Origin of the sequence: Pandoraea faecigallinarum (assembly GCF_001029105.3) — a bacterium.
GTDB classification, from domain to species: Bacteria; Pseudomonadota; Gammaproteobacteria; order Burkholderiales; family Burkholderiaceae; genus Pandoraea; species Pandoraea faecigallinarum.
On record NZ_CP011807.3, the window covers coordinates 5066261 to 5122569 of the forward strand.

Annotated in this window: 59 protein-coding genes (2 of these 59 running past the window's edge); 34 read left to right on the forward strand and 25 right to left on the reverse strand. The window is 65.0% G+C overall.

The window, feature by feature from the left end; translation table 11 throughout:
• The 4 genes from AB870_RS22270 to AB870_RS22285 all read left to right on the forward strand — a co-directional run.
• Positions 1-860, forward strand: the 3' portion of a protein-coding gene (locus AB870_RS22270; protein WP_053059488.1) for an autotransporter domain-containing protein. It extends 2731 nt beyond the left edge of the window; only the last 860 of its 3591 coding nucleotides appear in the window; its start codon lies off the left edge, out of view; the stop codon is at positions 858-860.
• A 294-nt stretch (positions 861-1154) separates the two neighbouring features.
• Positions 1155-2243 carry a helix-turn-helix transcriptional regulator gene (locus AB870_RS22275; protein WP_047906323.1) on the forward strand — a complete coding sequence of 363 codons (1089 nt, stop codon included), beginning with the start codon at positions 1155-1157 and terminating at the stop codon, positions 2241-2243.
• 99 nt (positions 2244-2342) lie between these two features.
• On the forward strand, positions 2343-3101 hold the full coding sequence (locus AB870_RS22280) for a hypothetical protein (protein ID WP_064674890.1): 759 nt from the start codon (positions 2343-2345) through the stop codon (positions 3099-3101).
• Positions 3098-4009, forward strand: coding sequence for a hypothetical protein (locus AB870_RS22285; RefSeq protein WP_047906325.1), 912 nt, complete (start codon positions 3098-3100; stop codon positions 4007-4009). Before AB870_RS22280 ends, AB870_RS22285 begins: the two co-directional genes overlap by 4 nt.
• A gap of 22 nt (positions 4010-4031) precedes the next feature.
• Here AB870_RS22285 and AB870_RS22290 read toward each other — a convergent pair whose 3' ends face one another.
• Both AB870_RS22290 and AB870_RS22295 read right to left on the reverse strand, forming a co-directional pair.
• Positions 4032-4565, reverse strand: coding sequence for a hypothetical protein (locus AB870_RS22290; protein WP_047906326.1), 534 nt, complete (start codon positions 4563-4565; stop codon positions 4032-4034).
• On the reverse strand, positions 4565-5281 hold the full coding sequence (locus AB870_RS22295; RefSeq protein ID WP_053059489.1) for a flagellar basal body L-ring protein FlgH: 717 nt from the start codon (positions 5279-5281) through the stop codon (positions 4565-4567). Before AB870_RS22295 ends, AB870_RS22290 begins: the two co-directional genes overlap by 1 nt.
• 306 nt (positions 5282-5587) lie before the next feature.
• Between AB870_RS22295 and AB870_RS22300 the strand changes: the two genes are divergently transcribed.
• From AB870_RS22300 to AB870_RS26520, 3 genes are all read left to right on the forward strand, one after another.
• Positions 5588-6691 (forward strand): ATP-binding protein, encoded by a 1104-nt coding sequence (locus AB870_RS22300; protein ID WP_053059490.1) that lies wholly within the window; start codon positions 5588-5590, stop codon positions 6689-6691.
• 104 nt (positions 6692-6795) lie between these two features.
• Positions 6796-7587 carry a response regulator gene (locus AB870_RS22305; protein ID WP_047906327.1) on the forward strand — a complete coding sequence of 264 codons (792 nt, stop codon included), beginning with the start codon at positions 6796-6798 and terminating at the stop codon, positions 7585-7587.
• A gap of 41 nt (positions 7588-7628) precedes the next feature.
• Entirely contained in the window at positions 7629-8129 is a 501-nt protein-coding gene (locus AB870_RS26520; protein ID WP_157112404.1) for a hypothetical protein, read from the forward strand.
• A gap of 46 nt (positions 8130-8175) precedes the next feature.
• Here AB870_RS26520 and AB870_RS26525 read toward each other — a convergent pair whose 3' ends face one another.
• The gene (locus AB870_RS26525) at positions 8176-8511 is read right to left on the reverse strand and encodes a hypothetical protein (RefSeq protein WP_157112405.1); all 336 of its coding nucleotides are present in this window, start codon (positions 8509-8511) and stop codon (positions 8176-8178) included.
• On the opposite strand from AB870_RS26525, the gene AB870_RS22315 reads away from it, so the two are divergent.
• Positions 8506-9108, forward strand: coding sequence for a BPSL1445 family SYLF domain-containing lipoprotein (locus tag AB870_RS22315; RefSeq protein ID WP_047908568.1), 603 nt, complete (start codon positions 8506-8508; stop codon positions 9106-9108). The two genes, AB870_RS26525 and AB870_RS22315, sit on opposite strands and share 6 nt — an antisense overlap.
• 98 nt (positions 9109-9206) lie before the next feature.
• Here AB870_RS22315 and AB870_RS22320 read toward each other — a convergent pair whose 3' ends face one another.
• The 3 genes from AB870_RS22320 to AB870_RS22330 all read right to left on the reverse strand — a co-directional run bounded on the left by AB870_RS22320 (position 9207) and on the right by AB870_RS22330 (position 12174).
• Positions 9207-10085 carry an ABC transporter permease gene (locus tag AB870_RS22320; protein ID WP_174554731.1) on the reverse strand — a complete coding sequence of 293 codons (879 nt, stop codon included), beginning with the start codon at positions 10083-10085 and terminating at the stop codon, positions 9207-9209.
• 20 nt (positions 10086-10105) lie between these two features.
• Positions 10106-10939, reverse strand: a complete 834-nt coding sequence (locus AB870_RS22325) for an ABC transporter ATP-binding protein (RefSeq protein WP_047906329.1) — start codon at positions 10937-10939, stop codon at positions 10106-10108.
• A gap of 194 nt (positions 10940-11133) precedes the next feature.
• Positions 11134-12174: an ABC transporter substrate-binding protein gene (locus AB870_RS22330; RefSeq protein WP_418303976.1), complete on the reverse strand. Its 1041-nt coding sequence runs from the start codon at positions 12172-12174 to the stop codon at positions 11134-11136.
• A gap of 268 nt (positions 12175-12442) precedes the next feature.
• Here AB870_RS22330 and AB870_RS22335 point away from each other — a divergent pair, with 268 nt between their 5' ends.
• The 10 genes from AB870_RS22335 to AB870_RS22380 all read left to right on the forward strand — a co-directional run bounded on the left by AB870_RS22335 (position 12443) and on the right by AB870_RS22380 (position 23216).
• Positions 12443-13114, forward strand: a complete 672-nt coding sequence (locus tag AB870_RS22335) for a response regulator (RefSeq protein ID WP_047906330.1) — start codon at positions 12443-12445, stop codon at positions 13112-13114.
• On the forward strand, positions 13107-14501 hold the full coding sequence (locus tag AB870_RS22340; RefSeq protein ID WP_047906331.1) for a sensor histidine kinase: 1395 nt from the start codon (positions 13107-13109) through the stop codon (positions 14499-14501). The genes AB870_RS22335 and AB870_RS22340 overlap by 8 nt, the downstream gene beginning before the upstream one ends.
• A 416-nt stretch (positions 14502-14917) precedes the next feature.
• On the forward strand, positions 14918-15781 hold the full coding sequence (locus AB870_RS22345) for a sensor histidine kinase (RefSeq protein WP_167362723.1): 864 nt from the start codon (positions 14918-14920) through the stop codon (positions 15779-15781).
• Positions 15778-16437 (forward strand): response regulator, encoded by a 660-nt coding sequence (locus AB870_RS22350; protein WP_010807699.1) that lies wholly within the window; start codon positions 15778-15780, stop codon positions 16435-16437. Before AB870_RS22345 ends, AB870_RS22350 begins: the two co-directional genes overlap by 4 nt.
• A gap of 542 nt (positions 16438-16979) precedes the next feature.
• A complete protein-coding gene (locus AB870_RS22355) occupies positions 16980-18401 on the forward strand; it encodes a flagellin N-terminal helical domain-containing protein (RefSeq protein ID WP_047906332.1) in 1422 nt (473 codons plus the stop codon).
• Between the two features lie 157 nt (positions 18402-18558).
• Complete coding sequence (gene fliD / locus AB870_RS22360) at positions 18559-20607, forward strand: flagellar filament capping protein FliD (RefSeq protein ID WP_047906333.1); 2049 nt, start codon at positions 18559-18561, stop codon at positions 20605-20607.
• Between the two features lie 15 nt (positions 20608-20622).
• Positions 20623-21057 (forward strand): flagellar export chaperone FliS, encoded by a 435-nt coding sequence (fliS, locus tag AB870_RS22365; protein WP_047906334.1) that lies wholly within the window; start codon positions 20623-20625, stop codon positions 21055-21057.
• Positions 21050-21388: a flagellar protein FliT gene (locus AB870_RS22370; RefSeq protein ID WP_047906335.1), complete on the forward strand. Its 339-nt coding sequence runs from the start codon at positions 21050-21052 to the stop codon at positions 21386-21388. The genes fliS and AB870_RS22370 overlap by 8 nt, the downstream gene beginning before the upstream one ends.
• A gap of 41 nt (positions 21389-21429) precedes the next feature.
• Positions 21430-22836 (forward strand): flagellar hook-length control protein FliK, encoded by a 1407-nt coding sequence (gene fliK / locus AB870_RS22375; RefSeq protein ID WP_047906336.1) that lies wholly within the window; start codon positions 21430-21432, stop codon positions 22834-22836.
• Positions 22833-23216, forward strand: coding sequence for an EscU/YscU/HrcU family type III secretion system export apparatus switch protein (locus AB870_RS22380; protein WP_084664009.1), 384 nt, complete (start codon positions 22833-22835; stop codon positions 23214-23216). Before fliK ends, AB870_RS22380 begins: the two co-directional genes overlap by 4 nt.
• A gap of 121 nt (positions 23217-23337) precedes the next feature.
• Here the strand turns inward: AB870_RS22380 and fliE are convergent, their stop codons facing one another.
• Positions 23338-23673, reverse strand: a complete 336-nt coding sequence (gene fliE, locus AB870_RS22385) for a flagellar hook-basal body complex protein FliE (RefSeq protein WP_047906337.1) — start codon at positions 23671-23673, stop codon at positions 23338-23340.
• Between the two features lie 351 nt (positions 23674-24024).
• On the opposite strand from fliE, the gene fliF reads away from it, so the two are divergent.
• From fliF to fliR, 13 genes are all read left to right on the forward strand, one after another.
• Positions 24025-25722, forward strand: a complete 1698-nt coding sequence (fliF, locus tag AB870_RS22390) for a flagellar basal-body MS-ring/collar protein FliF (RefSeq protein ID WP_047908573.1) — start codon at positions 24025-24027, stop codon at positions 25720-25722.
• On the forward strand, positions 25709-26707 hold the full coding sequence (gene fliG / locus AB870_RS22395) for a flagellar motor switch protein FliG (RefSeq protein WP_047908574.1): 999 nt from the start codon (positions 25709-25711) through the stop codon (positions 26705-26707). The genes fliF and fliG overlap by 14 nt, the downstream gene beginning before the upstream one ends.
• A 19-nt stretch (positions 26708-26726) precedes the next feature.
• The gene (gene fliH, locus AB870_RS22400; RefSeq protein WP_047906338.1) at positions 26727-27386 is read left to right on the forward strand and encodes a flagellar assembly protein FliH; all 660 of its coding nucleotides are present in this window, start codon (positions 26727-26729) and stop codon (positions 27384-27386) included.
• A 356-nt stretch (positions 27387-27742) separates the two neighbouring features.
• Complete coding sequence (gene fliI, locus AB870_RS22405; protein ID WP_269466248.1) at positions 27743-29119, forward strand: flagellar protein export ATPase FliI; 1377 nt, start codon at positions 27743-27745, stop codon at positions 29117-29119.
• A gap of 12 nt (positions 29120-29131) precedes the next feature.
• Positions 29132-29584 (forward strand): flagellar export protein FliJ, encoded by a 453-nt coding sequence (fliJ, locus tag AB870_RS22410; RefSeq protein ID WP_047906339.1) that lies wholly within the window; start codon positions 29132-29134, stop codon positions 29582-29584.
• Between the two features lie 19 nt (positions 29585-29603).
• Positions 29604-31064 (forward strand): flagellar hook-length control protein FliK, encoded by a 1461-nt coding sequence (locus tag AB870_RS22415; protein WP_053059494.1) that lies wholly within the window; start codon positions 29604-29606, stop codon positions 31062-31064.
• Between the two features lie 156 nt (positions 31065-31220).
• Entirely contained in the window at positions 31221-31703 is a 483-nt protein-coding gene (fliL, locus tag AB870_RS22420; protein WP_047906340.1) for a flagellar basal body-associated protein FliL, read from the forward strand.
• A gap of 7 nt (positions 31704-31710) precedes the next feature.
• On the forward strand, positions 31711-32709 hold the full coding sequence (gene fliM, locus AB870_RS22425) for a flagellar motor switch protein FliM (protein WP_047906341.1): 999 nt from the start codon (positions 31711-31713) through the stop codon (positions 32707-32709).
• Entirely contained in the window at positions 32709-33170 is a 462-nt protein-coding gene (fliN, locus tag AB870_RS22430) for a flagellar motor switch protein FliN (RefSeq protein ID WP_047906342.1), read from the forward strand. Before fliM ends, fliN begins: the two co-directional genes overlap by 1 nt.
• Positions 33167-33664 (forward strand): flagellar biosynthetic protein FliO, encoded by a 498-nt coding sequence (fliO, locus tag AB870_RS22435; RefSeq protein WP_047906343.1) that lies wholly within the window; start codon positions 33167-33169, stop codon positions 33662-33664. The genes fliN and fliO overlap by 4 nt, the downstream gene beginning before the upstream one ends.
• Positions 33665-33744: 80 nt before the next feature.
• Entirely contained in the window at positions 33745-34485 is a 741-nt protein-coding gene (gene fliP, locus AB870_RS22440; RefSeq protein ID WP_047906344.1) for a flagellar type III secretion system pore protein FliP, read from the forward strand.
• A gap of 16 nt (positions 34486-34501) precedes the next feature.
• Positions 34502-34771: a flagellar biosynthesis protein FliQ gene (gene fliQ, locus AB870_RS22445; protein ID WP_047906345.1), complete on the forward strand. Its 270-nt coding sequence runs from the start codon at positions 34502-34504 to the stop codon at positions 34769-34771.
• A gap of 41 nt (positions 34772-34812) precedes the next feature.
• Positions 34813-35604 (forward strand): flagellar biosynthetic protein FliR, encoded by a 792-nt coding sequence (gene fliR, locus AB870_RS22450; RefSeq protein WP_047906346.1) that lies wholly within the window; start codon positions 34813-34815, stop codon positions 35602-35604.
• A 135-nt stretch (positions 35605-35739) separates the two neighbouring features.
• Here fliR and flgL read toward each other — a convergent pair whose 3' ends face one another.
• From flgL to flgB, 11 genes are all read right to left on the reverse strand, one after another.
• Positions 35740-36975, reverse strand: coding sequence for a flagellar hook-associated protein FlgL (gene flgL / locus AB870_RS22455; protein WP_047906347.1), 1236 nt, complete (start codon positions 36973-36975; stop codon positions 35740-35742).
• Between the two features lie 18 nt (positions 36976-36993).
• Complete coding sequence (gene flgK, locus AB870_RS22460) at positions 36994-38982, reverse strand: flagellar hook-associated protein FlgK (protein ID WP_047906348.1); 1989 nt, start codon at positions 38980-38982, stop codon at positions 36994-36996.
• Positions 38983-39144: 162 nt separating this feature from the next.
• Positions 39145-40032: a flagellar assembly peptidoglycan hydrolase FlgJ gene (gene flgJ, locus AB870_RS22465; protein WP_047906349.1), complete on the reverse strand. Its 888-nt coding sequence runs from the start codon at positions 40030-40032 to the stop codon at positions 39145-39147.
• A gap of 1 nt (position 40033) precedes the next feature.
• Positions 40034-41233 (reverse strand): flagellar basal body P-ring protein FlgI, encoded by a 1200-nt coding sequence (locus AB870_RS22470; protein ID WP_157112406.1) that lies wholly within the window; start codon positions 41231-41233, stop codon positions 40034-40036.
• Positions 41233-41946 (reverse strand): flagellar basal body L-ring protein FlgH, encoded by a 714-nt coding sequence (locus AB870_RS22475; RefSeq protein ID WP_047908578.1) that lies wholly within the window; start codon positions 41944-41946, stop codon positions 41233-41235. The genes AB870_RS22470 and AB870_RS22475 overlap by 1 nt, the downstream gene beginning before the upstream one ends.
• 55 nt (positions 41947-42001) lie before the next feature.
• Positions 42002-42784 (reverse strand): flagellar basal-body rod protein FlgG, encoded by a 783-nt coding sequence (flgG, locus tag AB870_RS22480; RefSeq protein WP_047906350.1) that lies wholly within the window; start codon positions 42782-42784, stop codon positions 42002-42004.
• A gap of 66 nt (positions 42785-42850) precedes the next feature.
• The gene (locus AB870_RS22485) at positions 42851-43594 is read right to left on the reverse strand and encodes a flagellar basal body rod protein FlgF (RefSeq protein ID WP_047906351.1); all 744 of its coding nucleotides are present in this window, start codon (positions 43592-43594) and stop codon (positions 42851-42853) included.
• Between the two features lie 53 nt (positions 43595-43647).
• The gene (gene flgE, locus AB870_RS22490; RefSeq protein WP_047906352.1) at positions 43648-44904 is read right to left on the reverse strand and encodes a flagellar hook protein FlgE; all 1257 of its coding nucleotides are present in this window, start codon (positions 44902-44904) and stop codon (positions 43648-43650) included.
• Between the two features lie 91 nt (positions 44905-44995).
• A complete protein-coding gene (gene flgD / locus AB870_RS22495; RefSeq protein ID WP_047906353.1) occupies positions 44996-45724 on the reverse strand; it encodes a flagellar hook assembly protein FlgD in 729 nt (242 codons plus the stop codon).
• 23 nt (positions 45725-45747) lie between these two features.
• Positions 45748-46152 carry a flagellar basal body rod protein FlgC gene (gene flgC / locus AB870_RS22500; protein WP_039394038.1) on the reverse strand — a complete coding sequence of 135 codons (405 nt, stop codon included), beginning with the start codon at positions 46150-46152 and terminating at the stop codon, positions 45748-45750.
• 5 nt (positions 46153-46157) lie between these two features.
• The gene (gene flgB / locus AB870_RS22505; RefSeq protein WP_047908579.1) at positions 46158-46598 is read right to left on the reverse strand and encodes a flagellar basal body rod protein FlgB; all 441 of its coding nucleotides are present in this window, start codon (positions 46596-46598) and stop codon (positions 46158-46160) included.
• 418 nt (positions 46599-47016) lie between these two features.
• Between flgB and flgA the strand changes: the two genes are divergently transcribed.
• From flgA to AB870_RS22520, 3 genes are all read left to right on the forward strand, one after another.
• Complete coding sequence (gene flgA / locus AB870_RS22510) at positions 47017-48054, forward strand: flagellar basal body P-ring formation chaperone FlgA (RefSeq protein ID WP_064674893.1); 1038 nt, start codon at positions 47017-47019, stop codon at positions 48052-48054.
• Positions 48055-48179: 125 nt separating this feature from the next.
• Entirely contained in the window at positions 48180-48536 is a 357-nt protein-coding gene (gene flgM, locus AB870_RS22515; protein ID WP_047906354.1) for a flagellar biosynthesis anti-sigma factor FlgM, read from the forward strand.
• Positions 48533-48991, forward strand: coding sequence for a flagella synthesis protein FlgN (locus AB870_RS22520; RefSeq protein ID WP_047906355.1), 459 nt, complete (start codon positions 48533-48535; stop codon positions 48989-48991). Before flgM ends, AB870_RS22520 begins: the two co-directional genes overlap by 4 nt.
• A 111-nt stretch (positions 48992-49102) precedes the next feature.
• Here the strand turns inward: AB870_RS22520 and AB870_RS22525 are convergent, their stop codons facing one another.
• The 7 genes from AB870_RS22525 to cheY form a co-directional block, all read right to left on the reverse strand.
• Positions 49103-49831, reverse strand: coding sequence for an RNA polymerase sigma factor FliA (locus AB870_RS22525; RefSeq protein ID WP_047906356.1), 729 nt, complete (start codon positions 49829-49831; stop codon positions 49103-49105).
• A 38-nt stretch (positions 49832-49869) separates the two neighbouring features.
• Positions 49870-50721 (reverse strand): MinD/ParA family ATP-binding protein, encoded by an 852-nt coding sequence (locus AB870_RS22530; RefSeq protein WP_053059496.1) that lies wholly within the window; start codon positions 50719-50721, stop codon positions 49870-49872.
• Between the two features lie 4 nt (positions 50722-50725).
• Positions 50726-51988 carry a flagellar biosynthesis protein FlhF gene (flhF, locus tag AB870_RS22535; protein ID WP_047906357.1) on the reverse strand — a complete coding sequence of 421 codons (1263 nt, stop codon included), beginning with the start codon at positions 51986-51988 and terminating at the stop codon, positions 50726-50728.
• Entirely contained in the window at positions 51985-54090 is a 2106-nt protein-coding gene (gene flhA, locus AB870_RS22540; protein ID WP_047906358.1) for a flagellar biosynthesis protein FlhA, read from the reverse strand. The genes flhF and flhA overlap by 4 nt, the downstream gene beginning before the upstream one ends.
• A 3-nt stretch (positions 54091-54093) precedes the next feature.
• Positions 54094-55245 (reverse strand): flagellar biosynthesis protein FlhB, encoded by a 1152-nt coding sequence (gene flhB / locus AB870_RS22545; protein WP_047906359.1) that lies wholly within the window; start codon positions 55243-55245, stop codon positions 54094-54096.
• A gap of 132 nt (positions 55246-55377) precedes the next feature.
• Positions 55378-55971 carry a protein phosphatase CheZ gene (gene cheZ / locus AB870_RS22550; protein ID WP_047908582.1) on the reverse strand — a complete coding sequence of 198 codons (594 nt, stop codon included), beginning with the start codon at positions 55969-55971 and terminating at the stop codon, positions 55378-55380.
• An 83-nt stretch (positions 55972-56054) separates the two neighbouring features.
• Positions 56055-56309, reverse strand: partial view of a chemotaxis response regulator CheY gene (gene cheY, locus AB870_RS22555; protein ID WP_044457477.1) — the 3' portion only. 144 nt of this gene lie beyond the right edge of the window; 255 of the gene's 399 nt are visible here — the last part of the coding sequence; its start codon lies off the right edge, out of view; its stop codon occupies positions 56055-56057.

The following is a 56309-nucleotide window of genomic DNA, read 5'->3' on the forward strand; positions in this document are numbered from 1 at the left end:
GAATTTCCTCGGGCGACACCTCGCCCTCGCCGGGCACGCCGGGTCTCTCGTCGGTCTGGGCGACGGCCACAGGTCTGCATGGTCACGTGTCGGGCTCGGGCGCGCAGCCCGGCTTCCAGGAAAACCAGTACGGCTTTCTCGCCGGCGCGGAAAAGCGCGTGGAGCGCAATACTTTCGGGCTGGCGGGCGGCTATTCCCACGCCGATCTCTCGGAAGAGAGCACCGCCAGCTCGGGCACGCGCGATACGCTGCGTCTGGCGGGTTACGCGAGTCGCGAGACGGGGCCGGTCGACGTAGCGGCCACGCTCGGCTACGGCTTGCATTTCCTGTCGCAAAAGCGTCCGTTCGCTAACGTGGGCACGGCGAAGGGCGACCATATCGGTCAGGAATTCACCGCGGCCGCGCAGGCGAGCGCACCGCTGGCGTTCGCCGGACTGGCCGTGACACCACGCGTCGGCCTGCGCTACGCCTACTTCCATGCAAACGCCTTCGACGAAAGCGGCGCCGGCGGTCAGAATCTGCGCGTGGGCGCCGACAACACCCGAAGCCTGCAACCGTTCGTCGGCGTGACGTTCGACAAGGCGTTCGGTGACAAGGATCGCCCGATGAACGTGCAGTTCCGCGTGGCGTACGCGCACGAACTGCTCGACGCCGGACGTGCCATCACGGTGGCTTCGCAGGACGGCACGCTTTTCGTCGCCGCCGGCACCGATCTGCCTCGCGGCTACCTCACGCTCGGCGCGAGCTTGAGCGTGGCGCTTACCCGCCGTCTGGACGTCTCGCTCGCTTACGACACGCTCATCAATACGACGCGCGCGTCGTCGCAGGCTGGCAGTCTGAAGGTCAATTACCGGTTCTGAGCGGGGGCAGGGGCGGCTCCCCATAATCACCGATATGGTGATGCAGCCGATGCCTATACCATTTTTCGGGATTTTCCTGGATGCGCGCCGATACGATTCGGGCTTGGTAAGATTCCCATCGACGACCTGCGCCGGTTCGCAGATCGGCCTCCGAGCCCAACCGGGCTTGCGGCGTCGGCCCGGGTGCCGCCGTCGCGAATGGTTTGCCATCGCCGGGAGTCACGGCAAGCGAACAGGTCCGCTTGTCACGCGTCCGGGCGAGTATCGATGTGAGTGCCCTTTAGAGGACCGAACGTGTCAAGCCGCCCGCTCTCCCGACACAGTCAGCGCCGCGCTCGCGATGCCGCCCTCGCCTTCGGCGCGGGCCAAGCGAACTGGGACGACGTCATTTGCGCGACGCGCGACTTCTTCGGCGCGGATGCCGCCTCTTTCGTCTCGACAGACAAGAATACCCGCACACTGCGAGCCTTCGAGCAGCGCGGCCACGACGACAAGGCCGGCCTGGAATATATCGAGCACTATCACCAGTTCGACGACTCGCGACGCCGGCATTGGGCGACGCATGCGGGATCCTGGTTCGAGTCGTCCGTCCGCGACCGCCACGAGACCCCGAACGACCGCTTGTTCTGGTGCGATTTCATGGCCCCGAATCACATCGGTCAGATTACCGGGATCATACTGGCCAACGACGACGAACTCGCCGCCCTCAGCGTCCAGCGCATCACGGCCACCACGCCGAACTTCGCCCATGCCGCAGCCATAGCCGACTTCGGCCGTCTCATGAGGAGAGCCTTCATCGCCCGGCGCGCCTGCACGCGAGAACGCATGGACGTGCTTGGACACGTGCTCGATCCGTCTCGCGAAGGTTATCTGGTCGCAGCCGACGACGCGCGCGTGGTGCTCGCCGCGCCCGGCACGGAAGCACTGCTTGGCGGCGATCGCCAACTCGTCATAGATCGCGGGCAGCTCCGGCACCGCGCTCCCGCCTGGCAGGCGCGGCTGCTGGCGAAGCTTCGCGAGACGGCCGTTACCGGGGAACCGTGCAATATGGTCCTTCCCGACGGATGGGGCCGCGCGTGGCGGCTCGCATTGCGCCGCACCGGCGCCGGACTGAGCCTGGGCCTCGGGATGAGTATTGGCGTGCGCATTGAACGCCGGGATATCTTCAATCTGCCCGACGTCGCCGCATTTGCCGAACTGTTTCGCCTCAGCGCAGCGGAGGCGCGCCTTTGCCACTATCTCGTCGCAGGTCTGACCATCGACGACTGCGCCGAAGTCGTGGGAGTCAGCGCTCACACTCTGCGCAAGCAGCTCGGCTCGGCGCTGCGCAAGACCGGCTGCACCCGTCAGGCCGAGCTGATACGCCTGCTGTCGGGCTTGTAGCCCGTCAACCCGCCGTCAATGGCAGATTCGAAGTATTGATCGCCCGTTTCTCCAAGAGAAACACTTGCTTTCGTGAACGACGAAAGAGACAGCGAGACCATGACCCCGAGATTGAGCCACCCACGCGTCGCAGCCGCGGCTGCCGTTGCCGGCATCGCCCTGTGCGCGAGCGGCGCGGCCGACGCCGACATGCGGATGTGGAAGCGCGGCGCCAGCGCCTTTAACGCCGTGATCTTCCTTCAGAACACCGGCAGCCAGGTGCAGCACTGCGACGTGTCGTGGGGCAACGCGAGCGGCGGCTTCGGTAACAGCCGGAATGTCTTCGTGAAACCCGGCGAAACCGTACAGATCGAGACTCAGGTCGTCGCCGTCAACGAACACTACCAATGCTGGCCCTACACCGATCCCTTTGCCAAGCGGCAGGACGACGAGCGACGCCGCCAGGAAATCGAAGCTCAGAGACGGCAGAAGGAGGAGGAAGCAAAGCGCCGGCAGGCTGCGATCTGGCAGAAACAACCTAACGCCAACCCTCCCGCGCAGGGCACTTCGCAGCCGGTGAACACAGTGCCGATGAGCGCTCCGCAAACGATGCCGGCACCCGGTTATGACGCCACGCCGGTCTACCCGTCGGCGCCGATCGTCACTGCGCCGACGGCGTCCGGCAACGCCTCCACGCTGGGTGCCGCCATCGCCGTGCTCGGCACGGTCGGACAAGCATTGGAATCGATGAGCCAGACTGCCGACGCCGAAGCAATGCAGCGTTCGCGCGATGCAGCGTTGAGCTCACAGATCGAGGAGCAGGCAAGACGCTCGGCCGCCGGTGCAGCACAGACCGATCCCTGGAAGGTGTCGCAATGACTCGCCGAATCACCTTGACGCACACCGTCGCGGCCAGCCTCGCGACCCTTGTGTTCGGCGGCTGCGCGTCGCCATACTCGGTCGAGCAAGATGCCGAAAAATGGGTCAAATCCGACGTCATCCCTTTGGAGAGCCAGCAGCCCGAGCGCGCCCTCTCGCTACTGCAACAGCGGTTCGACGAAACCTGCATTCCGGCGGACCGGTTGGGCAAGGGTTCGTTTTACGCCGCGCTGCGCGGAACGAGCCGCGAGCAGAACTATTCGGCCTGTAAGGTCTATAACGAGGAACTCGCCTGGCTGCTTTACAGCACCGGGCAATATCAGAAGGCCATCTCGCACCTCAATCAGGTGTGGTGGAGCCGGGAGACTGCGCGAACTTACGACGAAACCGACTGCACCAAACTTGGCGATCTCGGGGTGTTCCTCGCTCCCCGCATAACGAAGCCGTTCTCAAAAGTCTATTTCGACACACTGGACCGGGTCCGTAGCGAGAACGCCGGGAAATACCTGCACAAGGCCTACCTTTGCGAACTCAAGATGTTTACCACTCCGGAGAATGCGACCATTCGCGATGCCTTCGCCACGTCCGCGCGCAAGTACTTCGGCGAACAGGGCGAGCGCGACGTGCGCACGTACGTGGACGTGATTCACGTAAAGATGGCGTCAGCCTCTTACGATTTTGTCGTGGGCAACGGCGCTCTGGCGGCCGGCTACCGGGAAAGCGCCGGACGCTATGCCAAGGCCGCCGAACTCTATCGCAATGCGCTCGCCGCCACCCAGCGGCTAGGACTCGATCGTCCGCTGAACGGCCAACCGTCTCCATACGTCGCCCACTTGCGCACACTGATCGCCGGGGCCGACAAGATGGTCAAACTCGATGCATCGCTGGCCGTGCAATACAGCGAGTGAGTGCAAACGGCGACGCCCGGCGTCAGAACACGACAAGCCGGTCCACCAGTTTGGCCATGCGCGAGTTCGACGCCGACCACGATTCGACCGTGGAAGTCCGCCCGTCGAAATACACGGTATTGATGACCGAGCCGTTCTGGCTGAGCGTGAGGGTTGCATAGGCCAGATACTCGCTTGGCGCGCTTCCCCAAAGCGAATTGCGCCACGCCCGGCGCACGGTGTAGTTCAACACGACGCAGCCCGTCGGCGAGGTACCCGGGCTGTAGATCGTGCTCACGATGCCGTACGCGCGCAGCCGTCCCTGAATCGCGGGCAGCAAATCGGAAATGCCGTCGGCGGAGAGTTCGATGCACATGCCGCGCGAGAGCAGTTCGGGAGCCGCCGGCTCCGTGGGCGGCGCAATCGACGGCAACTGGTCCGAGAGCACCACGCCCGTCGATACCATCGAGGCGGCCACCTGCGCTGCGATCACCGGGGCCGGCGTCGCGAACAGGCAGCCGCCCAGCGTCACGCTGGCCATGGCCGCCAGCGCCAGCACCATCGCCAGGCGCGTCATCAGAAGGGCGATACTTCGAGCAGAATCGATTGCAACCAGCCGCCGTTGCTGCCGCTGGCGACCTGTCCGTCCTCCACGCGCGATACCTTGGCCTGTCCGACCTTGTTCGACGCCACCACGTTGGCCGCAGAGATGTCGAATTTGTTGACCACCCCGGTGAAGCGGAACGTCTCCATGTTGCGCCCCTGCATGACCTGTTTCTCTCCACCCACCACATAGGCGCCATTGGGCAGAACCTCCACGATCGCCACGGAAATGGTGCCGGTCAGCGCCGAACTCGACGTATTGCTGCCATTGCCCTTGAAGCTGCTGGCCTGCTGGCCGATGTTGAACCACCGCTCCAGCACCGAGTCGGCGCCGTCCGCCCTGGCGCTCTTGGCCGTGGCGCTGGCGCTGCGGGTGGTATCGCTCTGCGATTTGCTGGTGCCGGTCGAATTCTCGGCGACCGCAATCGTCAACAGGTCGCCGACCCGGTGGGCGACCGGCGTCTCGAACCAGTTCGTCGCCGTGGTCGGCTGATAGATGGAGCCCGCCGTCTGAACGTTGGCGACGCGCGGCATTGGCATCACGGCCATTGGCGTCGTCGTGACTTGCGGGCTGGCACACCCACTCAGCGCGAGAGCGCCGAGCGTGAGGTTCGCGACCATGGCCGCCCACGCGGGCAAGCGGATCAGGATGCGTGTCGCCACGCGCGCTGGCATCGACAGTTTCGACATGGTGAGGCGCCCCCGCGCCGTGCCCGGATGCCGTATCCGGATGTCTTTCGTGAGTGAGGTGAACGACGGTCCGCCGGCACGGCTACCGGCTTCGTGACGGATAGTAAGAAGAGGCCGTGCAGCCACTGCGCACAAATAGAGGAAAATTTGTGGAGGCACGCCGCACCGCGCGCCGAAGCTGAGAGAATGGCGCGCCGGGCTCGGCGGCGCTTTCGCCCGCCCGCCCGGGCCGCCCCGGTTTTTCCTGTCGCTACGGCATGCCCGGCGACCGGTTTCGCAATTCACACCGTCGGAATCGCTCAACGCATGAACTCAGGCATCACTCGCAAGCTATTCCTCGCGATCTTCGCGACGGGTCTGGTCACGATGGCGGCCACGACAGTCGTCGTGCGAGCGGCCATGGCCGGGCATGGCTGGCTTCGGGGCGACAACCTGATGTACCTGACGATCCTCGGCATAGCCCTGCTCGGCGCCATCGCACTACGCGTGGCGCAGCGCTTGCTCGTGCCCGTGACTCCACTGCTCGAAGCCACGCATCGCATGGCAATGGGCGACTACAGCGTGCGCGTTCCGACCGCTGGCGCCGACGAACTCGCGCGGCTGGCCGTCGATCTGAATCGGCTGGCCGACACGCTCGCCCAGAACGACCGGCTGCGCCGCAATCTGCTCGCCGACATCTCCCACGAATTGCGCACGCCACTCTCGATCCTGCGCGGCGAAATCGAGGCCATGGAAGACGGAGTGCGCCCGCTCACGCAAGACGCCCTCGCCTCGCTGCGCGTCGAGATTTCGCAGCTCTCGAAACTGATCGACGATCTGTACGAGTTATCGCTCTCGGACGTGGGGGCGCTGACCTACGAATTCGCGCCGCTCGACATGACCGAGCATGTTGCAACGTCGGTGGCTGCCTTCCGCGACTGGTTCGAAGCGAAGGGAATTTCCCTGAACGTGCATCTGCCCGAGGGCACGCTCATGATCGACGGCGACCTGCACCGCCTCACCCAGTTGATCGGCAATCTGTTCGAGAACTCGTTGCGCTATACCGACGGCGGGGGCGCGGTGCGCGTCTACCTGTCGGCGACCGGCGCGCAACTGCGGCTGGAGATCGAAGACTCCGCCCCCGGCGTGCCGGACGACGCGCTGCCCCGCCTGTTCGAGCGGCTCTTTCGCGTGGAAGTGTCGCGCAGCCGCCGCAGCGGCGGCGCCGGCCTGGGGCTGGCGCTGTGCAAACACATCGTCGAAGCGCACGGCGGCCAGATCGTCGCCCGGCATTCGCCGCTGGGCGGGCTGGCGCTCTCGATCACGCTGCCGCGCCGGAACGCCGCCGCCGTCGCCACGACTTCATCGGCCTGCGCACTAAGCGCGGCTTCGGCCTGTTTCGGTACCCAGGCCCTCACGACCCTGAGTTGAGCCTGCCTGCTATGCACACGCACTCCTCGCTACCTTCGCAAAGCACTTTGTCCCCGCGCACGCTCGCGCCCTCCCCCGCTGACAACGCCGCGCCATCCGGACAGATGACGCTCGCCGACAGCGCCCCGATTCTGATTGTCGAAGACGAACCGAAGCTCGCGGCGTTGCTCGCCGAATATCTGCGCGTCGCCGGCATGCCCTGCCGAATCCTCACGGACGGGCGCGACGTGCTGCCCGCCGTGCGCATGACCGAGCCGCGCCTGGTGCTGCTCGACCTGATGCTGCCCGGCATGGACGGACTCGAAGTGTGCCGCGCGGTACGCGAGATCTCCGAAGTCCCCATCGTGATGCTAACGGCGCGCGCGGCCGAGACCGACCGCCTGCTGGGCCTCGAACTGGGCGCCGACGATTACATTTGCAAACCGTTCAGCCCGCGGGAAGTCGTCGCACGCGTGAAGGCGATCCTGCGTCGCGTGCGCGGCAATGTCCCGCCGGCCGGTACCGTCACCGGTGCTGCCTGCGCGGCGCAAACGCCCGCGCTGGTGATCGACGCGGTGCGTCACCACGCCAGACTCGACGGCCATGAACTGCCGCTCACGCCGGTCGAGCTGCGTCTGCTTGCCACGCTGGCCAGCCATCCCGACAAGACGTTCCCGCGCGCGCATCTGCTCGACCGGATGTACGACGATCACCGGGTCGTCGCGGACCGCACCGTCGATAGCCACATCAAGAACCTGCGTCGCAAGCTGCAGGCGATCCGGCCCGACGAGGAAATCGTGCGCTCGATCTACGGCGTGGGTTATCGGCTGGAGTTGCGCACCGAGCGGCCGGGCGCCCTGGCGACGCGGCATGGCGTCGCGGCTATCGACAACCCGGCGGCGGCGATGCCAGAATAGGCGCACCCGCGCCACGGCGGGATTCATTGAGGAGAATGTCGATGCCACGCCGCACCGCCACGCTGTCCCCGATGTTCCTGAGTTTCCCGGCCGCCCGGCGGTCAACGCCTGACGGCGCTGCCGCAAGCGCCGCGTCCCCATTGCTTGGCAGTGCAGAGCTTGATGGCGGCCGGCCGCCGCGGCCGCCCTTTGAACGGCGATGGAAAGCCCTCGCGGCAACGGCGTTGCTCGGCGCCAGCGGCTTAGCCTTCGCACAGACGCCGGTGTGTTTCGACGGCGTGGGCCGAGCGCTGCCCCCCGAGCAATGCTCGCAGGCGGCACGCGATCAGGCCGCGACACAGTCCGCCACCGCCGCCGCTGCCGAACCGACGCGCCGGGAACACTGCCGCGCGCTTGCCGACAAGATCGCCAACACGCCCGACAAGCCGGTATACACACGCGACCAGCGTGTGGACTCGCCCGCAGGCAACCGCGTCGACATTCCTACACGCACGAACCCGCGCAAAGCGCTCAAAGAGCAATACATGCGCGAGTGTACGTAGGCGCGCGCCTACAAGTTAGCGAAAATTAACAGCAAGTTAGCAGAATTTATCGCGCGATTTTCTTGACAATACCGGCAGAGACCGCATAATCGACTTCACGCCGACGCATTGCCATCCGCGCCCGGAAGGGCACGTCATCACGAAGCGGATGGCACGCTACGTTCGCTGGCCGGTCAGCCGCATCAGCCCATCGATGACGGCCGAGCGCTTCAACAGGTTCCACCGGCGTCCGTCGGATGCCAAAACGACCGTCCTCATCATCCGCTTCATTGCCGTTGGGCTTCGCTTCGTCAGGAGCGTCGTCACCGGTCTGACGTTTTATCCACATCCACGCCGTTACGCTCTGCGCACGGCACACGCTTTCTGGAGGGAGAAAATGCAAAAACGCGAATTCCTGATGAAAACTTCCGTCGCTGTCGCCGCCGCCGCATTTGCGCTGGCCGGTTGCTCGACCACCACGCCGTCGCAGGCGGACAAGAGCGATAGTTCCGCCAGCGCCAATACCAGCAAACGCCGCGAAATCGATGCGGCCGTGAACGGCGCACTCGACAAGATGTACGCGTCCGTGAAGGGCTCGCGCGAGTTGGTGAACAAGGCACGCGGCGTGCTCGTGTTCCCGTCCGTGCTGCAAGCCGGGTTCGTCGTGGGTGGCGAATACGGCGAAGGCGCCCTGCGCGTGGGCGGCGCCACTCAAGGCTACTACAACACCGTGACGGCATCGTTCGGCTTGCAGATCGGTGCGCAGTCCAAGGCCGTGATCTTCCTGTTCATGACGCAGGACGCCCTCGACAAATTCCGGCGCACGGATGGCTGGACCGCCGGTGCCGATGCATCGGTGGCCGTGGTCAAGATCGGCGCGAACGGCGCCGTCGACCTGAACACGGCGACCTCGCCGGTGGAAGTGATCGTGATGACCAACGCCGGTCTCATGGCCAACCTGAACATCGAAGGCACGAAGGTCACGAAGCTCAAGATCTGACGACCCGACGCCGGACGACATCTCCAAAGGACGAGCGGCGCCACCCTCCGAAGGTGGCGCCGCTCCGCTTTTTGCAGCGCAAAGACGAACCGTCGCGCTTACTCGTTCGAGAACGCCGCCGGACGCCACTTCAGCAAACGCTTCTCCAGCGACGTGAGCAGCCAGTCCGCCCCGAGTGCGACGACTGCCAGCACGATCATGGCGGCGAACACGCCGCTGGCGTTGAATGCGCCCTGTGCCGTCGAGATCAGCAGCCCGATGCCCTGCTTCGAGCCGAGGAATTCGCCGACGACGGCCCCCACGAGCGCGAAACCGAAGCTCACGTGCAAGCTGGCGAGAATCCACGAAAGCGCCGACGGAATCACCACCGACATCGTCACCTGACGGCGCGACGCGCCCAGAATCTGCGCGTTCGCGATCATGTAACGGTCCGCTTCGCGCACGCCCTGGAAGGCATTGGCGAACACCACGAAGAACACCATCACCACGGCCAGCGCCACCTTCGACGCCATGCCGAGACCGAACGCGATGACGAAGATCGAGCCGAGCACCACGCGCGGAATCGAGTTGGCGATCTGGATGTAGAGACTGAAAACGTCGGAGAGCAATTTGTTGCGCCCGAGCACGATGCCGCAGATCACGCCGGCCACGCCGCCGATCAGAAAGCCCAGCACGGTTTCTTCGAGCGTGACGAGCACTTGCGTCCAGAGCGGCCCCTGCGACGTTCCTTCGACACACCAGTCGTAGATCTGCTGCACGATCAGCGTCGGCTGCGAGAAGAAGAAGGGGTCGATCCAGCCGATGCGGGCGGCCAGCTCCCAGCCGCCGAGCCCGACCACCAGAATCGCCACGCGCAGGAATACCACCAGCGCGCGACGCTGTTTGATACGGCGTTGCGCGACTGCTTCTTCGCGCGCGAGATCGGCGTCGCCGATACCCGCCGTTGCTGCCATCACGGCTTGTTCGCTCATGTTCATGACTCCTTGTTCGTCCTTGCTCACCCGATCTTCACTTCTTCACGCAAATCCGCCCAGATCTCCCGGGAGATGTCGATGAAGCGCTGTTCGTAGCGAATCTCCGACATCACGCGCGGACGCGGCAGATCGATCGTGTACGTGTTCTTCAACGTGGCCGGACGCGCCGTGAGCACGAACACCCGGTCGGCCAGCGCAATCGCCTCTTCCAGATCGTGCGTGACGAACACCACCGAGCCCGACGTCGACGACCACAGTTGCAGCAATTCGTCCTGCATCAGCGTGCGCGTTTGCATGTCGAGCGCGGAGAATGGCTCGTCCATCAGCAGAATTTCGGGGTTGTTGATGAACGTCTGCGCCAGCGCGACACGTTTGCGCATGCCTCCGGAGAGCTGGTGCGGATAGTGGCTGCCGAACTTGTCGAGTCCCACGCGGCGAATCCATTCGTCCGCCAGCGCATAGGCGGCGTCTTTCGACTGACCACGGAACAGCGGTCCGGCGGCAACGTTCTCGCGCACACTGCGCCACGGGAAGACCGCGTCGTTCTGAAACACGAAACCGATGCGCGGGTCGATGCCGTTCACCGGCTGGCCCATCACACGAACGCTGCCGGCCGTCGGACGCAGCAGGCCGGTAATCATGGACAGCGTGGTCGACTTGCCGCAGCCGGTCGGCCCGACGATGGCGACGAACTCGCCGCGTGCCACCGACATGCTGAAGTTGCGCAGCGCGACGGTGGCCTTGCCGTCGGGCGAGATGAAGCGGCACGACACATTGTCGAACTCGATGGCGGGCGTATCGCGGGACACGGCGCTCGCTGCGCGTGCCGGTGCCGTGGGGGTAGTGGTCTGGGTCATGCCCGGCTCCTGGGTGCCGTCGGAACGGTCGTTGCGGTTTCCTGGGGCCGAGCGGCCCCGCACTCCGGACTTGCGTCGGGGCGGGCGGCTCGGCAGTGCATCGGTAAATCCGGAAAGGGCGGCGCGTCGTGAGGACCGCGCGCCGGTACTACAGCGTCGATAAGTGTCGCGGGTTGTCGTGCGGCCGGTTCCGCTTACTTCGCCTGATCGACGAATTCGTTGGTGTACGTTTTCGACAGATCGATGTGCTTGCCCTTGACGTTCGGGTTGAAGGCGGCGAGCACCTTGAGCACGGTATCGGGACCGTCCTTCGGCATGCGGCCGTCCGGCGAGTACATCGGCAGCGAGTTATGCAACGCCTGCACGTACAGCGCCTTGTTGCTGCCGTAGTAATCCTTGGGCATCTTCTCGGTGATTTCGGCCGCCGAATGCGTGTTGATGTACTTGAGCGTCTTCACGAACGCGCGCGCCAGCTTGGCGGCTTCCGGCTTGTGCTTGTCGAGCCAGGCGCGTTGCACGTACAGACTCGATGCGGGGTAAGCGCCGCCGAGTGCGGCGACCGTGCCCTCCATCGTGCGCATGTCGACGAGCACCGCGGCGTCGCCCGTCTTGATCAATTGCGAGGCGGTCGGCTCCGTGGTCATGCCGGCGTCGATACGGTTCTGCTTGATGGCGGCGATGAACGTGTTGTCCGCACCGACCGGCAACACCGAGTAGTCCGACGACTTCAGGCCGTGTTTTGCCGCCAGATACTGCGTGAGAAAGTTGGTCGACGAGCCCAGACCGGTCACGCCGAGGGTCTTGCCCTTCACGTCGGCCATGCTCTTGATCGTGTTGCGGCTCTTGGCATTGACCAGTTCCACTTCGCCCGGCACCTGACCGAAAACGACGATCGACTGGACTTCCTTGCCCTTGCTCTGCAAGTCGATGGCGTGGTCGTAGAAGCCCACCACTGCCTGAACCGCACCGGCGAGCAGTTCGTTTTCGGCGTCGACACCGGCGGGCTGCGACAGCAGTTCGACGTTCAGGCCTTCTTCCTTGAAGTAGCCGAGCTGCTCGGCAAGCTTGGCCGGCAGGTAGACCATTTTCGTAATGCCGCCCACCATGATCGTGATCTTGCCGCTGTCGGCGGCGAAACCGGGGGCTGCGGTCAGCGCCAGCGACGCGCCGAGAACGGCGGCCAGCAGGGGTTTCACGAAGGCTTTCGGCGCACGCACGCCAAGGCTTGCTCGCATTGTGGTGTCTCCATCGTTTTTAGGGATAATGGCCCGAGCCACGCAGTGCGGCGCCGGCCGGCCCGGCGTGACCCTTTCGATATGTCACGCGGCCAGGGCAGCGGTCCTCCGATATATTTGCGCTGCCATGCCGGAAATTGTAGAAAGGCGAAGCTTTCATCAAGCTTTCGCGACATGCAGGTTTTCCTTCGTCGCTCATGGGTGTTTACCCGCTGTTGGCTCGCCGTCGTTCCGCGGGCACACTCGCGTCGCATTCCGCCTTCCCGCCATGAAACTGCTGCTCATCGAAGACAACGAGACTCTCGCCCACTGGCTCGCCCGCATGCTGCGCGACGACAACTTCACCGTCGACTCCGCGCGCGACGGCGACGCCGCCGACCGTCTGCTGCAAACGGAAACGTACGACGTGGTGCTGCTCGATCTCATGCTGCCCAAGCTCGGCGGCAAGCACGTGCTGCGACGGCTGCGCGAGCGGCGCAACAATGTGCCCGTCATCATTTTGACGGCCAGCGGTTCGGTCGACGAGAAGGTCGATTGCCTGGGGGCCGGGGCCGACGACTACCTCGTGAAGCCTTTCGAAGTGCGCGAACTGATCGCGCGCGTAAAGGCGCTCGCGCGTCGCCACGCCCCGGAGCAAAGCGCCGATCTTGTGTGCGCCGACCTGAGCTATCACGCCGGCACGCGCCAGTTCACGATTCGGGGCGTGCCGCTCGCGCTGCCTTCGCGCGAGCACGCCGTGCTGGAAATTCTCATTCGCAAGCAGGGCAGGACCGTTGCCAAGAGCGCGCTGGTCGACGGCGTGTTCGGCCTCAACGACGAACCCAGTGCCGACGCCATCGAGATCTACATTCACCGGCTTCGCAAGAAGCTCGAAACCAGCCGGGCCGCCATCATGACGCTGCGCGGGCTGGGTTATCTGCTGCGCGAGAAAGATGCTTAGTCTGCGCGTGCGGCTGCTGATGTGGCTGATGCTGCCGCTTTCGCTGTACATCGGCGCGAGCGGCTGGCTGGCATATCGCAGCGCATACGATACCGCCGAACTCGTTCAGGACCGAGCGCTGCTCACGTCCGCCCAGGTCATCGCCGGCGAACTGACCTGGGTGGACGGCACGCTGCGCGCGAGTGTGCCGCCCTCGGCACTGGAACTGTTCGCGTCGCCGGCACGTGACCGGGTGTTCTATCAGGTCATCACCGAAGACGGCCGGCTGCTGGCCGGGCCGCCCAACTTTCCGCATCCCCCCCTGTTTCCTCAGACGGTGCCCACTTATTCGAACGTCACAGTGGACGGCGAGCCGCTGCGCGCCATCAGCTTCGTGCGTACGATGTACGACTCCGGACAGCCGCATCGCGTGGCGGTCGTGGTGGCCGAGACGATGCACGCGCGCGACGACATGCTGGCGCAGTTGTGGGAGCCGTCCTTGCACCGGCAGATCGCCATGGCCGCCTTGGCGGCGGTGCTGGTGCTTATCGGGCTGACGGTCGAGTTGCATCCGCTCATCCGGCTCAAGGACGAAGTCGCCGGGCGCGCACCGCAGGAGCTTGTGCCCATTCGCGCGGGTCAGTTGCAAACGGAGTTGCGGCCCATCGTCGACGCCATCAACCTGTGTATCCAGCGGCTCTCGGCACAGGCCCAGCAGCAACGCCGCTTTGTGGCTGACGCGGCACATCAGTTGCGCACACCGCTCACGCTGCTCGATACGCAATTGCAGTTCGCGGCGCAACTCGACGACCGCGCCGCGCTGGCCGACGTGCTCGCCGCCATGCAGACCAGCAGCCGGGGGCTGGCGGATCTCACGAACAAATTGCTGCTGCTCTCGCAGGCCGAGGCGGCGGACACCCCGGCCTTCTCGCGTTCACGCGTGGATCTGGTGGCGCTCGCCGCCGGGGTGCTCGAAGAACTCGTGGCGCTGGCACAGCGTCGCAATATCGACCTTGGGCTGGAAACCGCCGAGGCGCACGTTTGGGTGACGGGCAATGGCGAACTGTTTCATGCGATGGTCATGAATCTTGTCGACAATGCGATCCGCTATATCCACGAGGGGGGGCGTGTGACGGTCGCCATCGACTGTCCGGACGGCACCGCCCGCCTGCGCGTGGTCGACGATGGCCCCGGCATTCAGGCCGAGGCGCGTCAGCGCGTGTTCGAACGCTTTTATCGCAACGCGCCGCCGGGGCAGCCCGGCACCGGCCTGGGACTGGCCATCGTCAAGGAAATCGTGGCATCGAGTCATGGGACCGTAACGCTCGCGCCGGGCGACGACGGCCGAGGTCTGGTCGTCACCGTGATGCTTCCATTAGATTTGGAGACCGAACGCAACGTCCCATAGAGAACGTCACGCAGGTCACTCCACCGATGAAGCGCGTTGTATACCCGCGTCCCCGTTTGAAAGAAAATAACAATCGTATGAAACAACGCCGTGAATACAGGCGTTACGACTGTTTTGGACCGAGAATGTCGTTTGAAACATACGCTCGACTGGATGCGCTAGGACAAACCCTGATATATTCGGGGTCTTCGCAGAAATCCCCTCAAGCAGGCGAAAACTTCTTGATCCAAATCAAATAGTTACGCATCGCTGTCAACCACGTGGGTGCCCGCCACGTGTAATTGTGACGAAATGTAAAGTTTGTTAAATTGAATGTGGGTCTCGCCGCGTGGGTTGCGGCACGGGACTTTTTCTCTCAGGGATTTGCCTCCATGCCGTTTCTCGTCGATCCTGCCGCACAGGCTGCGAGACGTCGCGTGTCGATTAACGACGCGTTGCACACGCGCGCCACAACGCCGCAGAGTTCGGACATGGATCAGCCCCCCGCCTGCGAGAGCGCGCCACCGGTCGAACCGGCCTCACGCGCGGCCCGCGCCGCCGTCCAGGCTTCGACCCGGCCGCTCGCACAGTCGGTCACCCGCAAGATCGACGCCGCTCGCGAAGCGGAGCGCACACGGCTCGCGCAGGAGATGCACGACGGACTCGGCGCACATCTCACTGCGTTGCAACTGGTCGTGGCCCGCCTGTCGACCCGAGCCCCCACCGACCTCGCCGAGTGGCAATCCTTCTGCTCCCAGATTCAAAGTGTGGCGAACGCGGCACAAGACGCGGCCGACGAACTCGTCGGCCGCAACCGCCCGCCTGCGCTTGACGCAGGCCTTACCGTCTGCCTGCGTGCCTGGCTGCGCGGCTTCGGTGAGCAAAGCGGCCTCAAATGCATCTGGCGCTGCGACGACGTCACGCACGAGCGCGTTGCCAAGCTCACGCCCGACGCGGTGCTGGCCTTGTACCGCATCGCACAGGAAGCCCTGACCAACGTCGCCCGCCACGCCCGCGCCACCCGCGTCGTGCTCGCGCTCGACGGCAGCCATCGTTCACTCAAACTCACGATTTCCGACGACGGTTGCGGGCTGGCCCGCGGCGCACGTCGCAAGCAGGGACATTTCGGATTGGTTGGCATGCGCGAGCGCTGCACGGCGCTCGGCGGCACGCTACGTATCGGCAGTGTTCAAGGATCGGGAACGCTCGTGAGTGCACGGCTTCCCTGGCATCAGATCCTGCCTGCCCCGACCGGCCAGCATGGCCCGGAATCGCTTGCTCTTCACGGATATGCATCATGACGCTTAGAGTGCTCATCGTCGACGACCACGCCATCGTGCGCCAGGGCGTCCGGCAATTGCTCTCCGATAGCGGGAGTATCGCCGTCATAGGCGAAGCCGACTGCGGCGCGGAAGCGCTGGAGATGACCGACGCGGCGCAGTGGGACATTGTCCTGCTCGATATTTCGCTGCCCGACACGAACGGTCTGGAAATTCTCAAGACCCTGCGACGCAAACATCCGCGTCTGCCGATCATGATCTTCAGCATGTACGGCGAAGGCCAGTTCGCACTGCGCGCTCTCAAGGCCGGTGCGGCCGGTTATCTGAGCAAGCGCTCGAACGCGCAGCAACTGGTCTCGGCCGTGCGGCAAGTCGCCGCGGGCCGCAAGTACGTGAGCCCGATGGTCGCCGAGACCCTCGCCGACTATCTCGGCCCGGACGCCGACCAGCCGCCGCACGAGCGTCTGTCGGATCGTGAATATCAGACACTGTGCATGATCGGCTCGGGCAAGCGCCTGACCGATATCGCCAACGCGCTGTCGCTCTCGGTGAAGACCGTGAGCGTGTACCGCACGCGCCTGCTGGAAAAAATGCGCCTGAACAACAACGCCGAGCTGACCTATTACGTCATGCAACACGGCCTGGTCAGCGCCGAGATGGGTCCGGTCTGCGCCTGAGCGCGTTCAGGCGCAGACCGGACTGCATAACGACCGGTCACCGGCACGGACACCGTCACCACATTTGCTGCAGGATTCCCTCGGGAATCACCAGAACTAAGCACTCACTTCGTGGCCCGCAATAGCGGGCCACGCGCATTCTCCACGCTAACCGACGCCGTTGAGAAGAATTTTCACGGCGCCGAAAAAATTTTTTCGATGCCCGGCAAGCGCCCCCGCCGCTTGAGAATTGCGGTCCGCCCCGTCTCAAACCGTCCCCACCCCGGCACCTCTCCGAGCCTTACAGGACAAGAATAGGCGGCACATTGCCCCTTTCCTTGCCGGATCAACCGTGGAGGAAATTTGTAGACTGGCTTCCTAGCGTTTTTCCGACATCGACCTGCCAAGTCGACGGAAGTGGCGAAAGCATTTTGCAAAGCCACCCTAAATTTTCCCAAAGCGCGTCCGATATCCCCTACAACGGCGGCTTTCGGCGATTGGCTCGTGAGCCAAAGTTACGGCGCTTAAGCCGGAGCCAATTTATTTGGGAAAGGAGTTGCTAAATGGCATCTGTCATCAATACCAATATCTTCTCGCTGGTTGCTCAACGTAACCTGAGCTCGTCGCAAGGCGCGCTGCAAACCTCGATCACCCGTCTGTCCTCGGGCCTGCGCATCAACAGCGCCGCCGACGACGCCGCCGGTCTGGCCATTACCGACCGCATGACCGCCCAGGTCAACGGTCTGACCCAGGCACAGCGCAACGCCAACGACGGTATCTCGCTGGTGCAGACCGCTGCGGGCGCCCTGTCGTCGATCACGGACAACCTGCAACGCATCCGCACGCTGGCCGTTCAGGCGACCAACGCCACGAACTCGGATTCGGACCGTGCCGCTCTGGACCAGGAAGTCCAACAGCGTCTGGCCGAAATCAACCGTACCGCCTCGCAAACCCAGTTCAACGGTCTGTCGGTGCTCAACGGCACGATGGGCGTGGCGAACTTCCAGGTTGGCGCCAACGCCGGCCAGACCATCTCGGTCAACCTGACGCAAAGCATGACCACGTCGAGCATCGGCGCCGTGGCACAGGCCAACTCGACGACCAACCCGCTGTCGTTCACGATCGCCGCCGGCGACCTGACGATTCAGGACGGTACGGGCACGGCTCAGGACGTTGCCGCCGGCACGTACAACAACGCCAACGACCTGGCTGCTGCCATCAACACGGCAGGCGCCAAGGCCGGCTTCACGGCGAACATCGCTTCGGTGAACTCGTCGGGCCAGCTGGTTATCGCCAACACCGACCCGGCTGCCGCACTGACCGTCGGCGGCGCGGCACAGACCACGCTGGGTCTGCCGGCCACCATCGCCGCGGGCGGCGCCGCCGTTACGTCGACCGGCGTGGCTTCGCAATTCCAGACCACGCTGTCGACCGGCGACCTGACCTTCACGGTCAACGGCGTCGCTCACGACATCACCGGCACGTTCAAGAGCTCGGCTGACCTGGCAACCGCCATCAACTCGGCGAACATCGGCATCAACGCGTTCATCGATTCGGCCGGCGCAATGCACATCAGCTCGGGCCAGTCGTTCGCGATCTCGTCGACCAACGCTGGTACGCCGACGACCCTGCAACAGCTCGGCCTGACCGCCGGTACGTACACGACGTCGGGCAGCCTGGCTACCGCCGACGTGAAGACGGTCAACAACGCCACGCTGATGCTCTCGCAGATCGACGCGGCCATCACGACGGTCGACTCGTTCAACGCAACGCTGGGTGCTACGCAAAACCGCTTCCAGTCGACGATCTCGAGCCTGTCGACCACGACGCAAAACCTGACGCAAGCGCGTTCGGGCGTGCAAGACACGGACTACGCAGCGGAAACGGCCAACCTGACCCGCTCGCAGATCCTGCAGCAAGCCGGTATCTCGATGCTGTCGCAAGCCAACCAGCTGCCGCAGCAAGTGCTCAAGCTCCTCCAGTAATACCGGAGCGGCACTGAAGTCAAACCGCGCGCTTCGGCGCGCGGTCCGCCGGCGGCGTCACTGCATCAAGCGGTGCCGCCGCCTTTAGCTTTACAGACCGGCCTGTCGCGGCACGCCGGCAAGCAAGCCCAAGTTCAACAAAGCGAGAGCAGAAAACATGGCAACTTCAACGTCTTCGAGCGGCAGCATTTCCTCTCCCGGCATCGGCTCCGGGCTGGACGTCAATGCGCTCGTCACGAGTTTAATGCAGCCTGCCAATAACAAGCTCACGCTGCTGAAGAACCAGGAATCCAGCTACCAGACCAAGCTCTCCGCGCTCGGCCAATTGCAGTCCTCGCTGTCCGCGTTCCAGGCGTCGCTGCTGACGCTGTCGAGCGCGTCGCAGTACCTCCAGATGTCGGCGAGCGTCGGCGACAACACGATTCTCACGGCATCGAGCAGCACCGGTGCGGCAGCCGGCGCGTACAGCGTCAACATCTCGCAACTGGCGCAGGCGCAAAGCCTGTCGACGAGCGGGGTGGCCAACCAGACGAGCGCCATCGGCTCGGGCACCCCGACCAAGCTGACTTTCTCGTTCGGTACGATCTCGGGCGGCACGCTCACCGACGGCACGTACTCGGGCGCGAGCTTCACCGCCAACGCCTCGCAGCAGCCGGTGACGATCACCATCGACAGCAGCAACAACTCGCTGCAGGGGATTCGCGACGCAATCAACGCGTCCGGCGCGCCGGTCAATGCCACGATCGTCAACGACGGCAGCAACACCCCCTATCGTCTCGTGCTCACGTCGAAGACGACGGGCGAGAACATGAGCATGAACATCAGCGCGGCCGCCGGCGGCGACGCGACGATTGCCAACATGCTCACCTACGACGCGACCGGCACGCAGAACCTCACGCAGACGGCCGCGGCACAGAACGCCAAGCTCACTGTCAACGGTCTGGCGATCACCAGCGCCACGAACAGCGTGCAGAACGCCGTGCAGGGCCTGTCGCTGTCGCTCGTGAAGACAGGCACCACCACGGTCACGCTGACCAACAATTCAAGCGCGGTGACCTCCGCCGTGCAGAGCTTTGTCACCGCGTACAACACGCTGCAAAGCACGATGAACACGCTCACCAAGTACGATCCGACAGGTCAGGCGACCGGCGCGCTCATTGGTGACTCGACTGTCAACCTGGTGCAAACGCAGTTGCAGCAGATTCTTAACGGCCGGCTGCCCGGCGTGCAGAGCACGGGCCTCACGTCGCTCGCGCAGATCGGCGTGAACTTCCAGAACGATGGCACGCTGTCGGTGGACACCAGCGCGCTGAACAAGGCGATGTCGAGCGGCAACGGCTTCCAGCAACTCGCTTCGCTGCTCGCCACCAACGGTATCAGCACGGACAGTCTGGTAACGTACAACAGCTCGTCGAGCAAGACGCAGCCGGGCAACTACGCCGTGAACATCACGCAGGTGGCCACGCAGGGCACCGCGACCGGCTCGGTAACGCTCGCCGCAAGCACCACGATCTCCTCGACGAACAACCAGCTCAATATCCTGCTCGACGGCAACAATGCGAGCGTGGTGATCCCGCCGGGCACCTACACGGCCGACCAGCTTGCTACGGCCATCCAGGCGGCGATCAACGGCAACAGCGTCTTCTCGGCTGCCGGCTCGGGCGTGAGCGTGGCGCAGAAGAACGGCGTTCTGACCATCACGTCGAATCGCTACGGCTCGGCGTCGCGCGTGCAGGTCACGGGCGGCTCGGCGCTGGATACCGTGTTCGGCACCAACACGCTCAAGACGGGGGTCGACGTGCAAGGGACGATCGGCGGCATGTCGGCCGTCGGCACCGGCCAGACACTCACCGGCGGCGCCGGCACCGCGGTCGACGGACTCAAGCTCACGATCGGCGGCACGAACACGGGCAGTCGGGGCACGGTGGCGTTCTCGCAGGGCTACGCGTCGCTGCTGAACAATCAGGTGACGGACTTCCTGAGCACCAAGGGCGCCATTTCATCGGCCACGAACAGCCTGAACACCACGATCAAGCAGATCCAGCAGCAGGAATCGGATTGGCAGGATCAGATGACGCAGATGCAGAACCGCTATCTGGCGCAATTCACGGCACTGGATGCAACGATGGCCAAGCTGCAAAACACCAGCGACTACCTCAAGCAGGTGCTGGGGGGTAGCTCGTCCTCGTCGTCGTCCTCGAAGTAAGCGGCGGAGACATTCATGTACGGACAGAACGCCGCCAATGCATATCGCAAGGTCGGGCTCGAGACCGGCGTCATCGCCGCAAGCCCGCATCAGCTCATCGTGATGCTGTTCGACGGCGCCAAGGCTGCGCTCACCAAGGCGCGTATTCACTTCGAAGCCGGCCACATCGGCGAACGCGGTCAGGCGATCTCGAAGGCAATCGAAATCATCGGGGGCCTGCGCGATGGCCTGAATATGGAAGTCGGTGGGGAACTGTCACGCAATCTGCGTGATCTCTACGACTACATGGGGCGACGTCTGCTCGAAGCGAATCTCGAGAACGACGTGGCCAAGGTACAAGAAGTCGACACCCTGCTCGACACCATTGCATCGGCCTGGCGAGCGATCGCTCCGGCTGCCGGCACGGGTGCCCCCGCCGCTCAGGCGGGCACCGGAGTGCGCTATGAATGAAGCGACGACTTTGCTGAACTGCTACGAAAGTATTGCCAACCTCACGGAGCGTATGCTCGGCGTGGCGCGCGACGGTGACTGGGATGCGCTCATCGACCTGGAGACGCAGTATCGGGCGCAGGTCGACTCGATCAAGCAGCTCGACGCCGATCTGCCGCTCTCGGACGACGAACGTTCGCGCAAGCACGCCATCATCCGCCGCATTCTGGCCGACGATGCCGCCATTCGCGATCTGGCGGTTCCCCATCTGGCGCATCTCGACGCCATGATCAACAGCACGCGCCGTCAACGTGCCCTGCACGAAGTCTACGGCCTGAACCTGGGCGCCTGACGCGCGCTGCGCGTCACGTCGCCCGCATCTCGGAGTAAGGCATGGCCGGTCTCGATTCGGTTCTGGCCGCGACACTCGCCCGGCGGCTCGACTCGTTGCTCGGGATGGGACAGGGCGTCTCCTCGACCACCGCGCCCAATGCCATTGCCGGCTCCCAGCCGGCCGGCGATGCGACCTCCGCGCTTGGCGACCTTGCCACCAAAGCTTCACCGACGGCCGTTGCGCCCGGCAACGCGACATCGCAATCCGCCGCCCGCGCCCCTACGCCGGTTCAGCAGGCGACGCTGTCCGCTGCCGCCCGGACCATCGACACGATCCTGCGTCTCGCCCCCGATTCGCCGGGGCCTGTGCAGGCGAGTGCGCCCGTGTGGCCCGCCGCGCCCGGCACCGGGGCGCCGGCGCTGGCGCCGTTGGTCGCGGCAGCGTTAAAGGAAGCGCTGTCGACGAGCGGACTCTTTTACGAATCGCATTTGTCGCAATGGGCCTCGGGCAGCCGTTCGTTCGAGCAGTTGCAGGCCGAGCCGCAGTTGCGCTGGCCGGCGTCTGCCAATCTGGCGGCACAGTTGCGCGCGGCCGGCGCCGACGCCACGCTGCCCGGCCCCGGCCCTCTGACACGTCTGCTCGGCCCCGCGGGCGGCGAAGCCGCGCTGGCAACGGGATGGCCGAACCTGAGTCCGTCGGCGCTGAGTTCGTCGACGCTGCCCACGGCCACGCCGAATCCATTGCCCGCGCAGCCCGGCTTGCCGGGGCAGGGAGAACAGGCGGCAAGCGCCGACGGCGGCCCGCGCGCGAGTGCAAATCCTCCGAATACCGCGAACGCGCTTGCGCATGCCGCCAGCGTGGCGCATACGACGAGCGGCGTGTTGCCGTCCGGGCATGACGGCGACGCGTCGCTGGCGGCCGACGGCACCCCCGCGTCCGCACAACAGCATGGGGCGGCCGGCGCGATCGCCGCCGTGGCGAACACCCCGGCGCAGAGCGTGACGTTGGTGCGTCAGCAGCTCGACATGCTCGTCAATCCGCAGTTTCAGTGGAACGGCATGGCGTGGCCCGGCGCGCCGATGGAGTGGCAGGTCGAGGAACGTCCCGGGCAGCCGTCGCCCGGCGAGGCGGCCGCACCGGCGACGTGGCACACCCATCTGCGTCTGACGCTACCCTCGCTGGGCACCATCGACGTCACGCTCGGCTTGTCGGGTCAACAGTTGCAGGCGCGATTGCTCGCGGATTCGGCGGCGTCCACCGACGTCCTGTCGAACGAAGGCGAAGACTTGCGCCGGCGGCTTGCGTCCGTCGGTCTGACGGCGAGTCAGTTGTCCTTCGGTGCGTTGACCGAGGCAGACGCGGGGTCAGAGGCAGGAGGCAAGGCGGCGACAGCGGCCGGCGCTGGCGCTGCCGACTTGCCGGTGCCTGTGAACGAAAGGCCGACCGACGCCGGAGGTGACGCATGACGTTGCCCCCGGAGCGCCGCACCGCGGTCGCACTGGCCTATGGTGCGAAAGACTCGGCGCCGCGTGTGGTGGCGAAGGGCTACGGCCTGCTCGCCGAGACCATCGTGCGCACTGCGCGCGAGCACGGCTTGTACGTCCACGAGTCGCCCGAACTGGTAAGCCTGCTGATGCAGGTCGATCTCGACCAGCGAATCCCGGCGCAGCTGTATCAGGCGGTCGCCGAACTGCTGGCGTGGCTCTACAAACTCGAGGCGGGCCGTGGCGGCAAGCCGCCGCCGCTGCCGCCGGGCATCGTCGCCGCGCAGGCGCCGGCCGACGGGTCCGCCCCGGACTCAGCCACCTCAGCCACCTCGCCGTCGCCCACGGCACCGTCCGCCTGAGTCCTTCGGCCCTCGTCCCTCCGACGGGCTGCACAACGCAGACGGACACAAAAAAGCCCCGTCGGCGGACGGGGCTTCTTCGGAACCGATGCGGCCGATACTGGCCCGCCGTCAGACTCGCTCAGACCTGCATGTTCATCACGGTCGTGTAGGCCGAAACCAGCCGGTTGCGCACTTGCAGGCTCATCTGAAAGCCGACGTTGGCCTTTTGCAGATCGACCATCACGTCGTTGAGCGCCACACCTGGCTCGCCCATTTCAAACGCCCTGGCCTGCGCTTCCGCGCCGTTCTGCGACGCCGACACACGCTTGAGCGAGGCTTCCAGTTCCGCGGCAAATCCGCCCGTCTTCGACACCGAACTCGCGCCGGCGCTCGTTGCGCCCATGATCGAGCCCGCCGCCTGCGACGCTACGCCGCCCAGCTTTTGCAGTACCGATTCGATCCCCGGAATGGCCATGATGCTTGTCCCTTGCTCGTGTCAGTAACGCCGCCGGCGGCACACGTCATCGCGCAACGCACACCGGTTTGCCTTTTATCAGTCACGTCGGAGCTTACCACCGCCTGGCAAGCCCTCAATGCCTTAATTAACGGTAAAAGACCCGCCTAATCCTCGGAACGATTCCACATTCGCCAACGAATAATCAGGACCATCGGCATCGTGCGCACCGTCACCCCGAGTCTTTCCGATCCTTAACGCTTCAAGGATGCGCGCGCGAAGCCAAGCGTACCCCGGAGAATTCTGTCGCATGTTAGTGAGCACTTCCACCGCGATGAACGTCAAGTCAACGCCCCTGGCGTGGAGCCGCGCATGAATGCCGCCACCCAGACGGCCGACGTCGCCGCCAAGCCGCCTCTGCTCGCGCAGTTGCGCTCCCGCGAGCGCCTGCCTTTGCTCATTGGCGGCGCGGCCCTCGTTGCATTGCTGATCGCCGTCTTCCTGTGGAGCCGTGCCCCCGATTACAAGGTGCTGTACAGCAACCTCAGCGATCGCGACGGCGGCGCCATCATCACGTCGCTGCAACAGATGAACGTGCCGTACAAGTTTGCCGAGGGCGGCGGTGCCATTCTGGTGCCGTCGGAGCAGGTGCACGACGTACGCCTTCGTCTGGCGTCTCAAGGGCTGCCCAAGGGCGGTCTGGTCGGCTTCGAACTGATGGACAACCAGAAGTTCGGCATCAGCCAGTTCGCCGAACAGGTCAATTACCAGCGCGCGCTCGAAGGCGAACTCGCGCGCTCGGTCGAATCGCTCTCCGCCGTGCAGGCCGCTCGCGTGCACCTCGCGATCCCGAAACCCTCGGTGTTCGTGCGCGAACAACAGAAGCCGAGCGCCTCGGTGCTCGTCACGCTCTATCCGGGCCGCGTCCTCGACGATGCCCAGGTCAGCGCCATCGTGCACATGGTTGCGTCGAGCGTGCCGGAACTGCCGGTCAAGAACGTGACGGTGCTCGACCAGAACGGCAACCTGCTGTCCGCACAAAGCGGCAACGCGCTGGGTCTGGACGCCAGCCAGCTCAAGTATGTTCGCGAACTCGAACAGTCCTACGCCCGCCGCATCGAAGCGATTCTTAACCCGATCGTCGGCCCGGGTAACGTGCACGCGCAGGTCACCGCCGACGTCGACTTCAATCAGGTCGAGCAGACTTCGGAGAACTACAAGCCGAACTCGGGCGAGCAAGCGGTGCGCAGCCAGCAGAGCAGCGAGGCATCGCAGATCGGTGCGAACGCCGTGGGCGGCGTGCCGGGCGCGCTGTCGAACCAGCCGCCGGGTCAGGCCACGGCACCGATCACGCAGCAACAACAGCAACAGTTCGCCCAGCAAGGCGCCACGCCGCCGGGTGCCGCGAGCGCGCCGCAAGGCCCGCGCAGCGACCGCAAGGACGCCACGGTCAATTACGAAGTCGACCGCACGATTCGTCACGTGCAACAGGCCACGGGCGGTCTGAAGCGCCTCTCGGCCGCCATCGTCGTGAATTACCGCCCGGGTACCGACGCGAAGGGCAAGCCGGCCATGGTGGCTCTCACGCAGGCGCAACTCGACCAGATCCAGAATCTGTCGAAGGAAGCCATCGGCTTCTCCGGCCAGCGCGGCGACACGATCAACATCGTGAACAGCGCGTTCACGGTCGAGGAAGATCCGGAAGCCAATCTGCCGTGGTGGCGTCAGCGCCAGAACATCGAACTGGCCAAGCAGGTCGGCAAGTGGGCGCTCATCGGTCTGATCGGTCTGTATCTGTGGTTCGGCGTAATTCGCCCGGCCATTCGCAAGCACCTGGCCCCGCCGCCGCCGGCAGAACCGTCGCTCGCCGGTGCGGGCGGCGCAAGTGGGGGCGCTGCGGGTGTCGACGGCGAGCCAGGCGAGGAGGCCGACGGCGAAGCCGGCAAGCGAGGCGAACTGAGCGCCTACGAACGTAATTTGCAGTACGCACGCCAAGTGGCGCGACAGGATCCGAAGATCGTGGCAACGGTAGTCAAAGCATGGGTGGGTGGTGGCGATGAACGCGGCTGAGGGACTCCAACGCAGCGCCATCCTTCTGATGTCGCTGGGCGAAGACGAGGCGGCGGAGGTCTTCAAGTACCTCGCGCCGCGTGAAGTACAGAAGCTCGGCGCGGCGATGGCCTCGCTGCGTCAGGTCACGCGCGACCAGATCGCCGACGTGCTGCAGGACTTCGTGCTCGAAGCCGAACAGCATTCGGCGCTCTCGCTCGATTCGTCCGAATACATCCGCTCGGTGCTCAACAAAGCGCTCGGCAACGACAAGGCCGCGGGGCTGATCGAGCGCATTCTGCAAGGTGGCGACACCAGCGGCATCGAAGGCCTGAAGTGGATGGACTCCACGGCCGTGGCCGAATTGATCCGTCACGAACATCCGCAGATCATCGCGACGATTCTCGTGCACCTCGACCGCGATCAGGCGTCGGAAGTGCTGGCCCTGTTCACCGAACGCCTGCGTAACGACGTGGTGCTGCGCATCGCCACGCTCGACGGTATTCAGCCAGCGGCGTTGCGCGAACTGAACGACGTGCTCACCAAGCTGCTTTCGGGCAGCGAGAACATCAAGCGCAGCCCGATGGGCGGCGTGCGTACGGCCGCGGAAATCCTCAACTACCTGGGCGGCGTGCACGAAGAATCGGTTATCGAAGCCGTGCGCAATTACGACTCGGATCTCGCGGCGAAGATCGTCGAAGAGATGTTCGTGTTCGAGAACCTGCTCGACGTGGAAGACCGCAGCATTCAGGTGCTGCTCAAGGAAATCGAGTCCGAGTCGCTCATCATCGCGCTCAAGGGCGCGCCGGCCGAATTGCGCGAGAAGTTCTTCAGGAACATGTCGGCTCGCGCGGCCGAACTGCTGCGCGAAGACCTCGAGTCGCGCGGACCGGTGCGTGTCTCGGAAGTCGAAGCCGAGCAGAAAAAGGTACTGCAAGTGGTGCGGCGCCTGGCCGATCAGGGCGCGATCGTGATCGGCGGCCGCGGCGACGACGCGTACGTGTAACGAAACGGGGCCCGCGCGTATGTCGACCATCATCCCGAAAGAACGCCTCTCCGCCTGGCAACGCTGGGAGATGGCGTCGTTCGACCCGCCGCCCCCCCCGCCGCCGCCGCAACCGGCACCGCCCAATCCGCTCGACGACCCCGCGCTCGTCGAGCAGATCGCCGCATGGCGCGAGCAGGCACGCGCCGAAGGTCATGCACAAGGCTACGCGGCCGGTCATGCCGAAGGTTACGCCGCCGGCCAGGCGGCCGGACAGCACGAAGTCGACGCACGCGCCGCGCAACTCGCCGACATCGCCCACGGTTTCGGCGACGCAGTGAACGCCATCGACCGCGAAGTCGCCGAACCCCTGCTCAGCCTGGCGCTCGACATTGCGCGCCAGGCGTTGCATCAAACCCTGTCGATCCGCCCCGAAACGCTGCTGCCCATCGTGCGCGACCTGCTCACGAACGATCCGCTCACCGGTTCGCCGCGTCTGCTGCTCAACCCGGAAGACGTCGAACTCGTCGAGTCGCATGTGGGTGCGGAACTGCGCGCCGCCGGCTGGACCGTCCGGGCCGATCCCACTATCGAGCGCGGCGGCTGCAAGGCCGAAGCGGCCAGCGGCGAAGTCGATGCCACCGTCGCCACCCGCTGGCAACGCGTGATGGCCGCGCTCGGCAAGGATCTGCCGTGGTGAACGCCGAACTCACCCCGCTCGCCGCCCATGCGCCGGTGCTGCCGGGCACCGGAAACACGCACGAGCCGGCCCCGGCCAACGACGCCACTACGCCCTCCGTGCGGCTGTGGGATGAGATCGACACGAGCACCGCGACGGCACAGGCCGGGGCGCTGCAACCCGACGATCACGACGGCGACCATGCCGTCGATCACGGGGGCCATCGGGACGATGCGAGCGTCGAAGCGCACGACAGCACAGATAATGCAGACGGCGCCGCCCTCGCCAAGGCGGCCCGCCATACCGCGAATCCCGCCCATGACGTACACGGCACGCATAACGCCCTGAACGCTCGCGAGATTTCGCGCGACGCGCATCTGCGCCGCTGGCAGAACACGCTGCGCGAGCGTATCGCTCACGTGCACGCCGTCGAACCGACGCGCCGCTGCGGCCGCCTCACGCGCGCCGCCGGACTGGTGCTCGAAGCCGTCGGCCTGCGTCTGCCGGTCGGCGCCGGCTGCCTGATCGAATTGCCGGTGCACGACGCCTCGCGCGAGCCCGCCACGGCCGAAGCCGAAGTCGTGGGTTTCGGCGGCGACCGCCTCTTCCTCATGCCGCAGACGGAAGTCGCGGGCCTGCTGCCCGGCGCTCGCGTATTCCCCATGGAGCCCGCAGCCGACGGCCCGCTTCCGTCGCAACGGCACAACGGCAAGCGCCTGCCCGTGGGCGAGGCGCTGCTCGGACGCGTGGTCGATGCCGCAGGGCGCCCGCTGGACGACTTCGGCCCGCTCGGCATGACCGACAGCGCATCGCTCGCCTCGGTGCCGATCAACCCGCTGGGCCGTGCGCCCATCGAATCGGTGCTCGACGTCGGCGTGCGCGCCATCAATTCGCTGCTCACCGTGGGACGCGGTCAGCGCATGGGCCTCTTCGCCGGCTCGGGCGTGGGCAAAAGCGTATTGCTCGGCATGATGGCCCGCTTCACGCAGGCGGAAGTCATCGTCGTGGGGCTGATCGGCGAGCGCGGCCGGGAAGTGAAGGACTTCATCGAAAACATTCTCGGACCGGACGGCCTGGCGCGCTCCGTGGTCGTGGCCGCACCGGCCGACGTCTCGCCGCTGCTGCGCCTGCAAGGCGCGGCATACGCCACCACGCTGGCGGAGTACTTCCGCGATCAGGGCAAAGACGTGCTGCTGATCATGGATTCGCTCACGCGTTACGCGATGGCGCAACGCGAAATCGCGCTCGCCATCGGTGAGCCGCCCGCTACGAAGGGGTATCCGCCCTCGGTGTTCGCCAAGCTGCCCGCGCTCGTCGAGCGCGCCGGCAACGGCCCCGACGGCGGCGGCTCCATCACGGCGTTCTACACCGTGCTCACGGAAGGCGACGACCAGCAGGACCCCATCGCCGACTCCGCGCGCGCCATTCTCGACGGCCACATCGTGCTCTCGCGGCAGCTTGCCGAGTCGGGCCACTACCCCGCCATCGACATCGAACAATCGATCAGCCGCGCAATGGCCGCCCTCATCGACGACGGCCAGTTCGACACGGTACGCCGTTTCAAACAGATGCTCTCCCGCTACCAGCGCAACCGCGACCTCATCAATGTGGGCGCGTACGCACCGGGCAGCGATCCGATGCTCGATCAGGCAATCGAGCTCTATCCCCGTCTCGAAGCGTTCCTGCAACAGGGCATGCGCGAGCGGGCCAGTTATCCGGACGCCGTGCAGCAGCTGCGCGGACTGTTCCACTAACCGGAGGCGGCCATGAATTCCACCCTGCCCCTCAAGTTGCTCATCGAACTCGCTCAGAAGGACGTGGACGAAGCCGCTCGCCTGTTGGGCGAGCGTCAGACGCAACGCGCCGAAGTCGAGCGGCAGCTCGAAGCGTTGCGGCAGTATCGCCACGAGTACCGTACGCGCATGCAAACGGCAACGATTCAGGGTATGGCGGGCTGCGACTGGCGCAACTTCCAGCAATTCATCGACACGCTCGACACCGCCATCGGACAGCAGGCCATGCTGCTCCAGCAGGCGGAGGAGCGTCTGGCGGCGGCGCGCCGCGAATGGCAGGCGCAACAGCGCCGCCTGAACTCCTTCGGCACGCTCGCCTCGCGAGAAGACGCGCGCACTGCCTTGCGTGTCGCACGCCGCGAGCAGAAGGAAAACGACGAGTACGCCGCGCGCAGTCTGCGCCGCCGTGCCGAATCCCCGATTTGAAGGAATAGGTGAGCCCACTATGTCGATTCTGAGCTTCCTGACCGATGCCGCCGGTGCTGCCCAGCAGGCCGTGAACGGCAACAACCGCGCCGGGTCGTCGAACAGCGACGACGGCAGCGCGCTGCCGTTCGCCGCCGTGCTCTCGCAACAGACGCGCCAGACCACGCAGCCCACGGCCGCCGACACGAACGGGAACGCCGCGCAGGCCAACCAGACAAAGTCGTCCGGCGACGCGTCGAACGGCACGCGATCGGCCGACAACGCATCGACCGGCCAGACCGCTCAGGCCGGCCAAAGCGGCTCAAGCGGCTCAAGCAGCCAGGCCGGACAAACGAACGCTTCGAACAAGCCTTCGAAGCCGGGCGCCGACGACGGTAAGGACGACGAGGACGAAACGCAGACCGCTGCCGCCCCGGGCGATCCGGCCGCCGCGCTCGCCGTCGCGCTCGCTGCAATGAACAACGCCCCACTGCAAGCCACGACGCCCGCGCCGGCTGCCACGGCCGCAGATACCACCGCCACTGACGGCAAACCCGGCACCGGCGCCGCCATCACAGCTGCCGTAACCGGGGCGATGCAGGCGGCAGGCGCCGCGCAACTGAGCGGTCAGCCGCCGGCAGGCACCGATACCGACGCCAAGGCGACGGCAACGGCGACGTCGGCCACGAACGGCACCCCGGTCAAGGGCACCGTCACGCCGGCCGCATCGACAACCGGCCCGACGGGCGGCGTCTCGCTCGACACACTGGCGAAGAACACAAGCGCAGCGCAAGCGTCCGCGACGATTCAACCCGCCGCAACGGACACGAAGACAAGCACTCCGGCAGCCGCGACCGACGCACAGAACGCACAACGCATGGCCGACGCGCTCGCGCAAGTGCAGGGCAACCGCGACACCGCATCGCAAGCGGCGAGCGCCGCGCAGGCCGCCGCTCAGGCGGCTCAGTCGGCTCAGGCGGCCACGCCAGCCGTGGACGCCCAGCCGCAACTGCAAGCGCAGGCCAGCCTGCCTGCCGCGCTCGCCCTCAATGCGCGCGTCGGCACGCAGGACTGGAACCATCAGCTCTCGCAGCAAGTGGTATGGCTGTCCAGCGCTCACGCGCAGACCGCCCAACTGAGTCTGAATCCGCCGGATCTCGGCCCGCTGCACGTGGTGCTGAACGTGGCGAACGACTCGGCGCAGGCGATGTTCGTCTCGCAACACGCCGCCGTGCGCGACGCAGTACAGGCCGCGCTGCCGCAACTTCGCGACAGCCTCGCCAACAACGGCATCGCGCTGGGCAATGCGACCGTGAGCAGCGATAGCTCGCAGCAGCAAGCGTTCGCCCAGCAGGGCGCGAACGGCAACAGTGCAGGCAACGGCAATGGCAACGCACGCGGCACACCCGGCTTCGGCCAGAGCGCCGACGACAACCCCATCGCCACGACCGTGAACGTGCCGGTACGCGCGAGCAACGGCCTGGTGGATACGTTTGCGTAAGTTCGCCTGAGATGCCTGAGGTTGCGGCACCCTAAAGCAAGCGGGTTTTTCTGCCGTTAAGACAAAGACGCGAGTTAGACGCGATTGTCCCTTCTTTTCGGTCGATCACCCCTTGGCGGGTTGGCCGACAATCATTACCCAATAGCAGGCGAATACATGGCAAATCCCGCACCGACGCAAGCCGCGGCTCCCTCCGGAGGGGGCATGCGCAAATGGATTCTGTTGATCGTGGCGGTTGCGCTCATGGCAGCGGCCGGCGCGGCAACAGCCGTGTATTTGCTGACCGGACGTAACGAAACGGCAAAGGCGCCGCCGCCCCCGCCGCCGCCCGTATTCGTGAGCATGGACCCGTTCACGGTGAATCTCTCGGGCGAGGACGGCGAGCGTTATCTGCACATCGGTCTCTCGCTCAAGGTGGCGGACGCCGAAACGCAAGCTCGCATCACGCAACACATGCCCGAAGTGCGTAGCCGGGTGTTGTTGTTGCTGTCGTCGAAGCAGCCGCAGGATTTGGCTACGATCGATGGCAAGCGCCGTCTGGCAAGCGAGATCCGTTCGTTGGTCGCGCAGCCGTTCGCCGCCAATATGCCGCAGCAAGCCGTGGGCGACGTCCTGTTCACCGCGTTTGTAATTCAGTGAGTGATTCATGGCGCATGAGGAGTTCCTGTCGCAGGAAGAAGTCGATGCCCTTCTGAAGGGTGTCACCGGCGAACAGGATGACCGGTCCGAGTCGGAGGAGCATTCCGGCATCAGGCCATACAACATCGCGACGCAAGAGCGCATCGTGCGCGGGCGCATGCCCACGCTCGAAATCATCAACGACCGCTTCTCGCGACTGTTCCGCATCGCGCTGTTCAACTTCATGCGCCGCAGCGCGGAAATCTCGGTGAGTCCGGTGCGCGTGCAGAAGTACAGCGAGTTCATTCGCAACCTGCCCGTCCCGACCAACCTCAACCTGGTTCACATCAAGCCGCTGCGCGGCACGGCGCTGTTCGTGTTCGACCCGAACCTCGTGTTCCTCGTGGTGGACAATCTGTTCGGCGGCGACGGCCGGTTCCATACGCGCGTCGAAGGGCGCGACTTCACGCAGACCGAACAGCGCATCATTGCGCGCCTGCTCGATCTGGTGTTCGAAAACTACGGCGCGTCGTGGAAGCCGGTGTATCCGGTCGAATTCGAGTACGTGCGCGCCGAAATGCACACGCAGTTCGCCAACGTCGCCACGCCCAACGAAGTCGTGGTCACGACCACGTTCGACATCGAGTTCGGCTCGGTCGGCGGCGAATTCCACATCTGCATGCCGTACTCGATGATCGAGCCGATGCGCGACCAGCTCTCGAGCCCGCTGCAAGGCGAGACCCTCGAAGTCGACAAGCGCTGGGTGCGTCTGCTCTCGCAGCAGGTGCAGGCCGCCGATGTGGAAATCGTGACGAATCTCGCCCAGATCGACATGACGCTCTCGCAGTTGCTCAACATGCGCGTGGGCGATGTCATTCCGCTCGACGTGCCCGAGGTGCTCGAAGCCAAGGTCGACGGCGTGCCCGTGATGTACTGCAATTACGGCGTCTTCAATGGTCAATACGCGCTGCGCGTGAACCAGATGATCAACCATTCGCACAGCGATTACACGAAGGACAACGAGTGATGAGCGATACCCCTCAAACGCCCGGTGACGACGCCCAGGCCATGGCGGACGAGTGGGCCAGTGCCATGGCGGAGCAAAGCGCTGCCGAGCCGGCGGCTGCCGCACCGCAACCTGCCGCGCCGGCGGCGCCTGCCGCTCCCGCCGCTCCCGTATTCCAGCCGCTTGCCGCCACCGCGGGCAACCCGGCCGGCGCGACGCACAACGACATCGACCTGATTCTCGACATCCCGGTCCAGATGACCGTGGAGCTGGGCCGCACCAAGATCGCCATCAAGAACCTGCTGCAACTGGCGCAGGGCTCCGTGGTGGAACTCGACGGCATGGCCGGCGAACCGATGGACGTGCTGGTCAATGGGTGCCTCATCGCCCAGGGCGAAGTGGTGGTCGTGAATGACAAGTTCGGCATCCGCCTGACTGATATCATCACGCCATCCGAACGCATCCGTAAGCTCAACCGATGATTGCAACGAAAGTCCGCGGCAAGCCCGTGGGGCGTGCCGCGGCAAGTGCCGCCCTCGCCGCACTCGCGCTTTTTCCCGCCTCCTACGCCGGCGCTCAGGGCGCCGCCTCGCAAGCAGCGGCCGTGCCGAGCCTCGGCGGCGCGAGCATCGTGCAGACGGGCTTCGGCCTGGTGCTCGTGCTCGCGCTCCTGTTCGGACTCGCCTGGCTGGCCAAGCGCTTCGGGTTGCAACGCCCGCTCGGCGGCGGCAACGTCCGTATCGTGGGCAGTGCGGCCGTGGGCCAGCGCGAACGCGTTGTGGTCGTGGAGGTCGCGGGCGACTGGGTCGTGCTCGGCGTCGCACCGGGCCAGGTGCGCAGCCTGCACGTCATCGATGCCGATCGCGTCGCCGACCTGCCCGCCACGCCGGGCGTCGCCCAGCCGGGCGCACAGGCCAACCGCGCCGCTCAGGCTTTTGCGCAAAAACTGCGCAAATCGATGAAGAAGGATTCCTGATGTCGCGCGGCGGTATGTCGTCTGCCGGGTTTGCCGGGTTCCCCGATGGGAATTTCCGCTTGTCCCCCTCCCTGTGCCTGATGCCCGGGCTGGCGCTCGCCTGCCTCATCTGTCTGGCCTTGCCGGGGACCGCCTTCGCGCAGGCCACGCTGCCCGCCTTCACCACGACTCCCGTGCCCGGCGGCGGACAGACCTATTCGCTGTCCGTGCAGACGATGCTGCTGCTCACGTCGCTGGGCTTCCTGCCCGCGATGTTGCTGATGATGACCGCCTTCACGCGCATCATCATCGTGCTCTCGCTGCTACGCCATGCCATCGGGGTGACGACATCTCCGCCGAACCAGATTCTCATCGGACTGGCGCTGTTCCTGACGTTCTTCGTCATGTCGCCTGTGTTCGATCAGGTCTACACGAACGCCTACCAGCCGTTCGCCGCGAACAAGATCAGCTTCGAGCAGGCCATCGACACCGGTGCGAAGCCGTTCCATTCGTTCATGCTCAAGCAGACCCGCGAGGCCGACCTCGCGCTCTTTGCCAAGCTCGCCAAGACGCCGCCGATGAACGGCCCCGAAGATGTGCCGATGCGCATTCTCGTGCCCGCCTTCGCCACGAGCGAACTGAAAACGGCATTCCAGATCGGCTTCACGATCTTCATTCCGTTTCTCATCATCGATCTGGTCGTCGCCAGCGTGCTGATGGCCATGGGGATGATGATGGTCTCGCCGTCCACGGTCTCGCTGCCGTTCAAGCTGATGCTGTTCGTGGTGGTCGATGGCTGGCAATTGCTGCTGGGCTCGCTTGCCCAGAGCTTCACCATGTAGCGCGGAGGGGACCGAGATGACTCCGGAAACCGTCATGGCGCTGGCCCATCAGGCAATGCAGGTGTGCCTGCTGCTCGCGGCCCCGCTGCTGATCGTCGCCCTGATCTCCGGTCTGCTCGTGAGTCTGTTCCAGGCGGCCACGCAGATCAACGAAATGACGTTGTCGTTCATCCCGAAACTGCTCGCGGTATTCATCACGCTCGTGGTCGCGGGTCCCTGGATGCTCAACCTCATGGTCGACTACATGCGCCAGTTGCTTACCGGCATTCCCGGCCTCGTCGGGTAGGCCCGCACGCCGGCCCCGCCCGTCCACCGCCCGCTCAGACCTTGATCAGCTTCACTTACGATCAGCTCTCCGGCGTCATTGCGACGTTTCTCTTTCCGTTCGTGCGTCTGCTGGCGCTGTCGATGACCGCCCCGCTCTTCGGCGACTCGCGCGTACCCGGCACGGTGAAGATCGGCCTGGCGGGCATCGTCGCGCTCACGCTCGCGCCGCTGATCGGGCCCGCGCCCGCCGTCTCACCGTTCTCGTGGGAAGGCCTCTGGATCCTTGTTCAGCAGATGATGATCGGCGCCGCGCTCGGCTGGTGCATGCAGGTCGTGTTCTCCGCCGTGAGCATGGCGGGCGACTTCGTGGGTCTGCAGATGGGCCTGTCCTTCGCCACGCTGCTCAACCCGAACGCCGACGGCAGTACCGCCGTGCTCGGCATGCTGCTCAATGTGGTCATCATGCTCGTGTTCCTCGCGACCAACGGGCATTTGGTGATGTACGCCACGCTGGTGCAGAGCTTTTCCGTGTTGCCGGTTGCAAGCACGCCGCTGTCCGTGGGCGGCTGGCATTACCTCGCCATGCTCGGCGGCCAGTTATTCACGCTGGCGCTGATGCTCTCGCTGCCGCTCGTGGCCGCCTTGCTGATCTGCAATCTGGCGCTGGGCATTCTGAATCGCGCCGCGCCGCAGTTGAACATCTTCGCGGTGGGCTTTCCGCTCACGCTGGGCGTCGGTCTGGTGGTACTCGAACTGATGATGCCGCGCATTGCGCCGGTGATGGAGCACTTCAACGCGATCGGCATCGACATGATGATCCGCGCAACGGCCGCCTTCGTGCCGAAAGCCTAGCGCGCTCGCGCCTTCGCGTCCCCCGCTTCCGTCTCCCGCTTCCGTCACCCAAAACGGTTACCCCAAACGGTCCCCAAAACGAGACAGGCCACCCGAAGGTGGCCCGCTTTGTCCGGCGTCCCGGCGTCCTGACGCTCAGAGCAGGCTGAACAGCGACAGCTTCTGCGTCTGGATGAAGGTCTGCTGCGAGGCTTGCAGCGACGCCTGTTGCTGCGCGAACTGGCTCGTCGCAGAAATGATGTCCACGTCCAGCAAGTCCTGCAACTGCGACGTATAGGCAAGATCGTTGGCGCTGCCGATGTCGCCAAGCGTCGTCAGCTCGTTCAGACGCGACCCGACGGTCGTGCGCACGGTCGTCACGTTATCGTAGGTGTTGCCGAACAGCTGGTTGAACGTGGTCAGCGCGTTGCTCAGGTTGGCCGAACCGGTCGGACCCTGTGCGCTGACCGGCGTCTTGAGCGTGTCGATGAGCGCTTGCAGGTTGTCGAACACGTTCGTGCTCGACTTGCCCGCGGGCGCCACCGTGTACGTGTCGCCCGTGGCGGGGTCGCCCGTGAACGTCACCGACTTGCCGGCGAACGTGATCGGCTGGCCCGACGTGTACACGCCTGTGACATCCGGCACCGTGGTGTCCGTCAGGTCCTTGATCGTGTAGTTGGTGGTCGGCGGCGTGGTCGTGCTGTCGATCGCGAAACCGATCGAGAACTGGTGGTTGGCGCCGGCGTTGGTCACGTCCGTGGTCGAAACCGGCGTGAACGTCGCCGTGCCGGTATTCGACATGCTGCCGCTGATGACCGTGCTCGCCGTGGCGGGCTGGATCGCCTGGAAGATGTTCGAACCGATGTCGTTGATCGGAATCTGCCGCCCGGCGGCGACCTGCACATACCGAATGCCGGTATCGCCCGCGTAGCTCGCGCCCGTCGGGGTGGCGACATAGGCGGCCGAACCTCCCATGAAACCCGAGAACAGATACTGGCCGTTCGCGTCGGCCGTGTTGGCCAGCGACAGCAGTTGCTGGTAGCTCGCTTGCAGATCGGTCGCGATCGCCGAGCGGTCGTTGTCGTTGAGCGAGGCGCTGCCCGCGGCCACGACCTGCGACATGACGTGCTGCAACGTGTTGATGATGCTGCCGAAGGTCTGATCTTCGAGCTGGAGCGCCGTCGTGGCGGCGCCGCGATTCGTGGCGTACTGGGCGTTCATGTCCTTGGCCTGCGACACGGCCACGGCCTGCGCCGACGCCAGCGGGTCGTCGCTCGGCGTGGTCACGCGCTTGCCGGACGAGAGCTGCGCCTGCGTGTTGAGCAGATCGGAGACGTTGCGGCTCATGGCCGACGCCCCCTGATCGAAAATCATGCTGGTGCTGATGCGCATGGTGTCGTCTCCTCAGCCTTAGTTGACCATCTGCAAGATCGTGTCGAACAGCTGCGACGCGGTCTGGATGACCTTCGAGTTGGCCTGATAGAGCTGTTGGAACTTGATCAGGTTGGCGGCTTCTTCGTCGAGGCTCACGCCGGAATTGGACTGCTGGGCGGTTTGCGCCTGCTTGAGCAGTGTTTGCTGCGCAGCGCTCGTCGCCTTATAGGTGTTCGTGGTCGAGCCGACGTACGAGACCAGGTTGGCGTACGCGGACGCATACGTGTCCTTGCCGCCGACCTTGGTCTTGTCGTTTTGCAGAGCCGAGAGCGCCAGACCGTTACGGTTGTCCGTCGTGGCGCCGGAGGCGTTCGGCGCGATGGTCAGCGTGTCGCCGTCGGCGGGCGTGCCGCTGATGTTGACGGTCATGCCGCCCATCGTGATCTTCGCGCCGTTCGCGGCGTCGTAAGGCACGGTGTCTCCGGCGGCATACGTGGTCGTCGTGCCATTGACCGTTACCGTCATCGGCGAAGGCGCCACCAGGGTGATCGCCCCGGTCGTGGCGTCCTTGCTGAACGTGAAGTTCACCGGCGAGGTCAGCACGTTCGACAGATAGTTGGCGTCGACCGTGCCCTGATCGGTCTTGAGCGAGCCGGTGTTGGTCGACGGCGTGGACGCCAGAATCGGGGCGGCCAGAGCGATCTTGCCCGGGTCGGTGATGGCCACGCCGATATTGCCCGCGGCATTGCGCGTCGGCTCGATCGTGAAGCTGTCGCCCGCGACGTTGTTGCCGACCGTGACATTGAAGCCGTCGTCGAACGCGTTGCCGCTGCTGTCGGTGAATGCCAACGGCGCGCCTGCGGTGGCGGGCACGGGTGCCGTCCACTTCGCGCCGTCCGACGAACGCGTCATCGTGTAATTCGTGCCGTCGAAGGTGACGTTGTAGTCGCTGGCCGTGACCTTCGAGGCATCGGTGATCGTGGAGTTGAGGACCGCGCCGTTCGAGTTGTTCGTGTTGGCGACGATGGTCGGCTGGGGCACCGTGAAAATGTCGCCTCCGAGCTGACCGTACAGATCCAGACCCAGCCTGTTCTGTGCATTGAAAGTGCCGGCAAGCGACAGGCCGATCTGGCCGAGGGCGTTCTGCGCCTGCGTCAGGGCACCGCTGCGGAACGACAGCAGGCCGGCGAGCGAGCCGCCCGTGATCGACGATTCCGGCACCGGCACCTTGGTGCCGCTGGGCGTAACGTAGGCGATGGTCAATTCCGACGGGTCGTTGGTCGAGGCCACGGTCGTCAATTGATACGCCGAGTTGCCCGTCACGAGCGACTGGCCGTTGCCGACGAACACGTTGTACGAACCGTCGGACGACTTGACCACATTCGTCTGGATGATGGCGTTGAGCTGCGCGATGGCGAGATCGCGCTGGTCGAGCAGGTCGTTTGGTGTCGCACCGCCGCCATTGGCCTGCGCCTGCACGATGGCGTCGTTCAATTGCGCGATCTGCTTGGCGTAGACGTTGATCTGGTCGGTCGACTGGGCGATGCTCGCGTTCGTGCTGCTGCGCAGCGTGGACAGCGTGCCCGAGAGCGACTGGAACATGCTGGCGAGCGTTTGCGCCGAGGACACGACCGTCGCACGCGTGGCCGAGTTGGCCGGGGCCGACACGATGTTCTGCAAGTTCGTGAAGAACTGGCTCATCGTGGCCGACAGACCGGTCGTGGAGCTGCCCAGCGCATTGTTGATCTGCGAGATCTGCTGGTAGTACGTGTCGAGCTGGCTGAACTGGGTCTGCGCCTGATTCGTCTGGTTCGACAGGAACTGGCTGTACACGCGCGATACGTCGTTGACCAGTACACCGGTGCCCAGATACCCCACGCCGGCATACTGGCTGGCGGCCTGGGAATAATCGACGACCTGGCGGTTGTAGCCAGCCGTGCCCGAGTTGGCGACGTTGTTGCCGGTGGTGCTGAGGGCGAACTGGGCGGCGTTCAGCCCGCTCATGCCAATATTGATTAGGCTCATGATCTCGCGGCTTGAGTTGGAGGCGCGCCCCGCGGCAAGAAGTCCGCTCGCGCACCGTTACCGATGTGTTTACGGCAGCGCGGCGCCAAAATTGAGGCCGTCGTTGCGGTTGTTTTCACCCCATCCCCCCGTTGCCGTCACCCGTTCCCGGGTGAAGCGCGCTCAGGTGAAGTGCTTCATGACCTTCATCAGCTTGTTGGCATACTGCGGGTCGGTCGCGTACCCGGCACGTTGCAGATTGTTGGCAAAGCTGGCCGCGTCGTTGGCGCTGGCCACCACCGACGAATAGCGCGGGTTGTTCGAAATCAGCCTGGCGTAGTCGGCAAATGCCTCGTCGTACGAGCCGTAGGCCCGGAACCGGGCCATCACCTTGCGCGGCTGCCCGTTGACGTACTCGGTCGTCGCCACTTCCACGGTCGGACCGGTCCAGCTCTTGCCCGCCTTGATGCCGAATACGTTGTGACTGGTGCTGCCGTCCGCGCGACGGATCTCGCGCTTGCCCCAGCCGGACTCCAGCGCCGCCTGACTCAGCATGAAGCGTGCCGGAATGCCGCTGCCCGCGCTGGCGCTCTGCGCCGCGCTGGCCATGCGCTCGACGAAATCGCCCGCCGCGGCCGGCGCACCATCGGCCACGCCGATAGCGTCCGCCGCGTTGTAGGCGCGCCCGGCAAGCGATTGCTGACGGCCCATGGCTGCCGGCGGCAGCGTGGTGCCGGTCTTGGCGAGCTGCTTGAGCATGAGGTCGGCCAGACCGATGCCCTTGTTCGACGCAAGTTGCTGGGCCAGCTGATCGTCGAGCATGCCGTTGAACATCTTTTCCTGATCGCTGCCGAGCAGGCCGCCGGACATGGTGGCGTCGCGCATGCTCTTGAGCATCATCTGCGTGAAGACGGCCTCGAACTGCCTGGCCGCCTGCTGCGTGGCCTGCGGCGTTTGCTGATGGGCAGCCGCGCGCAGTGCCGTGAGGCCCTGCATTTCGTAGGCTGCGTGTTGCGTCAGATCGGGCAGATGGTTGCCTGCCGCACCGGTCAGGCGGTTGCCGTCGGCCATATCAGATGATCTCCAGATCGGCGCGCAGGGCGCCCGAGGCCTTCATGGCCTGAAGAATCGACATCAGGTCGGCCGGACTCGCCCCCAGCGAGTTCAGCGCCTTGACGACGTCGGCGAGGTTGGCGCCCGCTTTGACCATCTTGAGCGCGTTGTTCTCCTGTTGAACGGAGATCTGCGAATTCGGGGCCACCACCGTCTGACCACCCGAGAACGGCGCCGGCTGGCTCACATTGTTTTGCGTATCGATGACGACCGACAGGTTGCCGTGCGCCACGGCGCACTGCTGGATCGTCACGTTCTGGTTCATCACCACAGAGCCCGTACGGGCGTTGATGACCACACGCGCGGCCGTGTTGTCCGGGCGCACTTCGAGGCTTTCGAGCTGCGCGAGGAACTGCACACGCGAGGCCGGATCGGTCGGCGTGCGCAGCAGAATCACACGGCCGTCGAGCGCCTGCGCCGTGCCGAAGCCGAAGCGGCGGTTCACGGCGTCGACCACCCGCTGTGCGGTCGAGAAGTCGGTGGCGTTCAGTTCCATCTGCACGGTGCCCGGCTGACCGCCCATGGCGGTCGGCACGGCGCGCTCGACGATGGCACCGCCCGGAATCCGGCCCGAGGCCAGCTGGTTGATGGTCACGCTCGATCCGTTGGCCGATGCCCCCGCGCCGCCGATCAGCAGGTTGCCCTGCGCCAGCGCGTAGACCTGCCCGTCCGGGCCCTTGAGCGGGGTCATCAGCAGCGTGCCGCCACGCAGGCTCTTGGCATTGCCCATCGATGACACCACGACGTCGATGGCCTGGCCGGGGCGCGTGAACGCCGGCAGCGTGGCCGTCACCATCACGGCAGCCACGTTCTTCAACTGCATGTTGGTGCCGGGCGCAACGGTGATACCCAGTTGCGAGAGCATGTTGGTCATGCTCTGCACCGTGAACGGCGTCTGAGTCGTCTGGTCGCCCGAGTTGTCGAGACCGGCCACGAGGCCGTAGCCGATCAGCTGGTTGTCGCGCACGCCCTGAATCGACGCCAGCTCCTTCAGACGCTCGGCATGCGCCACGCCAGGCGTGAGCACCACGGCGGCGCCCGCCACGCTCATCGCAGCGGCCACGGCGAACGGGCGGACCGCGCGGCCGATGTGCCGGCGTAGAAAATGAGTCGGGCGAAGGTTACGCGCGCGGCGCGACGGGAACGGCATCATCGACATCAGAATGGCGAAACGTTAAGGAAGAAGCGCTGGAGCCAACCCATGGTTTCGGCTTCGTTGATGTAGCCCTTGCCACGGTATTCGATGCGCGCATCGGCCACCTGCGTCGAGGGCACGGTATTCGCGCCCGAAATCGTTTGCGGGCTGACGATACCCGAAAACTTGATGTACTCCGTGCCCTGGTTGATGGCGATCTGCTTCTCACCGGCGACGGCAAGGTTGCCGTTCGCGAGCACTTCCATCACGGTCACGGTGATCTGCCCGGAGAACACGTTGTTGGCATTGGCCGCGCCCTTGGCGTCGAACTTGTTCGCGCCGCTCGCGTCGAGTGCCTGATTGTTGAGCACCCCGCCGATCACGCCCGGTGTCTGATTCAGCGTCAGATTGCCGCTGCCCGAGCGCGTGGTGTTGGCTGCCGAGTTCTTGCTGGCCGCCGTGTTTTCATTGATGACGATCGTGAGGATGTCGCCGACGTTACGCGGACGACGGTCTTCGAACAGCGGACGATTCGAGTACAACGGGCGGTAGATCGAGCCTTCCGGGTCGGCCGCCACCGGCGGGGGCGGCGGACGCGTGGTCGTCGGCCCGTTCACCACCGGCTCCTGCGGCACGTAGGCGCAGCCCGCGAGACCGGTCGACGCAGCGGCGGCCACGAGCGCCAGAAACTGCGCGAGGCGTGCGCTGCGGTGCGTTTCGGTCTTGCGTGCGGACATATCGACGTTCATTCTCAAGTGCGTAGTACTGAATGCGTGTGCGGCGAGCCGCCCATTACATCTGCGTCAGGCGTTGCAGCATCTGGTCGGATGCCGTCACGGCCTTCGAGTTGATTTCGTATGCGCGCTGCGCGGAGATCATGTTCACGAGCTCTTCCACCACGTTTACGTTCGACGTCTCGACGTAGTTCTGGTTGAGCACGCCCGCGCCGTTGGTTCCCGGCTGCGCAACGTTCGGCGCGCCCGAGGCGGCCGTCTCGGCATACAGGTTCTCACCCAGGCTTTGCAGGCCGGCGTTGTTGATGAACGTGGCGAGCTGGAACGTACCGATCTGCACGTTGGCCACGTTGCCGGGCTGCGTGACCGACACCGTACCGTCGCGCGCGATGGTCAGCGACAGCGCATTGGCCGGGATTGTGATCGCCGGCTGAATCGGGAAGCCCGAGGCGGTCACGAGCTGGCCATTGTTGTCGACCTGGAACGACCCGTCGCGCGTGTAGGCGGTCGTGCCGTCCGGCATGAGCACCTGGAAGAAACCGTCGCCGTTGATGGCCACGTCCTTGGCGTTCGCCGTCGAGGTCAGGTTGCCCTGCGTGAAGATACGCTCGGTGGCGGCCGGACGCACGCCGGTCCCCAGTTGCAGCCCTGAGGGCAGCAGCGTCTGTTGCGACGATTGCGCGCCGGGCTGGCGAATCGTCTGGTACAGCAGATCTTCGAACACCGCGCGGCCCTTCTTGAAGCCATTGGTGCTGGTGTTGGCCAGGTTGTTCGAAATCACGTCCATGTTCGTCTGCTGGGCGTTCATGCCGGTGGCAGCGATGTAGAGCGAACGGATCATTGGATGTTTCTCCCCGTGTACGGTGGCGGTGCGTGCCTCTTGCGAGCGCGGCGCACCCGGCGCCCGTTAGCTGAAGTTCAGCAACTGGTTGGCGGTTTGTTCGTTGGTATCGGCCGTTTGCAGCATCTTCATCTGCATTTCGAAGGCCCGCGACTGCGAAATCATGTTCACGAGGCCGCTCACCGGATTGACGTTGCTGGTCTCGACGGAGCCTGCCACCAACACGACATTCGGATCGGCCTGCACGGGTGCGTTGTTTGCCGGACGGAACAACCCGTCGTCGCCGCGCACGAGATTGCGCTCCGGCGGATTGACCAGCTTCAACTGCCCCATCACGGCAATGGAACTGGGCGGATCGCCCTGTCCCAGCGCCGAAATCGTGCCGTCGGTGCCAATCGTGACCGCAGCGCCCGGCGGCACGGCGGCCGGACCGGCGTCGGTCATGACCTGCAGACCGTGCAGCGTGATCTGTCCATTGGCCGTCATCTCGAGGTTGCCGCCCCGGGTGTAGGCTTCGCGGCCCTGCGCGTCGCGCACGGCCAGCCAGCCTTGTCCCTGAATGGCCACATCGAGCGCACGGCCGGTTTGCTGCATCGCGCCGGGCGTGAAGTCCGTGCCAGGCGTGGATGTCGCGACGAACGTGCGCGTGCCCGTCGAGCCGTCGGCGGCGCGCACCGGCGCCTGCCGGAACGCCGAAAGCTGGGCGCGAAAGCCCGGCGTCGAGACGTTCGCCAAATTGTTGGCGGTGGTCGATTGCTGCTCCATCGCCTGCTTCGCGCCGGTCATGGCGACATAGATCAGACGATCCATCGACGTCCCTCGCGCGAGTTGCCCACGTTACGCATACGCACCGCTCCGTCCGCTTACAGGTTGACCATCGTTTGCATCAATTGGTCTTCCGTCTTGATCGTCTGCGCGTTGGCCTGATAATTGCGCTGCGCGGTAATCATGTGGACCAGTTCGGCCGTCAGGTCGACGTTCGACGCTTCGACGGCGCCTGCCTGAAGCTTGCCGAGGTTCGTGCCGCCTGGCACGCCGACAATCGGAATGCCCGACGCTGCCGACTCCGCCCAGAGGTTGTTGCCCAGCGGGATCAGGCCGTTCACGTTGTTGAAGTTGGCGAGGGCGACCTGGCCGAGCACCATCGACTGGGTGTTCGAGTACGTTCCGACGATGGTGCCGTCAGCATTGAACGTGAAGCCGGTCAGGCGACCCGACGAGTAACCGTCCTGCGTGAGCGTGTTCGGCGTGTAGCTATTGCCGAACTGCGTGGTGCCGCTCAGGTTCAGCGTCAGATTGCCCGAAGCGGCGCCGTTGCCGTAGGCAATCGTCGGCAGCGTGATCGGGCCGGTCACGGCCGCGCCCGTCGAATCCGTCTGCGACACGAGGCTGCCCGACGAGTTGAACGTGAGCGTGCCGATCGGGCCGGTGCCGACTTGCGTCGTGCCGTCGACCGACGCGTACACGGTCCACGTGGCGTTGTTGGTCGTGGGGTCGACGCTGGTCTTCGTGAAGTACAGGTTGACGTCGTGCGAATTGCCCAGCGAGTCGTAGACCTTGAGCGACGTGGCGTTGGTGTACGAATTCGGATCGGTGATCGAGAACGGCGTGGTGTTCACGGCGCTGCGCGAGTCGAGATTGAACTGGCCGGTAATCTTCGTGGTGGCCGTCGGAGCCAGATCGCCCGTCGGGATCTGGAGATCGACCGGCGAGACGCTGTTGATGATGCCGTTCGGGCCGGCCAGATAACCGGTCAGGTGATCGCCGTTCGAGTCGACGATGTAGCCGTCCTTGTCGAGCGAGAACTGGCCGTTACGCGTGTAGGCGATGGTGCCGTTGTTCGAAACTCGGAAGAAGCCGTTACCCGAGATCGCGAGATCGAGCTGACGGTTCGTGACCGTGATGTCGCCCTGCGTGAACTGCTGGGCAATGGCCGCCACGCGCGTACCGATACCGACGGTGTTGTTGCCCGCACCGAACAGCGAGTTCGCGTAGATGTCAGCAAATTGCGCCTGCCCCTGCTTGAAGCCGACCGTGGCCGCGTTGGCAACGTTGTTGCCGATGACGTCCAGGTCCTTGGATGCGGCGTTCAGGCCGCTCAATCCGGTCGAAAAGGCCATGTGTTACTCCTGAGATTCGGTGTCGGCGACGGCTGTCGCGACGAATTCGATTCGAAAACGGAAAACGGGAAAGGCTTGCGTCGTGATGCGGTCAGAGAATTTCGCGCACGTCGGAGAGCTGGATGTTCGAGCCCGTGCCCACGTTGAGCAGCGGCGAGCCGGTCGTGCTGGCCACCACGCTTTGCACTTGAGCGTACGAGAGCAGCGTCGGCGTCACGGTCTTGCCATTGGCCGTTGCCGTCACACTCAGCGTGTACTTGCCGTCGGCCACGTCGACACCCGCGTCGTCCTTGGCGTCCCAGGTCAGGGCCTGTACGCCGGCATCGAGTGCGCCCGCGTTCACGGTGCGAACCACCTTGCCGGTGCTGTCCTTGATCTCGATCTTGACGGTGTCGGCATCGCTCGGCAAATCGAAGCCGAACGGCGTGGCCGTCTTCGTGACGGTGCCGTCGTCGGCCGTGGTGCTGCCCACGCCGATGTTGCTGCCCGGAATCAGCACGCCCTTGCCCACGAGCGCCGCCGCTTGCAGGCTCTGCGTGGAGTTCAGTTGCGAGGTAACGGACGACAGCGTCGTGTTCAGCTGGGTGATGCCCGAGACCGTGCTGATCTGCGCGAGCTGCGAGGTCACCTGCGAGTTGTCCATGGGGTTGAGCGGGTCCTGGTTGTTCATCTGGGCGACGAGCAACTTGAGGAAGCTGTTTTGCAGGTCGTCCGCACTGCCGGCGGACGACTTCGAGCTGCTGCTGTTGGCAGTCCCGTTGATCGAATCGAGGAAGGTCTGCGAAAAGTTCGCAGCGTTCGACGTATTGATGCTGGCCATCTGTCTGGTCTCCGCGCGGCCCCTTACTGGCCGACCGTGAGGGTTTTGAGCATGAGCGTCTTGGCAGTGTTGAGCGCCTCGACGTTGGCTTGGTAAGAGCGGGAAGCGGAGATCATGTTGACCATCTCCTCCACCGGATTCACGTTGGGCATGGTGACGTAGCCCTGTGCGTTCGCTGCCGGGTTCTTCGGGTCGTACACCGTCTTGAGCGGCGACGGGTCTTCGACCACGCCGGCGACCTTCACGCCGCCCACGTCGGTGCCCGTGACCGGGTTGACCTGAAACACGACCTGCTTGGCGCGGTACGGCTGGCCGTCCGGACCGGTCACCGATTCGGCGTTGGCCAGATTGCTGGCGGTCACGTTCATGCGCTGCGACTGCGCAGTCATGGCCGAGCCGGCGACATCGAAGATGCTCATGAGTGGCATGGCGCTTACCCTTGATTCGTGATGGCGGCCAGCATCGTCTTGATCTGGCTGCTCAGGACCGTGAGGCCCGTCTGGTAATGCACGGCGTTATCGGCGAAGTTCACGCGCTCGGCATCGAGTTCGACGGTGTTGCCGTCGACGCTTTGCTGATAGGGCACGCGATAGAGCAGCTCCGGGCCGCCCATGGGCGGTGCCGTGGTCACCGCGCGCGCGGCGATGTGGCGCGAGGAGGTGCGCGAGAGCGACACACTCGACTCGGTGGCGATCTGCTGTTGCGCGCCGCGCTCCACGGCCTGACTCAACGCGTTATTGAAGTCGACGTCGCGCGCCTTGTACCCCGGCGTATCTGCGTTGGCGATGTTCGACGAGATCACTTCCTGGCGATAGGCGCGCATCGATAGCGCCTGCTGGGAAAATCGCAATGCCGCGTCCAGTTTGTCCATGATCTCGTCTCGCCTGATGCTTGCCTTGATGCCGGGTACTTGGGTGATGCTCTTGAATCCGTGCGCCGTGCTCTCGCGGGCCGGCGCCGTTCGGCCGGGTTCGGCCTCGACTGGCGGGCGGTGCGCGGTGTGCAGACGGGATGTCCTGCCGGGTCCGGAAAAAACAGGGACCTTTTGGCATGCTTCGCATCGTATGCGTACGTCCCTGGATTCAATTGGAGGAATAGGAAGGAGATTGACCGCCATTTCGAGCCATGCCCCGTTGCGGGACCTCTCTAGAATGGCTTCCTGACGGCATCGGGCGGGGTTCGCCCCCCAGGCACAGGAAACCTGCCCGGTGCCGTCGGCTTCACAGCTTGAAGCGGGTTGAGTGCCGGATGCCTCATGGTTCGACCAGGCGACGGCCGCAAGGAGAGTGAGCATGGCAGGCAAAACCGGCGACCGTCTCGTCGACGCCCCGCGCACGCACGGCGTGCTGCGGCCAGGCCAGCGCGCGCGCCTTCAATTCCGTCTTCGGACCGGCGTGCGCTCCGGCCTGCTGGCGGCAATGCTTGGCATCGTCGGCTTCGGGCTGTCGGCAGGCGTCGCTTCAGCGGCCCGGGCGGCGACGGCGGCGCCTCAGAATGCCGGCATCGCGACCGATCCCGCCGCTCAGAACCTCGGCAATACGCTTGGCCCCGGCGCCATCGTCATCCCCGGAAACAATGCTGCCGCAGGCGGCGTCGCGTCGAACGTGCCAGGCATCGTCCGGCCGGTGAGCACGACGGCGAATGCTCCCGCGCAGCCCGCACCCGCGCAGGCGGTCACCGCCCCGCAGAATTCGCAGTATCAGAATCCCCAGATCATCCGTCAGACGGCCGAACGTTTCCTGCGCGAGCAGACAACCGGTCTGCCGGGTCAGGTCAATATCACCGTCGGCGAATCCGTCTCCGACCATATGCCTGCCTGCACGGCGCTCGAACCCTTCCTGCCGCCGGGCGCGCGCCTGTGGGGCACAACGAGCGTTGGCGTGCGTTGCGCGGGCGAGCGCCCGTGGACACTCTATCTGCAAGCGCGCGTGAGCATCAACGCGACCTACTTCGTCGCTGCGCGCCAGATCAATCCGGGCGAGACGATTGCACCGAACGATCTGTCGCCGCGGCAGGGCGATCTCACGTTGCTGCCGCGCACCGTCGCGACCGACGCCGGCCAGATCGTCGGCACGGTCGCCGTGAACCGCATTACGTCGGGCCTGCCGATCCGCGCCGATCTGCTGCGCAGCGCGATTGCCGTTCAGCAGGGACAAACCGTGCGCGTGGTCTCGCGTGGATCGGGTTTCGAAGTGAGCACCGAAGGTCAGGTGCTCTCGCGAGCCAGTGCGGGAGACCCCGTGCAGGTGCGCACCCGTGCCGGACAAGTCGTCAGCGGCACGGTAAAGACAGGAAAGAACGGCAACGTCGAAGTCGAAGTTGCACTATAGTGATCGCTCACTATCTTTAAGCATTCTCTGAAATCACCCGGGCACTTGAACTGGTAACAGGATGTTACTTGCCTAAAGTTATGGCGGATAATGCCGTTACACAGGCAGGTTTCTGGGGAAAGCACATGCAAATCGAACCACCCGCCAATCCGTTGACTGGCGTCGGCGCGGGCAAGGCGACGACTGATCGGACGACCACCGGCACTGTGAATGCCGACGCAAGTGCTGCGCCTGCCGCGTCTGCTGCGCGTGCTGCGAATGTCGGCGGCGGCGCGAGCGTGAGTACGAGCGCCCTGTCGTCGGAGATGCGCGCGTTGCAGGAAGCGCTGGCGCAAACGGGTATGGCAGACATCGACGTTGCGAAGGTGGCGGCGATCAAGACGGCGATCGCCAACGGTCAGTTGGCCATCGACACATCCAGGATTGCGGACGGTCTCATTGCGACCGCACGCGATTTGCTCTCTGCTCAATCGAAGTCATGACTACCGAAGCCCTGCTCAACGCCCTGTCTGTCGAGACGACCGCTATCGGTACGTTTTCGGCATTGCTTGGGGAAGAACAGCAGGCATTGGTGAGCGGCACGCTGGACGCGCTGCCGGAACTGACCGAGCGCAAGACACGCGCGGTGGTGGAACTCTCGGCGCTCGGTCGCGAGCGCGACGCGCACTTGCAGGCATTGGGTTTTACGCCGGATGAAGCCGGTGCGACGGCGGCGGCGGCGACCGATGCCCGCATCGCCACGGCCTGGAACGCCTTGCTGGCTGCGGCAGCGCAAGCCAAGCGCGCCAACGATACGAACGGCCTGCTCATCAATACGCGCCTGACTTACACGCAGCAGGCGCTGAACGTCCTTTACGGCCCGGGCAACAACGCTCCCCTCTACGGCCCGGACGGCCGCACCACCCCGCGTTCGAGCGGGGGAAGCGTTACGGCCTGAGGGTCGTCAGGTCATTTCTCGCCCGGGAAAAACGTCGGAGAATCGATGAATTTCGACGGCGCGCCCCAAAGTCCGACCCGGGTCCCGCGCCTTCGATCTGTTGTCATACGGTCAACTCGCCGACGTCCACGCCTTCTCACGCAACGTCGCACGCAGGCGCGATATCGCCTGGCTGTGCAACTGGCACACGCGTGACTCGCTGACTTCGAGCACCGCGCCGATTTCGCGCAGGTTCAGGCCCTGCTCGTAGTACAGGCTCATCAGCAACTTCTCGCGATCCGGCAGGCGGTCGATGGCGTCGACCACGCCGCCACGCAAGCCCTCGTCGAGGAGCATCGTCAACGGGTCCGCGCCCGGGTCCGCGCAGATGCGGTCGATGAACGGCTCTTCATCCGCCGCTTCGAAATCTTCGTAATAGATCAGTTGGCAGCCGTGCACGTCCTGCAACATCTGCTGATATTCGGTCAGCCCGATAGACATCTCGCCCGCAATCTCGCTCTCGGACGGCCCCCGCCCCAGCCGCTGCTCCAGACGCTGCACCGCCTTCTCGATCTCGCGCGCCGTCTTGCGAATGCCGCGCGACGCCCAGTCGAGCTCGCGCAACTCGTCGAGCATCGCCCCGCGAATGCGCTGGCTCGCGTACGTCTCGAACTGCGCGCCCTGCGTCTCCTGATACCGGTTCGCCGCATCGAGCAGCCCCAGCATGCCGGCCTGAATCAGATCTTCCAACTCCACGCTGGCCGGCAGCTTCGCCATCAATTGCAGCGCCAGGCGGCGCACCAACGGCGCGTATTGGGTCAGCGTGTCATTCGTATCGACCTTCCCGCGCGCGGTATACATGTTTCCCCTCCGCTTCCTCTCGACGCGTGCCGTGCCGCTCAGGCCGTGTGCGCGCTCACCGCGCCCACGCCATGCGCCATTTCGCCACCGCGATCGCCGCCGATATCACCGATTCCCGCCGGTCCCGTCTCGCGAATCGCCAACGGCCAGTGCATCACCTGCGCCGCCAATTGGCGATATGCCACCGCTGCCGGTGCCATCGGGAAAGCGTCGACCACCGTGCGCGCCAGATGCCGCGCCCGCAAGACCTGACGATCCGACGGCACATGTCCGGCCAACTCCAGCGACACCGCGAGATAACGGCTCGCCGTCGTGGCCAGATTGCGGCACACCACGCGTGCCTCCATCTCCTCCGCCCGGTTGACCACCACCCGGAACTGCGCCAGCGCATACTCGAAATGCGCCTGCTTGATCCACGAATACGCCCCCGTGATGGACGCCGGCTCACACCCCAGCACGACCAGCACGTCGTGCGCATGCGCCGCGAGCGGACTCAACACGCCGCCCGCGTGCGTGCAATCGACGATCACGACGTCCGGCTCGCCCACCGTCAGCACGGGCAGCGCAAGCCGCGGGTCGATCCGTTCCGGATGGCGGTGCGCCACCGGCACCAGCACCACGTTGTCGCGCGTTTGCACGCGAACCGCGTCGGGCGAGATACGTCCCGCAATCACATCGTGGATGTCGCCGCGCAACGGCAGACCGAGCGCCGGCGCCGCGTGGCCGCTCTCGTCGGCCAGCACCACATCCTGACCGTGATGAGCCAGCGCGCTGGCCAGATTCAACGCAACACTCGTCTGACCGGCTTCAGGCGCACTTCCCACCACAGCGACGATACGCGTGGTGTGGCGCGCCACCAGACGGCGCAGCCCCTCAGCTTGATCGAGCACGAGTTTAACCAAAGCAGGCCTCGCCTGAAGGTTGAGCGGGCGCGAACAGCCCGCTGTAGTGAGGATCGACCCCGCGCACCACGGCCGGCAAATCCTCCTCGGACGGCACGAACGGCGATCCCGTCACCGGCGCGGACAGTGCCGTGTCGATCAGGAACTGCCGGTCCGCCACGTGCAGGTTCTCCGGCACGCGCTGTCCCGTGGAAACGTAGTGCACCGGCAAGCGGTGGCGAATCACCGTATCGAGCACCGACCCGAGATTGGTCGTCTCGTCGAGTTTCGTCAGGATACACCCGGCTAGATCGCCGCCACCTTCGGCGCTGGCGCTGCGGTAAGCGTGCACCACCTCGTTGAGCGTGTCGCCGTGGCTCGTCGCATTGAGCAACAACAGACGTTGCACCGGCGTCTGCGCTCCGCACAGCATCGCCACCTGCTCCGGCACCGTACGGTCCCGCTGGCTCATGCCCACCGTGTCGATCAGCACCATGTGCTTGTTGCGAAGTTCCGTGAGCGCCAGACGCAGATCTGTCGCATCCTTCACCGCATGCACCGTGACGCCGAGAATCTTGCCGTAGATGCGCAACTGCTCGTGGCCGCCGATACGGTAGCTGTCGGTCGTGAGTAGCGCGAGTTTCTCCGCGCCGTGGCGCATCACGCAGCGCGCCGCCAGTTTTGCCGTGGTCGTGGTCTTGCCCACCCCGGTCGGCCCCATGAGCGCATACACGCCGCCACGGTCCATCAATTCATCTTCGTTCGGCATGACAGGCAGGTTGCGCTTGAGCGCATTCTTTACCCAGTCGAGGCCGCCTTCGCGGTCGCTGCCTTCGGGCAGATGTTCAAGCAACGCGCGGCCGAGCTGCGCCGAGAAGCCCGCAGCGAGCAACGTTCGCAGAATCTCGCCCTGCGCCGGCGAGCGCCGCTGTTTGTCGTTCCACACCAGCCCGGCGACCTGCTCTTCGAGCAATCCGCGCATGCTCTGGAGTTCGCCCATCATTGACTGCGCAAAGGCGCTGGTCGCCGAGATGTCGTTGGCGGCGCTCGCCTGATTCGACACCACGGGCACCGGCGCGGCGGGACGCGGACGTGGGCGATGCGTCGGCATGTCGCCGCTGGCCAGGGCGTCAAGATCCTCTTCCGCCAAGGCCACGATTTCGACGCCGTTGGCGACCGAACGGTTGGACAACACGACCGCATCGGGTCCGATTTCCTCGCGAATCTGGCGCAGTGCGTCGCGGCACGTGCCCGCAAAGAATTTCCGAATCTTCACGCTTGACCTCCGATGAGTGCCGTCATTTTCACATTACGGGTATCTGGCACTTCCGCATACGACAAAACCTTGAGCTGCGGCAGGCTGCGGCGCAGGAAGCGCGAGAGCAGCGAACGCAGCGGATGTTGAACCAGCAATACCGCCGGCAGGCCCTGACGCTCCTGTCGCGCCACCGCGGCCTGGGTTTCACGCAGCAATGTGTCCGCGAGGCCCGGCTCGAGGCCGGTGCCGCCGCCGGCCGACAACGCCTGCGTGAGAATTCGTTCGAGATTGGCGTCGAGCCCCACCACTTCCAGATCGCCGTTGCCCGGGAACACGCTCTGCGTGATCGCGCGGCCCAGCGACAGGCGCACCAGCGCGGTGAGATCGTGCGGATCCTGCACGCGCGCGCCATGCTCGGCGATGGTGTCGATGATGGTGCGCATGTCGCGAATCGGCACCTGTTCTTCGAGCAGGTTCTGCAACACCTTTTGCAACGTGGTGAGCGCAATGGTCTTCGGCACCAGATCTTCGATGAGCTTCGGCGCGTCCTTGCCGATACGCTCGATGAGTTGCTGCACTTCCTGACGTCCGAGCAATTCGTGCGCGTGCGCATTGATCAGGTGATTCAGGTGCGTGGCGACCACCGTGCCCGCGTCGACCACGGTGTACCCGTAGGCCTGCGCCTGTTCGCGCTGACCGACGTCGATCCACGTTGCCGGCAAGCCGAAGGCGGGATCGCGTGTCGGTGTGCCTTGCAGCGGCGCGCTCACCTGCCCCGGATCGATGGCAAGCAACTGCCCCGGATAGGCTTCGCCCTCCCCGATGATCACGCCCTTGAGCGTGATCCGATACTGGTTCGGCCTGAGTTCCAGGTTGTCGCGAATGTGCACGACCGGCGCGAGGAAACCAATTTCCTGCGCGAATTTCTTGCGAATGCCCTTGATTCGCTTGAGGAGTTCGCCATCCTGATTGCGGTCGACGAGCGGAATCAGGCGATAGCCGACTTCCAGCCCCAGCGGATCGACCAGCGCCACGTCGTCCCACGAGGCTTCGGCCACTTCGGCGGGCGCGGCGGCGGCCACCGGCGCCGGGCGCGTGGCCTGCACCTTCGCCGCGGCCGCCTTGCGGAACTGCCAGCGGGCCAGCGCGCCGAGCCCCAGCGCGAGCACCAGAAAGGCGAAGTGCGGCATGCCCGGGATCAACCCCATCAGGCCGAGAATCGCCGCGGTAATACCCAGCACCTGCGGGTTGCTGAACAGTTGCGAGACGACTTGCTGGCCAACGTCTTCGTCCGTTGCCACACGCGAGACGACGACACCGGCAGCCGTCGAGATCACCAGCGCCGGGATCTGCGCGACGAGACCGTCGCCGATGGTCAGCAGCGTGTAGTTCTTGGCCGCCATGCCGAGGTCCAGATTGTGCTGGACCACGCCGACGATCAGCCCGCCGACGATGTTGATCAGCATGATCAGCAGGCCTGCAACGGCGTCGCCGCGCACGAACTTCGAGGCGCCGTCCATCGAGCCGTAGAAGTCGGCTTCCTGCGCGATCACGGCCCGGCGCTTGCGCGCCTCCTCTTCGCCGATCAGACCGGCGTTCAGATCGGCGTCGATGGCCATCTGCTTGCCGGGCATGGCGTCGAGCGTGAAACGCGCGCCCACTTCGGCGATACGACCCGCGCCCTTGGTAATCACCATGAAGTTGATGACCACAAGGATGATGAACACCACGATACCGACGGCGTAATTACCGCCCACCAGGAAGTGGCCGAACGCCTCAATCACCTTGCCCGCGGCGTCGGGGCCCGTGTGGCCTTCGAGCAGGACCACCCGGGTGGACGCGACGTTCAGCGACAGGCGCAGCAGCGTGGAGAAAAGCAGCACGCTCGGAAACGCCGCGAAGTCGAGCGGCTTTTGCGTGTACATGCTCACGAGCAGCACCATCACCGCGAGCGCGATGTTGAACGTAAAAAGCAGATCCAGGATGAACGGCGGCAGCGGGAGGATCATCATGCCCAGAATCATGATGATCAGCACCGGCGCGGCGAGCGACTTCAGATTGCCGCCGAGGAGCATCTGCGACGTACGCAACAGCTGATTCGCGCGTGGATTGAGGTTCATTCGTTACACTCGTTTCGGCCCGAGGCGCCGGGGCGCATCGAGTTCGGCCGGCACCGGCAGATCCGACGGCATCCTTGGTTCGATGCCTCCCTCGGTGCGCCAGCGGCGAAGCTGGAAGACCCACGCCAGCACTTCCGCCACGGCCGTGTACAACGTGGCCGGGATTTCGTGACCGATTTCCACGTGACGGTGCAGCGCGCGCGCGAGCGGCGGGGCTTCGAGGATCGGGATGCGATGTTCCGCCCCCATCTCGCGGATACGCTGCGCGACCAGGTCGGTGCCCTTGGCGAGCACACGCGGCGCGCGCATGGTGTCCTTGTATTCGAGAGCGACGGCGAAGTGCGTCGGGTTCGTCACGATCACATCGGCCTTGGGCACGTCCTGCATCATGCGCCGGCGCGCCGCCTGGCGCTGCAATTGACGAATATGCGCCTTGACGTGGGGATCGCCTTCGGTTTCCTTGTTTTCCTGACGCACTTCCTCTTTGGTCATGCGCAGCTTCTTGTAGTGCTGCCAGATCTGATACGGCACATCGATGGCCGCGACGAGCAGCAACGACGCCACGATGAACGCGCAGCACACCACGATCATCTCGCCCACATAGGGAAGTGCCGCGCGCGGGGGCTGGGTCATCAGGCCCATCACTGCGTCTTTGTCGCGTGCGATCGCCCAGTACGCCACCGCCCCCACGAGCACGGTCTTGGCAACGGCCTTGACCAGCTCGATCAGCCCCTGCGTGGAGAACATGCGCCCCAGCCCCTTGAGCGGGTTGAGGCGGCCGAAGTTGGGAGCGAGCGACTTGGTCGTGAAAAGCCAGCCGCCGAGTGCCATCGGTGCGACGATTGCCGCGAGCACCAGCACGCCGAACAGCGGTGCGATGACCATGAGGGCGTCAGCCCCCGAGTGGGCGGCGTACGAGAGCATGCGGCGCGGGTCCATCGCGGTGCCCGGCTCGAATTGCATGCCATGACGCATCAACTGGGCGAACCCTTGCGAGATACGGTCGGCCGTCATCCACATGCCGGCGACACCGGCGGCCAGCAAGGCGAACGTCGAAAGCTCGCGCGAACGCGCGACCTGACCCTCCTCGCGCGCCTTCTCGAGGCGCCGGGGGGTCGGTGATTCCGACTTTTCGAGATCGCTTTCCTCAGCCATGCCCTATCCACTGCGGGCGGACGAACCCACCCTATCGCGACCGATTATGGCCGTAACCGTCAAGTCACAAAGGGGGGAATAGAGGTGGGATTGGGCGGTATTTCGTGACAGCGTCCGCGTGAGGGCCGTGGGTCAGAATCCGAGGCTGGCGAGCAGATCGTCGACCTGCCCCTGATCGGCGACGATGTCGCTGCGGCCTTCTTTCTTGATCTGCGGTCCGTTGAGCAGCGAGTCTTCGGCTTCCTTGCGCTTCTCCGGCGGCATGTTCTCCAGCAGCGTCTGGAGCAGATGCTTCTCGATTTCCTGCACCACGTCCATGATCTTCTTGATGACCTGCCCGGTCAGATCCTGGAAGTCCTGCGCCATCATGATTTCCATCAGATGGTTGTTGGTCGCACGGGTGTCGTCCGGTACGCGGCGCAGGTAAGTGCGGGTCTCGGTGACGAGCTGACGCGCGTCTTCGAGTTCGAGCGGCTGGTCGAACCATTTGGCCCAGCGCTGATCGAGCGCATTGGCGTCCGCTTCGAGGCGGTCCTGAATGGGCTTAGCCAGTTCGATGGCTGTCAGCGCCCGCACCGCCGCCTGTTCGGTCATGGTGGCGACGTAGTTCAGGCGGTCGCGCGCATCCGGGATGGCCGTGGCAGCCTGCTCCAGTTGCTTGTCCAGACCGAGTTCGCGCAGGTTGTCGCGCAGCATGCGGGTCAACTGCCCGATGCGCATGAGCATGCGCTCTGCCGGGTCCGCCTCACCGGTCACGTAAGCGCCGTCGGGCTCGCCCGGCCATTCAGTGCTCGACTCGTGGGTCACGTTCAGGCCCCCGTTTTTTCCATTTTCTCGAAGATCTTGCCCAGCTTCTCATCGAGGGTCGCCGCCGTGAACGGCTTGACCACATACCCGCTCGCACCGGCCTGGGCGGCAGCGATGATGTTTTCCTTCTTGGCTTCGGCCGTCACCATCAGCACCGGCAGGTGCTTCAGGTTCGGATCGGCGCGAATTTGCTGGAGCATCGTCAGGCCGTCCATGTTCGGCATGTTCCAGTCCGACACCACGAACTCGAAGCTGCC

Bases quoted from the DNA above. Each gene is read 5' to 3' on its own strand.
- AB870_RS22280 (WP_064674890.1), top strand. From the start codon at position 2,343: ATGACCCCGAGATTGAGCCACCCACGCGTCGCAGCCGCGGCTGCCGTT.
- fliD (WP_047906333.1), top strand. From the start codon at position 18,559: ATGGCAACTTCAACGTCTTCGAGCGGCAGCATTTCCTCTCCCGGCATC.
- flhB (WP_047906359.1), bottom strand. From the start codon at position 55,245: ATGGCTGAGGAAAGCGATCTCGAAAAGTCGGAATCACCGACCCCCCGG.
- fliK (WP_047906336.1), top strand. From the start codon at position 21,430: ATGGCCGGTCTCGATTCGGTTCTGGCCGCGACACTCGCCCGGCGGCTC.
- flgA (WP_064674893.1), top strand. From the start codon at position 47,017: ATGGCAGGCAAAACCGGCGACCGTCTCGTCGACGCCCCGCGCACGCAC.
- AB870_RS22415 (WP_053059494.1), top strand. From the start codon at position 29,604: ATGTCGATTCTGAGCTTCCTGACCGATGCCGCCGGTGCTGCCCAGCAG.
- fliH (WP_047906338.1), top strand. From the start codon at position 26,727: ATGTCGACCATCATCCCGAAAGAACGCCTCTCCGCCTGGCAACGCTGG.
- flgE (WP_047906352.1), bottom strand. From the start codon at position 44,904: ATGGCCTTTTCGACCGGATTGAGCGGCCTGAACGCCGCATCCAAGGAC.
- AB870_RS26520 (WP_157112404.1), top strand. From the start codon at position 7,629: ATGCCACGCCGCACCGCCACGCTGTCCCCGATGTTCCTGAGTTTCCCG.
- AB870_RS22485 (WP_047906351.1), bottom strand. From the start codon at position 43,594: ATGGATCGTCTGATCTATGTCGCCATGACCGGCGCGAAGCAGGCGATG.
- AB870_RS22290 (WP_047906326.1), bottom strand. From the start codon at position 4,565: ATGACGCGCCTGGCGATGGTGCTGGCGCTGGCGGCCATGGCCAGCGTG.
- AB870_RS22325 (WP_047906329.1), bottom strand. From the start codon at position 10,939: ATGACCCAGACCACTACCCCCACGGCACCGGCACGCGCAGCGAGCGCC.
- AB870_RS22305 (WP_047906327.1), top strand. From the start codon at position 6,796: ATGACGCTCGCCGACAGCGCCCCGATTCTGATTGTCGAAGACGAACCG.
- AB870_RS22520 (WP_047906355.1), top strand. From the start codon at position 48,533: ATGACTACCGAAGCCCTGCTCAACGCCCTGTCTGTCGAGACGACCGCT.
- AB870_RS22370 (WP_047906335.1), top strand. From the start codon at position 21,050: ATGAATGAAGCGACGACTTTGCTGAACTGCTACGAAAGTATTGCCAAC.
- AB870_RS22330 (WP_418303976.1), bottom strand. From the start codon at position 12,174: ATGCGAGCAAGCCTTGGCGTGCGTGCGCCGAAAGCCTTCGTGAAACCC.
- AB870_RS22525 (WP_047906356.1), bottom strand. From the start codon at position 49,831: ATGTATACCGCGCGCGGGAAGGTCGATACGAATGACACGCTGACCCAA.
- flhA (WP_047906358.1), bottom strand. From the start codon at position 54,090: ATGAACCTCAATCCACGCGCGAATCAGCTGTTGCGTACGTCGCAGATG.
- flgJ (WP_047906349.1), bottom strand. From the start codon at position 40,032: ATGGCCGACGGCAACCGCCTGACCGGTGCGGCAGGCAACCATCTGCCC.
- flgC (WP_039394038.1), bottom strand. From the start codon at position 46,152: ATGCCACTCATGAGCATCTTCGATGTCGCCGGCTCGGCCATGACTGCG.
- AB870_RS22470 (WP_157112406.1), bottom strand. From the start codon at position 41,233: ATGTCGATGATGCCGTTCCCGTCGCGCCGCGCGCGTAACCTTCGCCCG.
- fliJ (WP_047906339.1), top strand. From the start codon at position 29,132: ATGAATTCCACCCTGCCCCTCAAGTTGCTCATCGAACTCGCTCAGAAG.
- fliS (WP_047906334.1), top strand. From the start codon at position 20,623: ATGTACGGACAGAACGCCGCCAATGCATATCGCAAGGTCGGGCTCGAG.
- AB870_RS22315 (WP_047908568.1), top strand. From the start codon at position 8,506: ATGCAAAAACGCGAATTCCTGATGAAAACTTCCGTCGCTGTCGCCGCC.
- AB870_RS22340 (WP_047906331.1), top strand. From the start codon at position 13,107: ATGCTTAGTCTGCGCGTGCGGCTGCTGATGTGGCTGATGCTGCCGCTT.
- AB870_RS22355 (WP_047906332.1), top strand. From the start codon at position 16,980: ATGGCATCTGTCATCAATACCAATATCTTCTCGCTGGTTGCTCAACGT.
- AB870_RS22335 (WP_047906330.1), top strand. From the start codon at position 12,443: ATGAAACTGCTGCTCATCGAAGACAACGAGACTCTCGCCCACTGGCTC.
- fliM (WP_047906341.1), top strand. From the start codon at position 31,711: ATGGCGCATGAGGAGTTCCTGTCGCAGGAAGAAGTCGATGCCCTTCTG.
- flgD (WP_047906353.1), bottom strand. From the start codon at position 45,724: ATGGCCAGCATCAATACGTCGAACGCTGCGAACTTTTCGCAGACCTTC.
- flgG (WP_047906350.1), bottom strand. From the start codon at position 42,784: ATGATCCGTTCGCTCTACATCGCTGCCACCGGCATGAACGCCCAGCAG.
- fliF (WP_047908573.1), top strand. From the start codon at position 24,025: ATGAATGCCGCCACCCAGACGGCCGACGTCGCCGCCAAGCCGCCTCTG.
- AB870_RS22300 (WP_053059490.1), top strand. From the start codon at position 5,588: ATGAACTCAGGCATCACTCGCAAGCTATTCCTCGCGATCTTCGCGACG.
- flgM (WP_047906354.1), top strand. From the start codon at position 48,180: ATGCAAATCGAACCACCCGCCAATCCGTTGACTGGCGTCGGCGCGGGC.
- fliO (WP_047906343.1), top strand. From the start codon at position 33,167: ATGATTGCAACGAAAGTCCGCGGCAAGCCCGTGGGGCGTGCCGCGGCA.
- fliN (WP_047906342.1), top strand. From the start codon at position 32,709: ATGAGCGATACCCCTCAAACGCCCGGTGACGACGCCCAGGCCATGGCG.
- flgL (WP_047906347.1), bottom strand. From the start codon at position 36,975: ATGCGCATCAGCACCAGCATGATTTTCGATCAGGGGGCGTCGGCCATG.
- AB870_RS22475 (WP_047908578.1), bottom strand. From the start codon at position 41,946: ATGTCCGCACGCAAGACCGAAACGCACCGCAGCGCACGCCTCGCGCAG.
- cheZ (WP_047908582.1), bottom strand. From the start codon at position 55,971: ATGCTCATGCGCATCGGGCAGTTGACCCGCATGCTGCGCGACAACCTG.
- AB870_RS22295 (WP_053059489.1), bottom strand. From the start codon at position 5,281: ATGTCGAAACTGTCGATGCCAGCGCGCGTGGCGACACGCATCCTGATC.
- AB870_RS22285 (WP_047906325.1), top strand. From the start codon at position 3,098: ATGACTCGCCGAATCACCTTGACGCACACCGTCGCGGCCAGCCTCGCG.
- flgK (WP_047906348.1), bottom strand. From the start codon at position 38,982: ATGAGCCTAATCAATATTGGCATGAGCGGGCTGAACGCCGCCCAGTTC.
- fliP (WP_047906344.1), top strand. From the start codon at position 33,745: ATGCCCGGGCTGGCGCTCGCCTGCCTCATCTGTCTGGCCTTGCCGGGG.
- AB870_RS22350 (WP_010807699.1), top strand. From the start codon at position 15,778: ATGACGCTTAGAGTGCTCATCGTCGACGACCACGCCATCGTGCGCCAG.
- fliQ (WP_047906345.1), top strand. From the start codon at position 34,502: ATGACTCCGGAAACCGTCATGGCGCTGGCCCATCAGGCAATGCAGGTG.
- AB870_RS22320 (WP_174554731.1), bottom strand. From the start codon at position 10,085: ATGAACATGAGCGAACAAGCCGTGATGGCAGCAACGGCGGGTATCGGC.
- fliE (WP_047906337.1), bottom strand. From the start codon at position 23,673: ATGGCCATTCCGGGGATCGAATCGGTACTGCAAAAGCTGGGCGGCGTA.
- AB870_RS22380 (WP_084664009.1), top strand. From the start codon at position 22,833: ATGACGTTGCCCCCGGAGCGCCGCACCGCGGTCGCACTGGCCTATGGT.
- fliL (WP_047906340.1), top strand. From the start codon at position 31,221: ATGGCAAATCCCGCACCGACGCAAGCCGCGGCTCCCTCCGGAGGGGGC.
- fliG (WP_047908574.1), top strand. From the start codon at position 25,709: ATGAACGCGGCTGAGGGACTCCAACGCAGCGCCATCCTTCTGATGTCG.